48 protein-coding genes and 2 pseudogenes (2 of these 50 cut by a window edge) are annotated in these 57,671 nt (G+C 40.9%); 32 read left to right on the top strand and 18 right to left on the bottom strand.

What is annotated here, in order from left to right:
• The 10 genes from FAZ15_RS01240 to FAZ15_RS01195 all read left to right on the top strand — a co-directional run.
• Positions 1-1,334 carry the 3' portion of a RagB/SusD family nutrient uptake outer membrane protein gene (locus tag FAZ15_RS01240; RefSeq protein ID WP_136899333.1) on the top strand. It extends 166 nt beyond the left edge of the window, so only the last 1,334 of its 1,500 coding nucleotides appear in the window; its start codon lies beyond the left edge, outside the window; the stop codon is at positions 1,332-1,334.
• 11 nt (positions 1,335-1,345) lie between these two features.
• On the top strand, positions 1,346-1,813 hold the full coding sequence (locus tag FAZ15_RS01235) for a hypothetical protein (RefSeq protein WP_202912286.1): 468 nt from the start codon (positions 1,346-1,348) through the stop codon (positions 1,811-1,813).
• Positions 1,814-1,817: 4 nt separating this feature from the next.
• Positions 1,818-4,619, top strand: coding sequence for a M16 family metallopeptidase (locus FAZ15_RS01230; RefSeq protein WP_136899331.1), 2,802 nt, complete (start codon positions 1,818-1,820; stop codon positions 4,617-4,619).
• A 22-nt stretch (positions 4,620-4,641) separates the two neighbouring features.
• On the top strand, positions 4,642-6,156 hold the full coding sequence (locus FAZ15_RS01225; RefSeq protein WP_136899329.1) for an NHL repeat-containing protein: 1,515 nt from the start codon (positions 4,642-4,644) through the stop codon (positions 6,154-6,156).
• A 16-nt stretch (positions 6,157-6,172) separates the two neighbouring features.
• Positions 6,173-7,705, top strand: a complete 1,533-nt coding sequence (locus FAZ15_RS01220) for a calcineurin-like phosphoesterase C-terminal domain-containing protein (protein ID WP_136899327.1) — start codon at positions 6,173-6,175, stop codon at positions 7,703-7,705.
• 267 nt (positions 7,706-7,972) lie between these two features.
• Entirely contained in the window at positions 7,973-8,866 is an 894-nt protein-coding gene (locus FAZ15_RS01215; protein WP_238387110.1) for an HD domain-containing protein, read from the top strand.
• A 338-nt stretch (positions 8,867-9,204) separates the two neighbouring features.
• Entirely contained in the window at positions 9,205-10,155 is a 951-nt protein-coding gene (locus tag FAZ15_RS01210) for a hypothetical protein (RefSeq protein WP_136899325.1), read from the top strand.
• A 68-nt stretch (positions 10,156-10,223) separates the two neighbouring features.
• A complete protein-coding gene (locus FAZ15_RS01205) occupies positions 10,224-11,009 on the top strand; it encodes a hypothetical protein (protein ID WP_136899323.1) in 786 nt (261 codons plus the stop codon).
• Between the two features lie 55 nt (positions 11,010-11,064).
• The gene (locus FAZ15_RS01200) at positions 11,065-11,358 is read left to right on the top strand and encodes a hypothetical protein (protein WP_136899321.1); all 294 of its coding nucleotides are present in this window, start codon (positions 11,065-11,067) and stop codon (positions 11,356-11,358) included.
• Positions 11,359-11,381: 23 nt separating this feature from the next.
• On the top strand, positions 11,382-11,828 hold the full coding sequence (locus FAZ15_RS01195; protein ID WP_136899319.1) for a hypothetical protein: 447 nt from the start codon (positions 11,382-11,384) through the stop codon (positions 11,826-11,828).
• Between the two features lie 103 nt (positions 11,829-11,931).
• On the opposite strand, the gene FAZ15_RS01190 is transcribed toward FAZ15_RS01195, so the two are convergent.
• From FAZ15_RS01190 to FAZ15_RS01160, 7 genes are all read right to left on the bottom strand, one after another.
• A complete protein-coding gene (locus tag FAZ15_RS01190) occupies positions 11,932-12,528 on the bottom strand; it encodes a histidine phosphatase family protein (protein WP_136899317.1) in 597 nt (198 codons plus the stop codon).
• Complete coding sequence (locus FAZ15_RS01185; RefSeq protein WP_136899314.1) at positions 12,529-13,962, bottom strand: FGGY-family carbohydrate kinase; 1,434 nt, start codon at positions 13,960-13,962, stop codon at positions 12,529-12,531.
• Complete coding sequence (locus FAZ15_RS01180) at positions 13,963-15,411, bottom strand: FGGY-family carbohydrate kinase (protein ID WP_136899312.1); 1,449 nt, start codon at positions 15,409-15,411, stop codon at positions 13,963-13,965.
• 3 nt (positions 15,412-15,414) lie between these two features.
• Positions 15,415-16,425 (bottom strand): NAD(P)-dependent oxidoreductase, encoded by a 1,011-nt coding sequence (locus tag FAZ15_RS01175; RefSeq protein WP_136899311.1) that lies wholly within the window; start codon positions 16,423-16,425, stop codon positions 15,415-15,417.
• A gap of 202 nt (positions 16,426-16,627) precedes the next feature.
• Positions 16,628-17,569, bottom strand: coding sequence for an endonuclease/exonuclease/phosphatase family protein (locus FAZ15_RS01170; protein WP_136899309.1), 942 nt, complete (start codon positions 17,567-17,569; stop codon positions 16,628-16,630).
• Positions 17,566-18,948, bottom strand: a complete 1,383-nt coding sequence (locus tag FAZ15_RS01165; protein ID WP_136899307.1) for an FAD-dependent oxidoreductase — start codon at positions 18,946-18,948, stop codon at positions 17,566-17,568. Before FAZ15_RS01165 ends, FAZ15_RS01170 begins: the two co-directional genes overlap by 4 nt.
• 50 nt (positions 18,949-18,998) lie before the next feature.
• Positions 18,999-20,264: an MFS transporter gene (locus tag FAZ15_RS01160; RefSeq protein WP_238387109.1), complete on the bottom strand. Its 1,266-nt coding sequence runs from the start codon at positions 20,262-20,264 to the stop codon at positions 18,999-19,001.
• Between the two features lie 157 nt (positions 20,265-20,421).
• Between FAZ15_RS01160 and FAZ15_RS01155 the strand changes: the two genes are divergently transcribed.
• The 4 genes from FAZ15_RS01155 (at position 20,422) to FAZ15_RS01140 (ending at position 27,423) form a co-directional block, all read left to right on the top strand.
• Positions 20,422-21,186, top strand: a complete 765-nt coding sequence (locus FAZ15_RS01155) for a DeoR/GlpR family DNA-binding transcription regulator (protein ID WP_136899305.1) — start codon at positions 20,422-20,424, stop codon at positions 21,184-21,186.
• 301 nt (positions 21,187-21,487) lie between these two features.
• Positions 21,488-24,532: a SusC/RagA family TonB-linked outer membrane protein gene (locus tag FAZ15_RS01150; RefSeq protein ID WP_136899303.1), complete on the top strand. Its 3,045-nt coding sequence runs from the start codon at positions 21,488-21,490 to the stop codon at positions 24,530-24,532.
• A gap of 2 nt (positions 24,533-24,534) precedes the next feature.
• Complete coding sequence (locus FAZ15_RS01145) at positions 24,535-26,295, top strand: RagB/SusD family nutrient uptake outer membrane protein (protein WP_136899301.1); 1,761 nt, start codon at positions 24,535-24,537, stop codon at positions 26,293-26,295.
• 12 nt (positions 26,296-26,307) lie between these two features.
• Positions 26,308-27,423 carry a metallophosphoesterase gene (locus tag FAZ15_RS01140; protein WP_238387108.1) on the top strand — a complete coding sequence of 372 codons (1,116 nt, stop codon included), beginning with the start codon at positions 26,308-26,310 and terminating at the stop codon, positions 27,421-27,423.
• Positions 27,424-27,498: 75 nt separating this feature from the next.
• Here FAZ15_RS01140 and FAZ15_RS01135 read toward each other — a convergent pair whose 3' ends face one another.
• From FAZ15_RS01135 to FAZ15_RS01115, 5 genes are read right to left on the bottom strand one after another with little or no spacing between them, the layout of a single operon-like run.
• The gene (locus tag FAZ15_RS01135; RefSeq protein WP_238387107.1) at positions 27,499-28,398 is read right to left on the bottom strand and encodes an endonuclease/exonuclease/phosphatase family protein; all 900 of its coding nucleotides are present in this window, start codon (positions 28,396-28,398) and stop codon (positions 27,499-27,501) included.
• A gap of 13 nt (positions 28,399-28,411) precedes the next feature.
• Positions 28,412-29,677, bottom strand: a complete 1,266-nt coding sequence (locus FAZ15_RS01130) for a DUF4998 domain-containing protein (protein ID WP_136899297.1) — start codon at positions 29,675-29,677, stop codon at positions 28,412-28,414.
• A gap of 11 nt (positions 29,678-29,688) precedes the next feature.
• On the bottom strand, positions 29,689-30,903 hold the full coding sequence (locus FAZ15_RS01125) for a DUF5000 domain-containing lipoprotein (RefSeq protein ID WP_136899295.1): 1,215 nt from the start codon (positions 30,901-30,903) through the stop codon (positions 29,689-29,691).
• Between the two features lie 11 nt (positions 30,904-30,914).
• On the bottom strand, positions 30,915-32,798 hold the full coding sequence (locus FAZ15_RS01120; RefSeq protein ID WP_136899293.1) for a RagB/SusD family nutrient uptake outer membrane protein: 1,884 nt from the start codon (positions 32,796-32,798) through the stop codon (positions 30,915-30,917).
• A 3-nt stretch (positions 32,799-32,801) separates the two neighbouring features.
• Positions 32,802-35,966: a SusC/RagA family TonB-linked outer membrane protein gene (locus FAZ15_RS01115; RefSeq protein ID WP_136899291.1), complete on the bottom strand. Its 3,165-nt coding sequence runs from the start codon at positions 35,964-35,966 to the stop codon at positions 32,802-32,804.
• A gap of 1,023 nt (positions 35,967-36,989) precedes the next feature.
• On the opposite strand from FAZ15_RS01115, the gene FAZ15_RS01110 reads away from it, so the two are divergent.
• The 8 genes from FAZ15_RS01110 (at position 36,990) to FAZ15_RS01070 (ending at position 44,041) form a co-directional block, all read left to right on the top strand.
• Positions 36,990-37,190, top strand: coding sequence for a hypothetical protein (locus tag FAZ15_RS01110; protein WP_136899289.1), 201 nt, complete (start codon positions 36,990-36,992; stop codon positions 37,188-37,190).
• Positions 37,191-37,233: 43 nt separating this feature from the next.
• On the top strand, positions 37,234-37,662 hold the full coding sequence (locus tag FAZ15_RS01105; protein WP_136899287.1) for an SRPBCC family protein: 429 nt from the start codon (positions 37,234-37,236) through the stop codon (positions 37,660-37,662).
• Between the two features lie 347 nt (positions 37,663-38,009).
• Positions 38,010-38,519, top strand: a complete 510-nt coding sequence (locus FAZ15_RS01100; RefSeq protein WP_136899285.1) for a hypothetical protein — start codon at positions 38,010-38,012, stop codon at positions 38,517-38,519.
• Positions 38,520-38,559: 40 nt separating this feature from the next.
• Positions 38,560-38,853, top strand: a complete 294-nt coding sequence (locus FAZ15_RS01095; RefSeq protein WP_238387106.1) for an NAD(+)--rifampin ADP-ribosyltransferase — start codon at positions 38,560-38,562, stop codon at positions 38,851-38,853.
• A gap of 271 nt (positions 38,854-39,124) precedes the next feature.
• Complete coding sequence (locus tag FAZ15_RS01090) at positions 39,125-39,541, top strand: hypothetical protein (protein WP_202912285.1); 417 nt, start codon at positions 39,125-39,127, stop codon at positions 39,539-39,541.
• A complete protein-coding gene (locus FAZ15_RS01085) occupies positions 39,532-40,281 on the top strand; it encodes a class I SAM-dependent methyltransferase (RefSeq protein WP_136899283.1) in 750 nt (249 codons plus the stop codon). The genes FAZ15_RS01090 and FAZ15_RS01085 overlap by 10 nt, the downstream gene beginning before the upstream one ends.
• 2 nt (positions 40,282-40,283) lie before the next feature.
• Entirely contained in the window at positions 40,284-40,679 is a 396-nt protein-coding gene (locus tag FAZ15_RS01080; protein WP_136899281.1) for a hypothetical protein, read from the top strand.
• A gap of 518 nt (positions 40,680-41,197) precedes the next feature.
• Complete coding sequence (locus FAZ15_RS01070) at positions 41,198-44,041, top strand: MGH1-like glycoside hydrolase domain-containing protein (protein WP_136899279.1); 2,844 nt, start codon at positions 41,198-41,200, stop codon at positions 44,039-44,041.
• A gap of 172 nt (positions 44,042-44,213) precedes the next feature.
• Here FAZ15_RS01070 and FAZ15_RS01065 read toward each other — a convergent pair whose 3' ends face one another.
• Positions 44,214-44,747, bottom strand: a complete 534-nt coding sequence (locus FAZ15_RS01065; protein ID WP_202912284.1) for a thermonuclease family protein — start codon at positions 44,745-44,747, stop codon at positions 44,214-44,216.
• A 333-nt stretch (positions 44,748-45,080) separates the two neighbouring features.
• Between FAZ15_RS01065 and FAZ15_RS01060 the strand changes: the two genes are divergently transcribed.
• On the top strand, positions 45,081-45,509 hold the full coding sequence (locus FAZ15_RS01060; protein ID WP_136899277.1) for a nuclear transport factor 2 family protein: 429 nt from the start codon (positions 45,081-45,083) through the stop codon (positions 45,507-45,509).
• Positions 45,510-45,610: 101 nt separating this feature from the next.
• On the opposite strand, the pseudogene FAZ15_RS01055 reads toward FAZ15_RS01060, so the two are convergent.
• The 3 genes and pseudogenes from FAZ15_RS01055 to FAZ15_RS01045 all read right to left on the bottom strand — a co-directional run bounded on the left by FAZ15_RS01055 (position 45,611) and on the right by FAZ15_RS01045 (position 49,131).
• A pseudogene (locus tag FAZ15_RS01055) lies at positions 45,611-46,198 on the bottom strand (nucleotidyl transferase AbiEii/AbiGii toxin family protein).
• Between the two features lie 59 nt (positions 46,199-46,257).
• Positions 46,258-46,755 carry a helix-turn-helix transcriptional regulator gene (locus FAZ15_RS01050; RefSeq protein WP_136899275.1) on the bottom strand — a complete coding sequence of 166 codons (498 nt, stop codon included), beginning with the start codon at positions 46,753-46,755 and terminating at the stop codon, positions 46,258-46,260.
• Positions 46,756-46,920: 165 nt separating this feature from the next.
• Positions 46,921-49,131: a TlpA family protein disulfide reductase gene (locus tag FAZ15_RS01045; protein WP_136899273.1), complete on the bottom strand. Its 2,211-nt coding sequence runs from the start codon at positions 49,129-49,131 to the stop codon at positions 46,921-46,923.
• Positions 49,132-49,371: 240 nt separating this feature from the next.
• Here FAZ15_RS01045 and FAZ15_RS01040 point away from each other — a divergent pair, with 240 nt between their 5' ends.
• Positions 49,372-49,884: a hypothetical protein gene (locus FAZ15_RS01040; RefSeq protein ID WP_136899271.1), complete on the top strand. Its 513-nt coding sequence runs from the start codon at positions 49,372-49,374 to the stop codon at positions 49,882-49,884.
• A gap of 52 nt (positions 49,885-49,936) precedes the next feature.
• Here the strand turns inward: FAZ15_RS01040 and FAZ15_RS22395 are convergent.
• Positions 49,937-50,113 (bottom strand): annotated as a pseudogene (locus FAZ15_RS22395) (VOC family protein); the annotation flags it as partial.
• 357 nt (positions 50,114-50,470) lie between these two features.
• Here FAZ15_RS22395 and FAZ15_RS01035 point away from each other — a divergent pair.
• Positions 50,471-50,884, top strand: coding sequence for a hypothetical protein (locus tag FAZ15_RS01035; protein WP_136899269.1), 414 nt, complete (start codon positions 50,471-50,473; stop codon positions 50,882-50,884).
• A 10-nt stretch (positions 50,885-50,894) separates the two neighbouring features.
• Positions 50,895-51,749 carry a hypothetical protein gene (locus tag FAZ15_RS01030; RefSeq protein WP_136899267.1) on the top strand — a complete coding sequence of 285 codons (855 nt, stop codon included), beginning with the start codon at positions 50,895-50,897 and terminating at the stop codon, positions 51,747-51,749.
• Between the two features lie 148 nt (positions 51,750-51,897).
• Here FAZ15_RS01030 and FAZ15_RS01025 read toward each other — a convergent pair whose 3' ends face one another.
• A complete protein-coding gene (locus tag FAZ15_RS01025; RefSeq protein WP_136899265.1) occupies positions 51,898-53,394 on the bottom strand; it encodes a hypothetical protein in 1,497 nt (498 codons plus the stop codon).
• 119 nt (positions 53,395-53,513) lie between these two features.
• Between FAZ15_RS01025 and yiaA the strand changes: the two genes are divergently transcribed.
• From yiaA to FAZ15_RS00995, 6 genes are all read left to right on the top strand, one after another.
• Entirely contained in the window at positions 53,514-53,984 is a 471-nt protein-coding gene (gene yiaA / locus FAZ15_RS01020; RefSeq protein WP_136899263.1) for an inner membrane protein YiaA, read from the top strand.
• Between the two features lie 117 nt (positions 53,985-54,101).
• The gene (locus FAZ15_RS01015; protein ID WP_136899261.1) at positions 54,102-55,031 is read left to right on the top strand and encodes a DUF2157 domain-containing protein; all 930 of its coding nucleotides are present in this window, start codon (positions 54,102-54,104) and stop codon (positions 55,029-55,031) included.
• The gene (locus FAZ15_RS01010; RefSeq protein WP_136899259.1) at positions 55,028-56,095 is read left to right on the top strand and encodes a DUF4401 domain-containing protein; all 1,068 of its coding nucleotides are present in this window, start codon (positions 55,028-55,030) and stop codon (positions 56,093-56,095) included. The genes FAZ15_RS01015 and FAZ15_RS01010 overlap by 4 nt, the downstream gene beginning before the upstream one ends.
• Positions 56,082-56,597 carry a GDYXXLXY domain-containing protein gene (locus FAZ15_RS01005; RefSeq protein WP_136899257.1) on the top strand — a complete coding sequence of 172 codons (516 nt, stop codon included), beginning with the start codon at positions 56,082-56,084 and terminating at the stop codon, positions 56,595-56,597. Before FAZ15_RS01010 ends, FAZ15_RS01005 begins: the two co-directional genes overlap by 14 nt.
• The gene (locus FAZ15_RS01000; RefSeq protein ID WP_136899255.1) at positions 56,594-57,100 is read left to right on the top strand and encodes a Crp/Fnr family transcriptional regulator; all 507 of its coding nucleotides are present in this window, start codon (positions 56,594-56,596) and stop codon (positions 57,098-57,100) included. Before FAZ15_RS01005 ends, FAZ15_RS01000 begins: the two co-directional genes overlap by 4 nt.
• A 51-nt stretch (positions 57,101-57,151) precedes the next feature.
• Positions 57,152-57,671: the 5' portion of a DinB family protein gene (locus FAZ15_RS00995; protein WP_136899253.1), read on the top strand. Its footprint extends 32 nt past the window's final position; the window shows 520 of its 552 coding nt (coding positions 1-520); the start codon lies at positions 57,152-57,154; its stop codon lies off the right edge, out of view.

The raw sequence follows: 57,671 nt of genomic DNA, 5'->3' as shown, positions 1-57,671 counted from the left end.
AAACATACGATTATTATACCAATCACTTTTACCTCTACCCCGAGTTAGCAGGAGACTTACTACAGGCAGACCTACAACAGCTCGCGGAGGGACGGCAAAATATATATAATTATAATTCTGATCCAGACCAAGAGGCAGCGCCATCGGCCAAAATCTGGTCTGATATTCTCGCATCATTAGCCAATGTGAATAACGCTCTTTTCTATCTCCCTTCTCTAGAAGAAAAGTATCCAGGAAGCCGTAATGAACTGGCGGTTTACAAAGCCGAACTTTTATTTCTGCGTGCCTTAGGCCATTTCGACCTTTGCAGGGCTTATGCACAGCCATACACCTATACAACCGACGCATCGCACATCGGTGTGCCCATATTGTCGCAGACTCCAGGGCCGGACGACGTGGTAACAAGGCAACCGGTGAAAGAGGTGTACGCCTTTGTCCTGCGCGATCTGAAAGAGGCTGATCAAATTTACAACGACAACCGTAATGACTTTCGAACAGCCAAGCAAAGACCTTACTTCGCATCGAAAGAAGCAGTTCAAGCTTTATTATCCCGCGTATACTTATATATGGAAGATTGGGATCAGGTCATTCGTTATGCCAACGAAGTAATATCGGAACGACAGCTTGCCAGAGGGGGAAATTATACCAGCATGTATTTTGATCTCGCTGGGCCAGAGACAGAAACCATATTCAGACTAAATGGACAGGATAAAGGTTCTGGGCTGCTAAGTTTCTTTAATTTCAGAAATGCCAATGATTTTGTCCTGCCCCAGGCATATCCAGCGGAAAAATTTGTGGGACTGTTTGATGAAGGGACTAATGATCTACGTATTAATGCGCTTCTATTCAAGTTAGAGACCAACCCTGGACAGTCTGCAAACTTTATCGGATTAACACGAAAATTTGACGCGGTGCAAACGGCTACAGACGGTAATCGACAACACATGAATCCGCTAGTGTTGCGCGTGTCTGAAATATATTTAAATCGCGCCGAAGCATATATTGGAAAAAAGCAAGCTGAATTGGCTGCTGCCGATGTTGAGACTATCAGAGCACGCGGACTGCAGACTTCAGGTGACGACATTATTCTACCCGAAAACGATCTCGATGCCATGAGAAACATTGTGTATGAAGAACGGATACGTGAGCTTGCATTTGAAGGTCATCGCCTATTTGACATTACCCGGCGGAAACAGAACCTAGTCCGTAATACCAATACAAACTCGACAGTGAAAGAGCTTACCTATCCAAGCGACTACTTTGTGCTCCCTATTCCTCAGCGGGAATTGGATGCCAACACGGGTATGAAAGGAAATCCTACTGTAAACAACTAATGATAAAAACGATGAAAAATAGTTTAATATATAGTCTATTCTCCTTCTTTATATTGCTTTTTGGAGCGTGCGGCAAAGAAGAGGTGCAACCTTACGACCATGCTTTTATCCATATCATGAATAATAATGCCTCATCTGAATCAGTCAATTATATGGCAGCTTCGGTGCGGACATACAATATATACCTAAGTTCTAAAGTGCAGCTCGAAAATATTGGCGTTACTTTTAAAGTTACTGCTGGAGATGGCTTGAAAGAAGGTGTCGACTACGAAATGGTGACTCCGGGCAATACCCTGTACTTTTTACCGGGCATATTCGATATCCCGGTACGTGTCCGCTGGATGCCTAGTCCGAACCTGGATCCGACAAAAGATAATACGCTGACCATCGAACTGGTGAGTAACGATAAGGGCATTACACTCGGTCTACCGGGGCCGGATCAGCTTCAAAAGAAATTTGTGATAACGAAGGTAAAATAACAGGATGACTAGAACTTTTTATATTTTTTTACTAAGCTGCGTAGGCACAATCGTCGGGTCTTTTGCTTTCGGGCAATCATCCCAACAAACCCTTATAAAAGGAAAGTTGAAGAATGGACTGACCTACTATGTACGGCCCAACGCCTATCCTACTGGCGAAGCCGTATATCGTTTGTTTCTAAAGACAGGCTCCCTGGCTGAAAAAGAAGCCCAAAAAGGACTAGCACATTTTCTGGAACATATGGCGTTCAATGGTACTAAGCATTTCCCTGGCGACTCACTGGTACGCTTTCTAGAATTGCAAGGCGCTAAATTTGGTAAGGACTTAAATGCACACACCTCGTACAACGAGACAGTATATAAACTGCAACTGCCCTCAAAGGATACCAGTCTGGTCGATATGACATTGACGATCCTCGCGGACTGGGCAGGTGGGCTGACACTGGATAGCGTTGCTGTCGAAAAGGAACGAAAGGTGATATATTCGGAATGGCTGTCGCGTAAGTCTGGAAATGAGGCAGTAAATGATGCATTTTTGAATGCGCTCTTTAATGGTTCGCGCTATGCAGACCGAAAGGTAATAGGCGACACGGCTGTGATCTTACATGCTCCCGCGCAACAGCTACGGGATTACTACAACGATTGGTATAACCCCGGTGTGATGGCCGTGGCTGTAGTAGGCGATATCGATGCAGAATGGGTAACAGGCCGCATCAAAGAAAAATTTGGTAGGATCCCTGTCGGTAAGAAAAAACTAAAAGAATGGCCGATTCCCAACTATCGAAAAAACACATTCAAACAGGTGATCAGCGATGGGGAGAAAAAGGCGGAGCTAAATATTATACGCTTGCTTAATTTGCCTAGGCCGGTACGAAATAAGAAAGAATATAAAGATTACATGGAAGAAGGGCTATTGCGAATGCTATTGCGTAAACGATGGAGCGATCTGTCTTTTGATAATCCGACTTATAGCAAGGCTAGTGTTCAATCTTCTGGGTTTCTAAACACAAAACAGCTGCTCACTGCTAATTTGGTGATCAATCCGGATAAGCCGGATTCGTCGGTAATCGAATTCGCAATGCGTATCGCACAACTTGCGCAATATGGTTTTGATAAGAACGAGATTGCGACGGTTAAAAAGAGTTATGAAGCGCAATTGAAGAATAAGGCGGAAAGCAAAAGACCAACTTCCTCGGCTGTACTAATGGATGAACTGTACGATGATTTCTATAAAAGGCAGCCCGTAATTGCTGTACAGGACGAGTATAACTGGTATATGAAAAATGTAGACCGTATCGATTCGGTATCACTATTGCGACACTTCCAACAATGGTACAATCCCGATAAGGCATATTATTTGTTGACAGGTTATCCTCAGATTGAAGCAAAATTGCCGAGCGAAGCTGATATATTGAAGTGGTTCAAAGATGCGCAAAGAAAGAAGCAACCGCGGTATCATAAGGCGATGGACTTGGTCGAAAACTTGATCGAAGACCGACCTACGCCGGCTACCGTGACGCATACTGAACAACGAAAAGCTGTAAACGCTACAGAGGTAAAGCTATCTAATGGCGTCAATGTGATTTTCCGTAGGCCTGTTTTAGAGAGTGATCGTGTAACGGTCACTGGATTCCGAAAAGGTGGGCTTTACACTTTGGATTCTGCCGATTACGTTAGTGGTCTATATGCGGGGCAAATTGTCGCGCTGAGCGGCGCAGGAGATTTGTCGCGTGAATCACTGAACCATTACCTCACGGGCAAATCAGCATCCGTGCGGTTTCTTATCGACAAGACGCGTTCGGGTATTGCGGGTAGTGCGGAAAACAGTGATAGCGAAACTTTATTTCAGCTGATTTATCTTAAGTGGACGGCGCCCCGTTTGGATCAGGCAATTTTTGCGCAGGTGAAAGAGAAAGCGATCGATAGTTATCGGCATACAAATCAAACTCCGGCTGCAACATTCGGCCGTGACTTAGGTTATTTGCTGAATGGGTATGACTATATCACCCGGGAGCTCACGGATTCGGTAATAGAAAGGGAACTGCTAGCTGATCGCACCCTTCCCGTTTTTGATCGTGCTTTCGGAGCGGCAAATGGTTTTACGTTTATCGTTACAGGCGATCCAGAAGATGAGCATTTACAGGAATTGGTGAATACCTATATCGGTGGATTACCCACCGGTACGGTAGACACAACCTATCGATACAGCCGGCACACACGCCTAGTACCTGCGACATTCGAAAAGTATGTCGGCGAGACAGCCAAAGCATCGGTATGGCTCTCATATCAGACGACGGATATCCCTATGGATCATCAGACCTACGAGCTGATGAATGATGCAGCTACGGCAGTACTGCAATCTCAATTGTTGAAGGAACTGCGTGAAGAAATGGGAATGGTTTATAGTGTGAGTGTTTCGGGTAGTGCAACACCGTATCCTGATCCATTGGCCCGTACCAGTATTCGTTTCAGCTGTAAGCCGGAAGATGTCGATATATTGATCCAAACGGTGCAAAAGCGCATGCTAGAACTTGTTGAGAACCCCGCAAGTATAGCAGCCACATTGGAAGATGTCAAAAGTAATTTACGCAAAGAAATGGCATTGAACAAACAACGCGATTCATTTTGGAGTAGCTATATCCGCAACTCGCTATTCAACAACGAAGGCTCGTTGGACTTTGTGAGTCAATACGATACCCTAGTGGATCGCATATCTGTAATGGACGTTGCAGATTTTGTACGAACACAGATTATGCAGACACCTTTGATAAGAGCGGTATTATATCCGAAATCATTAAAAAAATAAATTAACATAAATATCAATGAATATGAAACAATTAAACAAAGTAACGCGCTACCTAGTCTTAGCGATTACAGCAGTAGCTATCAGCAGCTGTAGTAAAAAAACAGATGACATCCCTGACAAAACTGACCCTAAGATGCTTTCATTCGGTTTCTTTGCTGAAGACAACAATGAGAATGTTCTTCGGGACTATGCTATCACTGAAGTAACAGGTACTAATATCCTGATCGAACTACCAAAAGACGTAGATAGGACAAAATTGGTAGCTCGCTTCACGACAACAGATAATGCTACGGTAACGGTAAACGGTGTACCACAACAGTCGAAAATCACGGCAAATAATTTCACTACGCCGGTAGATTTTATTGTAACTGAAGGACAGACCAATGCGCGCTACACAGTGACTATCGCTAACGCTGCGGACTATGTATGGACGCGGGCGGGTGCATATACTGATAATACTGTGGGTGGTCTTCAGTTTAAGATTCATCCTCAAACCGGCGTACCGCATTTCTTCTATATGTTAAGTGCTACCAATGTTGACGACCGTAAGGCGTATGTTGCCAAATATCAAGACAACAACTGGGCTTCTATAGGAGATGCATTATCAGCAGGTCGAGTTGGTACGGATTTAAGTATGGCTTTCGACAACACCGGTAAGCTATACATTGCTTACCCAGACTATACGACGACACCAACTACGCAAGGGCCTACTGTACAAAGCTACAACGGCACAGACTGGTCAGTTGTGGGTGGGACTTCGTTATTTCCAGCACAGGTGACGTATTCAGCTTTGGGCATTAATCCTTCCGACAATCAACCTATTCTTTTTAACTATGTTAATACGAATAACTACGCTCCGTTTCCAAGAAGGGCGATATCAGTGTCCTATTTCAATGGCACGAATTGGAATATCCACAATCAGATTACGGGCAGACCAAGTTCGCAAGTTGGCGGTATAACAAGGTCGAAAACTGTTGATGGTGTATTATATATAGCAGTGTATAATAATAACGTTGGTGCAGCCCACGACTACTCCGTATATACTTACAAACAAAACGTTTGGAGCACTATTGCGGATAAAGTGCTTGAACCGGGAGCTACGAACTCTAATTTCAGAGATTTTGACATGGATGTCGATCTGGATGGCAATATCTATATCGCTATCTCGGATGATGGAGAAACAAATGGTACAGCTAAGCCTCGTGTAAAAAAATACAATGCTGCAACCAAAATATGGAGCCAAGTGGGTAATGTAATTAACGTGAACCAAGGTCTAGGCAGGTATTTTTCAGTTGCGGTATCGCCTAGCGGTATACCACATTTCCTTTATAGAGACGAACAAGAATTACCTGTGGTCATTACCTTCGATACAGAAACACAGGACTGGGGAACACCAAAGGTGCTTGAAAATGTGAAAGTAAAAGGAAGTACAAATTCGATGTTCATTGATTTTGCACATGATGGCACAGGATATGTCGCCTATATCAATGAGACCGACAATATCGTATTACATAAATATGATGCTCCTTCTAATTAAGATTCGTTAATAAATTATGCAGAAGGCTCCCAAAGTGGAGCCTCCTGCTTTTATATGTTTTACACACATGCGCAAAAAAATACTATATTTCGCGATACTTCTTTTGCTTCCTTTGTTTCTTTCCGCACAGTCGCCGATTTGGCTGGAAGGAGCTGTATTTTTAGACAAAAACCAGAACGGCTCCCGAGATAAGGGTGAGCGCGCTTTAAAACATATACCAGTATCTAACGGTAAAGATATTGTATACACGGATGCCAACGGTAATTACCGTATAGCCGTCGAGCAGGGACAATCTGTATTCCCTATCCTACCTAGTGGTTACACGATCGCTGGAGACAAAGCGAGCAGGGTCAAAAACTCTTTATTTTATTATATAACAGAAAATTCTACCGCAGCGCAGCACAATGAATTCGCCCTGACGCATGAAGAACAACTGACTTCTTTTCGGATCGGCGCTATTGGCGATATTCAGGTGGGGGACGCGACCGAACTAAACTACGCGGGCAAAAGTATATTTCGTGAACTCGCGTCTCGCGATGATATCTCATTTCATATGGTTCTAGGGGATTTGGTGAATGACAACCTGGATCTGTTTACACCTTTTAAGGCAATGCTGGAAGTTATGCCTGCACCGAGCTGGACGGTACTTGGCAACCACGATAGAGATATTGACCAAGCGAATCGGTCTGATCATAGTTTTAACACTGAATTTGGAGCCTCGACGTATGCTTTCAATTATGGAGGGGTACACTTTATCGTATTGAATAATGTTTTTTCAACGGGCAAACATTCATACGAAGGTCGGATATCGGACGATCAACTTCAGTTCTTAGTCAACGATTTGAAAAATGTTGCGCCCGGAACTCAACTTGTCATATGTCAACATATCCCAATGGCATATACACGCAATCGCACAGAGGCGCTTGGTCTCCTAGATCGTTTTTCAAATGTCTTGATTTTATCTGGACATACGCATCAAGTCGGCCGTCACTTTTACAATGGTGGCAATGTACAAGAGATCGTGACAGGTGCACCTTCGGGCAATTGGTGGACCGGTGAGAAGAATTTGCATGGTATTCCGGACGCACTAATGCAATGTGGCAGTCCCCGAAATTATTTTACGATAGACTTCAAGAAATCGAAGTACGCCTTCCAATTTAAAGGTATCGGGCTCGATGAGGAGCAACAGATGGATTTAACATTACGCGGTGACACACTGATCACCAACTTATATGCGGCTTCGGATAGTACGACGGTGGAATTTCAAATCGATCAGCGAGAATGGACACCTATGCATCATGTTGATAGGCCTGCTGAATCTGTACTGTGCGTGATTGAGAATAATAAAGATAAGCAATTTCCGGCATCCGGGAACCGTATAAACCCCCTTCGTAAACGGGCATCACCGCACATATGGCAAACCATTATTGGAGCACTATTACCGGGTTCGCATACGATTCGTATCAGAGCATTCGATCGCTTTGGATATACTGTAGAAACGACAGAGACTATTTTTGTACCGCCCGGGGGCAACCTGATAGTTTTATAGCACTATCTATTCTTTTAATCTATACCGTCAATGTTGTTTACCCCCAACTAAAAACCGAAGCGCCTATGGATGTGCCCACTTTACCCATGTAGACCACCCCACCCCTTGCCAGACTAAAAATGGCTGGCAGGTAAGTAAAGTCATAACGGCATATGCCTAAAATTTGGTAGTTTTGATCTTAAGTATCGATTAAAACTATTAAGCGTTCCACTATAAAATTCTCGAACAACAATTGTGCAGTATCAACGCTTAAAAAATTTAGAAACTATGGGTATATATTATCAAGATGAATTATATGGGAGCTTTAAAATTGAGGGAATTTTAGAGGAACTCGTTCATACAGAACCCTTCCAAAGACTAAAACGCATTCATCAAGGTGGTGCAATTATCGTTGTCCGACCTGATTTGAACCAAACACGTTACGAACATTCCATTGGAGTTATGAAACTAATTCAGGTTTTAGAAGGCAGTTTAGGAGAACAGATCATGGGTTTATTACATGATATTTCGCATACTGCCTTTTCACATCTTATTGATTATGTTCTTGATATACCTGAGGAGAATTACCACGAACAAATTTTTGCCGACGTAATCCGGCATCCTGAAATTTTAAGAGTAATTGAAAAATATGGATTTAGTATTGAACAGTTTTTAAGTCCAAACAAGTTTACTATTCTGGATTACCCATTACCAAGTTTATGTGCTGACAGAATTGATTATACACTACGGGATTTAATGAAGTTAGAACAGATCACAAAAGCAGAGGTTAAATGGTTTTTAAAGGGGCTCGCAATTGTCAATAACAGAATAGTTGTTACCGAAGTCGAATATGCCCATTGGTTCAAAAGTAAGTATACTTTTCTCGTTGAAGAATATTTTAATGGAAGGGACAATAAGCGTGCAAATAATTTCATGGCAGCAATAACAAAAGAGTTGTATGAAAAAGGAAATTTGACACTAGCAGATTTTAATGAAGACGATTTTCATGTTTTAAAAAAATTAGAAGGCATTTTAAAAATAAAACTCCATACATCGTATCAGGAATGGTTATCCAAACAAGATTTTAATATTTTGTTTAAGACTAAACCAAGAGAAGTGGATCCAGATGTGATTATCGAAAATCAGTTATTTAGGTTGTCCCAGGTTAACAATAATACGTAATGTTACTATTTTTCATTGCGAAAATCTAACTTTATCACAAAATGAAAGCAACTTCAAACCCATTTTAGTGGGAACAATTCCTATAAATATCGATATAGACGACAGTGACGCAGTGCTAATTAATTGTCAGCGATGGCATCTTTTCTGACAATTATCCATTGCGGCCTTTCTTTTGGACTTTTCTTCTTTAGTGCTTTAAGACTGGCTGGAAAATCAGCATTAGTAGATTTGTGAAAATTGGTCTTTATTTGGTAAATTCTTATATTAGATTAATATTAATCCTGGATCAGGCACTATTATTTATTCGCCGATCCTTCTGTTAACTTGAATACAATTATATGTCAAGAATAGTTGCTTTAATTGTCATTTTATTTTTTTCCTGCCGGGGGTCTTCTGTTAAAGAAACGCAGTCAACAGTTATGGCTGATTCAGCCAGAAAAGCTGTTGTAGCGGAAGACAAGGATTTATCATGTGGGCAATTGGTATCTGATCTTGTACAATCAAGCAATGCTTTTGCAATTGGGCATTTTGCGAAGGAACTCGTAAAGTCCCGAATTGCTTATATGACGCCAGATAAAGCAACAATTAAACTTTATGTTATCAATGATATCTCTGAAACACCTTCTGAAGAACGGCTGGTAGAAAATGCAGTAGGCTGGCTAGAGTTTTACAGGCAAACAGGAAAGCTTTTGGATATAACCAATGACCCGGATAAGCCCGTGATTTTAAAGTATGATAAAGCTATTCTCGCAGAACATGACCTATTCAAATTATGCAGCCCGGAGGTTGCTGTTGCTAAGCCCGGCACAGGTTATGAAACGCCAGATGTTATGCTGGCAGACGACATCAGGTTCAATGATAAGCTGAAACGTTTTTTTACAATGGGCGAGTTTGAGAAAGTCTTTGGCAAGCCCGACAGTATAAAACTACTGGCAGAAGAAGTGCCCTGTAATACCATATTTGGTACGGAAGCGCCGGATGACAAATATTTATATAAAAGTGGTTCGCGTTTTGAAACGAGCGGTGACAGTGTAGCTGTGGATGAGTTTTGGTTTTTGAATGGGAATTTTATTACCTACAAAGGAATCCGGATAGATGCAAATACCACGATGCAGCATATACAACAGCTATTTCCGACTGCTGTGAAAGGCAGGCTGGGCATGGATAAGGAAGGAAAACTATGGGTGATCCAGTTAAGAGAAGATGAAAAAGGTATTTCTGACGGACAAATAAAAATGTTTTTTAGGAATGGAAAAGTTTCTTTTATGCATTGGTGGTTTCCCTGCTAGAACGTAAGGGGGTGTATTTATAAGCGTTGCATATTTAAAATAAACAGTCGCCTAAAATTTCAAATCAAATGAGGATAAGAGTTTTAAAAATAGTTTCAACATTTGTTTTCCCGTTATTGATTGTGATATCCTGTGACCGGAATGTAAAATCAAACGGTGATGTCCCATCCAAGGTAAGAGAAATGCCTGCTAACCTTGAAAGTTCGGCGCCTCTTACATCCAGACCTGGGCCTATAAACGTAACAATTGAAAAAATAAGTAGCGAGGATTTCTTTTCGGCACAACAACGCGCGAAAATGAATAAACCAATGGAGAAGATTACAGATTTTAAGATCGTTCAGCAAAAATTGGCCGAAATCGTAGAGTTTGAAGATCAGGATAACTATCTGGGTATAAAAAAAATGAATTTTAGAAATGCCTCTTCGGTTAAAAATGAGGTTGACCTAAGCGAATGTTCTTTTGTGTCGTACTTTCCTTCGGAGGATATCTTGTTGCTGGAATGCGGTCACACGATGGATGTAAGCTTTGATCTGACAACAGGACAGACAACCTATGAAACAGGTAATCCAAACTTGGTAACCACATCACCATCGGGAAAATATAGATTGAACAAAGTATATGAAGGACAGGAGTGTTTTTATCATTTCATCCAGGAAAAGAAAAACGGTAAATTTAAAAAGATAGCCGAGCTCAATGATATTTTTGAAAAGAAAACCGGCAAATGGCTCTGCGTAACAGAAAAGGAATTCTGGGCGGACGATCAAACGCTTTACTTTGGACTGGTGACCCAGTACAAGGAAGGGGGCAACGATTATGAGTTCTATAGCGTAAAAATAAGTGAAGGTAAAAACTAAAGATGGCATAAAAAATATATTATTATTTGAAGTATAGACCATAACCTATCCTACTATGAACAGACTTGAACAATATTTTGATAGTAATGGAAGCAAAGCTTGGGATACGCTTGTGAAATTGGCAACGGAGACGTCTTGGACGAATTCCGAGAGTCAAAAAATTTTGGAACAAATATTGAATAACCATACTGATATAGCAAAAGTGTTATATGCACGTTTAGGTGAGGAAAGTATAAATTGGATATATCGAAAAGTTCCCGCTCTTGATGGCATGAGCCCCTTGGAGTGTCTGGAAACACCTGAGCTTATAAAAAGATTAAAAGAAGGGCTTTCCAGAATGGATATTTAATAGCATTGTTTAACACAAATTACATGAAAAAAATAATTCCGTTCAGCCTGGTTATAACGCTCTCTGCGTGTACTAACATTAATACGCAAACTGGTAAAAACAATAAGCAAGAATCTTGTAGATGTGAAATGATAGAAAATTACAATGATGTATTTGCTACAAATGTTACTATAAAAGATAAATCCCAGCCCAATATATTGTCATTTCACTGTGCAGATATAGACATCGGTACTGCTTCAGTTAGCGATGAAAATGGAGAGAATGAACGTGAAAAGGCAATTTATGACATTCGCTGCGTTTCATCAACAGCACAAACTATTGAGTTGTCCGATGACTTCAAATATTTTACAGATCGTATGCAATCTCAGACAGATTTTTTTAGGGTACTGAAAGGAGGCGAAAAGCATTTTTTTGAATTTACGCTAGAGCGTAGAAAAGTCATATCAATCGCAAAATTGGATGTAGAATGATCGTCGGTTAAACCGCAAGATGATTCTAGCGACTGTATATAAGATAGGAACTTAGGTACTCCTTCTCAGCCGATTTATCGTAATCGATCGCTGGCTTACAAAATTAAGCATTGAGTTTTAACAAATTGAAACCGGAGTGTTTATCCAATGTTATGAGGGTCAAGGCGGAGTTCTCCTGTACAATTCGCCTATAGTTCTGCAAAGGCATTCCGAGCTGATGTGATAGAAATAGGCGGTTAATCCCATTATGCCCTACTACTAATAATGTCTTATCATTATAGTTTTGCAAAATATGCGAATAAAAGCTCGCTAACCTATCGATGACTTCCGTACCGGTTTCACCCGTCCTTCCCGCCGCGTGGTGGCTTGGATCGCTGAGCCAATTTGTCCAAGATTCGGGGTCTTCCGCTATAAATTCCTCTGAACGCTTTCCTTCCCAGATTCCAAAATCCACTTCAACTAACCGCTCATCGATAATTACGTCGGCAGGTCGGCCCGATGCGATTTCAGCGGTCTGCTTCGCCCGCTGTAGCGGTGAGGAAAAAATGTAATCGAAATGGTACTTTTTTAACAACATATTCATTCGCATCGCCTGCTCTATACCCTTGTCTGTCAAAGAGATATCTGTTCGCCCACAATATCTATTTCCATCCGCATTAAAACTTGTTTCACCGTGTCTTAAAAGGCAAATCGTAATCATTTATAGATAGTTAAGATCCTTTAATTTTTGTTTAAACTCCTGATATTGAATTTCGTATTTGTCGGCCAGCTCGCTCTGCGGTACCACCGTTTTATCTATCGTGGTCATCTGCGTGGCCGCTTCGCTCAAAGACGAATAGAAGGTATAGGAGGCCGCCATAATTGCCGCTCCTAAAGCACCACTTGCTTCCTTACATTTATAGATCGGCACATTCATGAGCGATGCCCGAATCTGTAGCCATATTTCACTATTACTTCCACCACCAGCCGTATATATTGCCCTCACCTCTTCGCCCGACAGTTCTTCTATAATCTCATACGCCAATCGTTCTATACAGGCCACACCTTCGAGATTAGCTGCATATTGTACTTCCTTTGTTAGCCCATCTATGGCAAATCCGACAGCATTAGGTGCCATAATCGGGTAGCGTTCCCCTTGCTGTTTCAATGGCCAGGCCAATTTACCAGTTGGAATATAGCGCTGAGCCGCAGTATTGAGCGCGTCCAAATCCGTCGGGAAATCGATAGATATCCAATCGGCTCCTGTATTGCTCGCCCCTCCTGGCATCCAATACCCCTCGGGATGGCGATGGCTATATAAGCGCCCTAAGGGGTCTATTAAATTGTTACGAGTTACACCTTTGATAACCATAGTGGTGCCAATCGTTGTATTCCAATCGCCTGGTTTGACGGCACCAGATGCCATTTGTGTTGCACACCCATCCGTCATGCCAACAACGACATCTAATGGAAGGAGCCCCCAGGCTGCACAGAGTTGCGGCTGAAGCTTCCCAACCACTGTACCAGAAGGCACTACATTTTGCAACCATTCCTTTTTAAATCCGAGTTCCTGTATCAGATAAACTGGCCACTGAAACGTCTGGAGATCATATCCTGATTTCAGTACATTTGTATAATCCGTAACACTAAAATTGCCACAAAACCGTCCGATGATGTAATCTGAAGCATGAACCCAAAGTGCAATTTCCGGCACTTTCTCGGGATAAGTTTCCATATACCAAAGTATCTTACTGATGCCACTGGACGAATTAAACCCGGTGTATCCATCTGCTACATAACGAAGGGCAAGTTTCTGACAGCGCTTACCTTGTCGTACTGATCTACCGTCGCTATACATAATCGCCGGATGTAACGGCTTTTGTTTACTATCCAATGGAATTACGGTGCCTGATGTAGATGTTACTGATAAAGCCATTATAGCGCGCTTATCAACCGCTTTGGGTAGACTGTTTACGATCCCCCCGATAATCGAACTGCATTCCTGCCACCACATCTCCGGCGACTGTTCCTCTCTAAATCGCTCACCCCAAAAAAAATGTCGCGCTCCGGAGGCAACTGTGTGTCCATTTTGATCGACCAGTACTACCCGAATGCCCTGCGTGCCGACATCTACTCCAAAGAAATATCTATTCATCTACGGTAAAATATGTTTAAAGGTCTTCCGTGCTTGCTTCCATTTTTGATAGAGCTGTTCGAATTCTACCGTCTTTAGTGGCTTCACTTCTTCCAATATTTGCGGCATGCTATTTTTTATGCCTAACCCATCATTGCAGACAAATACCCCTCCTATAACGGAAGCTTGTCGAAACGTATCCATTATCCGGATATTTTTACCAACAAGGTTGGCTATAAACTGCCGTAATGTTCTACTTTCCATCCCACCACCGCAGGCTAGGATATACGGTTCCTCATGCGGAGAGACATCACACAGGAATTTGTAATTTTCATAAATACTACAAGCAATATCCCATAGTATGGCAAAAACAAAATTTCCCCGAGTCAACTGCTGCGACACTGGCGTATTAAAAATAAATCCACCCCGGATTAGCGGTTCGTTTTCATCTGCTATCAACGAACCCAATGACGCCACGCATTCGGCGTAACTGGCAAGCTCCAATTCTTTCTCAATTACGTCATAGCCCTCGTTTGGATAAAATATCTCCTTCAGACGCTGGTAGTTCAACCCAGTGACACCAGCATTGGCTTCCAAAATAAAACGATTTATATCAATATGGCGACTAGTCCAAGTACGCTGAGCAGCGTCCTTTTCATATGTAATCACGACTTTAATAATCGGTGTTGTTGTCCCTGAAACAATGACTACATCGTTGGCAGATGGTTCCATACTACGAATGGCCAGTTGTGTATCTCCACCACCGACTACGACAACAGCATCCGAAGCAATGTTTAACTCCTCGGATACAACCGGCAGGATGCTCCCCAAAATGGAAGCTGCATCTTTTAACGTGGGCAATATGGTCGAAGGTAGATCGAACAACCGCAATAAATCGGGAGACCATTTTTTCGCTTCAACATCGTACAGCAGCGTTTCGGATGCCTGTGAATGTTCGTAACACAGCTCCCCAGAAAACTGATACAGGATCCATTCGCTAATACTCGTAAAGGCGGCAACTCGATCAAACAATTCGGGATATACCTCCCGCAGACCGACCAATTTGAAAGCCGAAAAAAGAGAGGTAGGATACCGACCGGACAAATTGTAAACTAAATCTTTGTCCGTTAAATCTTGCTCCCAATTGCGACCCCGATGATCTATATTAGGCATACCGAGTAATGACTTTCCTTCAGCGTCGATCACGACAATCCCTTCGCGTTGACTAGTCGCAGTAACTGCATTGATCTGCACCTCACCCACTTCGGCCAGAACCTGGCGCGATAGCCGTAAGATCTGAGTCCACAAATCGTCGGGGCTGAAATATATTGCATCTTCATATTTTGGATCAGTTTCATAGTGTACATTCTCACGTTGTACACATAAAAGCTCTCCACTAACTGTTGCGACCCCTACACGTGCATTCCCGGTACCGATGTCTACGATTAAGTACGCTTCTTTCTTTGCCATAATTTAGCTAATTATCGGTTTTTCTAATATCGCTTTGTTTACCAATTGCTTGATCGATGTGTTGCCCTTATGGAAAAACTCTCTTAAACTGTTGTTCATAATAAACGCGTGATGATCTTCTACCTCATGTGTTGCGCCAGCGATATGCGGTGTCGCCAAGACGTTTTTGTTTAAGATCATTTTATAATCGATTTCATCGGGTGGCTCATGGTAGAAAACATCTAATATCGCTCCGCGTATCTGGCTGTTTTCGATACAATACAATAAATCCTCGCGCTTTACGACCGTTGCCCTCGCTGTATTCACGAAAATTGCGTCTTTTTTCAGCAAAGAAAGATATCTCTTGTTGATCATCCCGATTGTCTCGGCTGTCACCGGCAAATGTACGCCCACAACATCACATACACTGAACAGCTCCTCCAGCTCCACCTTTTTAAACTCCGCATTCGGATCAGTATGGTACGGATCAAAATAGTAGATTTCGCATGGAAAACTCACAAGCATTCGGGCTATATGTTGCCCAACAGCACCAAAACCGACCATGCCTACTTTTTTACCAGCTAGCTCGTTACCCTTAAATTCCAGATAAGAGGTATGCGCCCCCTCTCCCCAATTCTTGCCCTCCAACCAATCTATTGCTGGAAGCGTATTGCGCATCAACGTAATGACGTTCGCAATAAACATCTCGGCTACTGCTTGTGCGTTTCGCGCGGGTGTATTAAATACAGGAATGCCCAATTCAGTAGCTACCTTAAGGTCGATATTTGACGGTGTACCCCGACAAATCCCGACAAATTGTAAGGCTGGGTTCGCACGCAACACTGCTGCTGTTATTTCATCGTGTTCTGAGATCAATGCCTCCGCACCCGTTTCTTTAAGAAGTGTATTTAATTCATCCGGATTGTATGCCCGTCCATTTTCCTTCCACGGGCGATACACGATTTCATCAAATAATCCTTCTAGTTCAATCAACGCCCTTTCATTCTCATAAGGCGCTGTAAGTAATACTTTCATATGTATATTATTCATTAATATATTTTTCGTTGGCATTCTAATAACTCTATCCGATTTTCTCTCTGATCGTGTAGTTACTATCGCGATACCTTCTCCTGGAAACCTATCACTTTTGGGCTAACCGTCTTATCCCGATTAACATTGGAAAAAGGGTGACTACCACATAGTGAACATATCATGTTTGAAAAAATCTAGTAAACATTTAAAGGTTTATTTCCGCTTCCAGAAAATAATGGTCACTTGGATAAATGTTCTTGTAAGCATCTCTAATAACATGAGAGTTGATGGCTTCATTTGTACCTTTGGTAAATATAAAATCGATTTTTTTGCCTATATCTTTTTTTTCGTAAGCTTCACCTTTAAACCCGTGCGTGCTGTTTCCCGGATCGGTATTTCCATGTACTTCTACAAATGTATCCTTCCATCCCGCCTGAAATACAGGTTTAATAACTGCCGATTGTGCTGCAGCATTAAAATCGCCTGTCAAAATCTGTGGAAAGTCTGATTGGTATTGTGCGGACTCTTCCAGCACCATTTGGATTTGCTTAATTTTTGCCTCGTTACTGACATGATCCAAATGCAGATTGATTAAACGGAACTCTTTTTGCGTGTATTTATCGTACAGACGTACCCAGCTCGCATTGCGGGCTCTTGCCGAGCCCCAGGAAATGCTACCGGCCTTCAGCGGCGTTTCTGATAGCCAATAGCCTCCTGCAGCTAACAATTCAAAACGTTTTTTGGAAAAAAAGATAGGATTCTTCGCTATTCCGTGATACCCCGTTTGGTGTTCATCCATCTCCGGACCATCAAAGCCAATACCGACATACCCAGACATTGACTTCTTCAAATCGAGAAACTGATTTTTTAGCACTTCCTGAAATCCTATGACATCTGCCTTTCGCCCGCCAATAACATGAAGACAAGCTACCCGACGATCTTTCCATGCCAGGCCTTTAGTTGCGTCTTCTTCGAGATCAACCCGGATATTGCAGGTTAACACCCGAAGGGATTTTCTCTTGGCTTGCGCAAGATCTTCTGCAAAATCATCCAAAGGTGCAATAAAAGGTAAACTTGTCAGTAATCCCGCTTTGGTTAAAAAATTCCTCCGCGAATACGTGTGTTCATGCTGCTTTTTCAGATTCATTTTTCCTCTCCTAAATAAACTCCTGCGGCTATCAATTCTGCACGTAGCTCATTCACATCTATTGCTGCTGGTGTCAAGTTCTTTCTTACGGCTAATTTGGCGGCCCTTCCCGCTGCCTCACCCATTGCCATACATGGAGCCATTACGCGAATGGCGGACATGGCCTCATGCGTCGTAGAAATTGAACGACCCGCGACCAATAGATTCTTAACCTTTGTTGGCACCAGGGAGCGGTATGGAATGTCATAACTATCGCCGCACCACGTCAAGGTGCAACCACCGCCTTCTGGATGGTGAATATCCAAGGGGTAACTCGCTACAGCTATGGCATCGTCAAAGCGGCGACAACTTAATATATCTTCCGCGGTCATTACATAATTCCCGACTATACGACGGGTTTCGCGGATGCCTAGAAAAGGGGCCATTTTTGTAAAATGCGCATCGGCAAAGCCAGGAACGAAATCGACGAGATACCGTTGTATCTGTTCCACCTGCCTGCGCCCTTCACTTTCACCATAGGTTAGGCTCTCCGGATCCGTGCCGTCAACACCGTTGATACGAGACATATTTACCCACACCTCACCCTCTCGAAGGCCCGTAATCAGTATCGTCCGTTCTACCGGTAAATGGTAACCAGCCTCACGGGCCTTTTCCATTACGCTTCTTAATCCTACCACGATAAATTGATTGTTTTGACCAAAGTAGGCCGCTGGTATAAAATCGGTTAGATAGGTCCGTGGTTCCTCAGCGATAGACATGCGCAGCTTTTCTGTATCCACACCGCCCATGCAAAACATGAGGGTGGGAGGCTGGGCACCACCCTGATCATTTCCCTGTTCGCACGTTACCCCTGCTCTGTATGCTACATCTGCATCCCCTGTACAATCAATCACCATCTTTGCCAAAATCACTTCGCGGCCAGACTTACTTTCAATAATAACCCCTTTCAAGAGATCGCCATCCATTACCACACCAGCTGAGAAAACATATAGAAGGACTTTCACCCCAGCGTCTTCCAGCATCTTAAGCCCTATGTTTTTCACTGCTTCCGGTTCTACTAACGTTAAGCTCATATGCAGTGGACAAGGCCTGTGCTCTGACGCTGCATTCACCTCTTTTAATCGATCGATAAATTTTTGAGGGAGCCCTTTAATGATTTGATTCCCTTTTTGGCCCAAGAAACCAAGGATCGGTAGGCCGATGGTCATATTACCTCCGACAAAGCTTCTATTATCGATTAAAGCTACCTTCAGCCCATCGGAAGCTGCCGCCTGTGCAGCAATAATACCCGATGGCCCCCCGCCAACAACCAGCACATCAACTTCCATACGAACCGGAGTCTCCCGAGCAGGCTCCAAAAATGTCTTAACTTCTTTCATGTTTATCTCCTGATTTTTTATAAATTCTTGCTATAACTTAAACTAATCATCTATAGCCGCTGTAATACATGTGGTTTTGGCCTTTCCTTTTTAACCATCGTCCACAAGATCAGCACCGCGACTGGGTGCATAAATGCCATTACAATAAAAATGGTACCTGCCCCCAGAGATCCCATCATTTGGCCCACAAAATAATTGAATATTACAGCACCTAACGCACCACACCCGCCTGCAATCCCTAACACCGAAGCAACATTTTTTACCGGAAAAGCCTCAGCAATTACTACACTGATCGTAAACAGCCAGCTTAGACACGCCATGGCGACCAAAGAAAACAACAAGATGGTGAGATACGGACTTGATATATAAGTCGTTAAGCAGCAGAGTGGAGCTAGCACAGCGATGCTTGTTAACATAACTTTTCGGGCTCGCAGCGGTTCCTTTCCATTGCGAACCATTTTATCAGACCAAGCTGAGGTACCGATCGCCCCTATATCAGCTACTAAAAATGGAATCCAGCCAAACATACCAATCTGTGCCAATGTCAATCCCGACTCTTCCTGCAAATATCCGGGCAACCAGAATAAGCAGAAATACCAGACTGGATCGCTGACAAATCGGATCAACAGAATGCCCCACAACGATTTTCTATTCCACAGCTGCCCCCAATTAAAACCATGGTCTTTATCGTATGACTGGTCTAACCCCACTGATTCGCGAACAATATCAGAAGGTGGTTCGATATAGATTAAAAACCACAGCAGCGCGATAAGTAATCCGATGATACCCGCAACAATAAATACAGTATGAAAGTCATATTCTATAGCTAACCAAGCAACCAATGGCGGTGCGATGATTGCTCCGATGGAGCTCCCAGCAACACACAGACTGTTCGCTGTTGCTCTTAATTTTCCCGAGAACCAAACGGTAACCACCTTCAATTGCGCCGGAAAATTGGTAGGCTCTGCAGCGCCAAGCATCCCTCGAAAAAACAGGAATGAACCAAAGGTTCTAGAAAGCCCCCCACCAATACAGGCCATAGACCAGCCCAAAATACCAATGAGCATTACTTTCCGTTCGCCGAACTTATCCACCAGCCACCCAGAGACCGGATACATAAGGGCGTAAAATATGGTAAAAATATTCAATACCATTGCATATCCATCGTCTCCTAATTCGAACTCCTCTTTTAGCATAGGTTTAAGTATCGAAACGATTTGTCGATCATAATAATTAAAGACAATTGCTAAAAAAATAACAAATATGATAAACCAGCGTCGTCGACTTGGCGGCATAGGTATGGTAAATTTTGACATAAAGTTATATATGTTGCTGCTATTAAATATCTAGTATGTTGATCAAATATAGAAATAATGATTTTTAAAAAGAAAACTTTTGTAAAGAAAAAAAAAGTTAAATACACTTTATTATAAAATTACATTTTCTTATTTTTACATAAAAAGGGGAAATATTATGCTAAGTATAACAGATAGACATCAGTACATTTTAAAGAAAATAAAGGAGAAAAGTAAAATTACCATACAGGAACTTTGTGACGAAATGAACGTTTCTAGTGTCACGATCCGTAAGGACCTCAAACTTTTAGAAGAAAAAAGCTTACTATACCGGGTAAAAGGCGGTGCATCTGGCAACAACCCGTACACAGCAGATAAGCCCATATTAATAAAGGAATCGATCAATGCCGAGGAAAAAACACGGATCGCAAAAGCTGCCCTGGAACTTATCAAGGACAACGACTCTATTTTAATAAGCTCTGGCACAACAGCATACGCACTAGCCAAACAACTTCAGCCCGACACAGCATTAACTGTGATCACACCAGCATTGAAAGTTTCATTAGAATTATGCAACAAACCAAATATTGAGGTACTTCAACTTGGCGGGTTAATCCGCTCCAATTCGTCCTCTGTCGCTGGCCAACACGCCATGGATATCTTAGAAGAAGTTTCTTGCGGCATGCTCTTCATAGGCGTAGACGGAATAGACATCGATTTCGGAATATCAATCAGCAACATCTCCGAAACCACACTGAACCAAAAAATGCTACAAACCTCGCAAAATGTTGTTGTCTTAGCCGACCACACGAAGTTCGGGCGAAGAGGTCTTGGAAAAATCTGTAACCTTGAAGAAGTAGACTATATTATCACCGACAATAAGACACCGAAAGAATATATCGCACACCTGGAAGATCTCGGCATCCGGGTTATCGTGACTTAACCAACTAACGAATTTTCAAAACATCATTTTTAAAAGATTTTTAAATATTTATTTTTATTTAAAAATCTTTTTTTTATTTTCGAAAATCGGTAACCAAAAAATATAAATCAAGTAAAAAGTCATTTTTTGTAGTCAAAACTATTTATTTTATAAAATATTAACATAAAATAAACATATCGATAACATTTAAAAAACAGTTATCGTTTACTTTTGAAACAAAATTAAATACTTTTAAAACATCGCTGGAACATCGATAAGTAAAGTAAATAAATTTAAATCATCAATACTAATACCAGATGTAATGAAAAAACAGCTGCATTTTATTTTATTGCTGTTGCTATTTCCCTTTGGAATAGCAACAGCACAGCAATCCAAAAAAGTGAGCGGAGAGATTAGCAATACGAATGGAGAGGCATTACAAGGTGTATCCATTAGCCTAAAATCGAATTCAGCTCCATTATCCGCTTCTGAGAAAAATGGCACCTATGAAGTGCAGGCACGGGAAGGCGATGTTCTCGTATTTTCTCTTGTCGGATATACGACCACAGAAAGAACTGTTACGACGCAGAACGAGGTCAATGTAACTATGACCGGCGATTACACCGATTTGGAAGAAGTAATTGTGGTCGGTTATGGCACACAAAAGAAAGGCAACCTGACCGGCTCGGTATCGGTTATCGAAAGCGGACAGCTTGAGCGTAGACCCAATCTTTCTACGTCTACGGCCCTGCAGGGTCTGGCTCCCGGCGTAACAGTGACCTCACAAACCGGATCTCCCGGAGGAGATGCTGGACAGATCCGCATCCGCGGTATTAGTTCCTTTGGCGGATCCGACAGTTCTCCGCTCGTTATGATCGATGGTGTTGCCGGATCCATTGACAACATTGATTACAATCTTATTGAAAACATCACCGTACTGAAAGATGCAGCCTCGGCCGCAATTTATGGTTCACGTGCAGCAAACGGCGTGATCCTCATTACTACCAAACGGGGTAAAGATAAAATGTCTGTTGATTATAGAGGCTATACTGGCTTTCAGCATCCGACCGCTATTCCCGAAGTTACAGACGGGTTTACCTACATGAGAGTATTTAATGAAGCCAGTGTTAATGATGGTAACAGCATACTTTACAGTGAGGAAGATATCGAAGCATTTCGGCGCTCGTACGAAGCCGATCCAGATAATTTTGATTGGCAAGAGGCCATCCTACAAGGATCGGGCTTCACCCAAAACCACTTTATAGGACTCGCAGCGAATACCGGAATTCTTCGTGTGGCGCCGTCTTTTAGCTATGCTACGCAGAAGGGTGTCATTGAAAATACGGGATTTACTCGATATACCCTGCGAAACAATATGGATATCACACCCAGTGAGAAATTCAATATCAAGTTGGACATGTCGGTCGTCAACAGAGACCGCCTACAGATAGCCAGCGAAGGCACCATCTGGAACTACCTGGGGCGTATGCCTACAATTATCCCCATTCGACGCAATGGACTTTGGAGCGAAGGCTGGGTATCCAACAATCCCGTTGCCTTTATCGAGGAAGGTGGAAACCGCAAAACAAATAATCTGGAGTTTTACGGTAACCTAAGCTTAAACTATACACCTGTGCCGTGGCTGAACCTAGTCGGAACAATTGCACCGCGCTATGAAACCCGGAACAGCCACATCTTCACTAAGCGGGTAGAAACCTACAACGACGACGGATCACCTGCCGGAGCAGCAAATACCACAACAGAACTCGAGGAAAGTGCACGGCGCTATTTCTACGGCAATTATTTCTTTACCTCTACCGCCGAAAAAAGATTTGCTGATCACGATTTTAAATTAATGGCAGGTGTGTCTCGCGAATCCTATAACGACAGATACCTCATGGGATATCGCAGGGATTATATGTACGATACGTATGAAGTACTGGATGCCGGAGCCAATAACGAAACTCAGCGCAACGGGGGCTCGATTCAAGAGTGGCTACTGGTGTCGGCATTTGGAAGATTTAACTACTCCTTCAAAGATCGGTACCTATTTGAAGCCAACATCCGCTACGATGGAAGTTCGCGCTTTACCGGCAAAAACCAATGGGCTACTTTCCCCTCTTTTTCTGCTGGATGGCGTATTAGTGAAGAATCGTTTATGGAACCTCTGCGCAATCAAATTAATCAGTTGAAGTTTCGCGGCTCATGGGGCAAGCTCGGTAATCAAAATATTGGCTCGTCCTATTACCCATTTGCATCTGAGCTTGCGGTAGGAAGTATTTCGATGGGCGGTAATATCTATCCGCTTATTAGCCAAAATGACATGGCTAACCCTGCTTTACGATGGGAAGCTACTACAATGACCGGTGTGGGATTGGATGCGGCATTATTCAATAAATTCTCATTTACCTTTGATTGGTACAGCAAAACTACCGACGGTATTTTGATGAAATTATACACTTCTCAACTGACTGGTCTCAATGATGCGTTTCAGAATGCGGGAAAAGTAAGCAATAAGGGCTGGGAGGTGTCGGCGCGTTACGACAACAAATTTGGCGAGTTCAGTCTGGGCGCCGGCTTCAACCTTTCGGATGTCAAAAACAAGATCTTAGATATGCGCGACGCAACAGACGGTACTTTTTTACGTCAGCAGCAAGGTTATGCAATTAATTCCATCTACGGCTATATTGCAGATGGTTATTATCAAAGTCAGGAGGAAATTGACAACGGCCCTACCCAATTTGGCACATTACAACCTGGAGACATTCGTTATAAAGATATAGGAGGTGCATTTGATGATGCTGGCAATCCTATTGGTGATGGTCGTTTGAACGATGATGACAAAACTATCATTGGAAGTACCATCCCACGTTATACCTACGGGTTCAACCTCGACCTGGGGTATAAAGGATTTAAATTCAGTACTTTTTTACAAGGAGTGGGCAAAGTGGATGGATACCTAAACTCACATTATGTTATCCCTACCGTGAATGTTAGTTCCATCAAACCGTGGCAATTGGACTACTGGACGCCGGACAACCCAAACGCGATATTACCTCGCCTATCAATTGCATCAACAAACAATCCGCAAAACTCAACTTTTTGGATGCGCAGTGCCGCATACCTTCGGGTGAAAAATGTACAGTTAGGTTATGAAATACCTAAAAATCTGCTTTCGAACCTGAAAATCGGCGGCGCATACATCTACTTGAACGGACAAAACCTGTTTACCAGAACAAATTTCTATGAGGGCTACGACCCTGAAATTAACTACAATGCTGCAGCCAACGATGGTGTCGCACTTGGTGGTGGGAATTTTTATCCACAAGTAAAAGTATACACATTCGGTATTGATTTAAAATTTTAAAAATGAGAAATCTCGCAAAAAAGATATATGGAATCGGACTGGTCATCGGTCTTGTATTTTCATCCTGTGATCTAGATAAATTTCCACAAAATGGCCCTACGACCGGCTTATTTCCAGCAACTATTAAAGAGGCTGAATACGGACTTTTAGGGGCTTATAAAGCGATCACCCTACTGGATGCAAGCAGCACCCCCTTCATCCATGTAATTGACAATATTACTGATGTAGGGTATACGCGCCCGGGAAACAACTATACACCTGGCATCACCAGTGCCTACACCACAGACAATGCCTTAGCGACCAAACCCTGGGGGGCGCATTATAAGACTATTGCACGCGTACACACGGTATTAGATAACCTAACTTCGTTGAAAGGAACCGTTGCTGACGCGACATATAATCAGATCGATGCCGAACTGCGCTTTATCCGCGCATATGCATATTCTCAACTCATCGAATTATATGGTGATGTACCGCTGCTGGAAAAAGCGGTTACCTTAGGTAATACCAATGTACCACAAACGCCAAAATCTGACATCCAACAATGGATTATAAACGAAATGACGGCAATAGCCGAAGCACTTCCTGTATCCCAATCCAGTGTAGGACATGTGCGTGCGAGCCGTATTGCCGCCTATATGCTAAAAGCGAGAGTTGCCCTATACAGTGAACAATATGCCGTAGCCGCTTCAGCCGCCAAAACCGCTATTGATCTATCATCAGGTATCCATGAACTGACCCCATTCAATGCATCTGTAGCATTCGCGGGCCAAGATCATACCTCGGGTGAACCCGATGTAACTAATATATTCGGTCATGAGGGCTTTCGTTCTAGTAAAGAATGGATCTGGATCATGGAATACAATCGGAATATCGCAGGGAACGTTCACAACCAACAGTACTATTCTGCCTCTCGTCTGGGAAGAGGCGTTGCCTATTGGGGACCTACGCAAGATTTTATCGATTCTTTCCAAGATATAGCGGGATTTCCCATTACGGAATCGCAACTGTATGATGCGCAAAATCCATTTGCAAATCGCGACCCTCGGTTAGATATGTACTGTGTACGGCCTCATTCACGCTTTATGGGATATCAATTCGAAATGAACACTGCTTTTCCAACTATTGCAAACTATTGGCCGATAATCAATGGTACTGGTACGACCCCCTCTAGTAATGCCAATACCGATCTGACTAATTCGGCGCGTTCTTATAGTGGTTATTTATGGCGAAAGCATGTGGATATAGCTGATTTTAACACCACTTCTGTCAACGGTGAAAGCGATCTTAATGTTGGTGTATTCCGTTATGCTGAGTTGTTACTGATTTATGCTGAAGCTAAAATTGAAGCGAATGACATTGATGCAAGCACCTATAATGCGATCAATGCGGTTCGCTTACGCGCCAAGATGCCGGAATTACCGCAAAACCTATCTCAGACGCAGCTGCGAAAAGCCTTGCGGTATGAACGCAAGATTGAATTGGCTAACGATGGCTTACGCTGGCACGATATCCGTCGCTGGGAAATCGGAGAAGATATCCTGAATGGATACTTATACCTCAATCGCGCCGCAAGGCCTTGGACAGCTAATGTATTAACCAGTCTGGACGAAAATTACACACCGCAATACAACCACGCGGAAGCGGTCAAATCCTTCGGTACACAAAATGTCGTATACAAAGTCAGGAAGGATGAATACTGGCCTATCCCAACGGCAGAAATTACGGCAAATCCAGAACTAGAACAAAATCCAGGCTATTAAAAAATGATAAACATGATGAAGAAAATATTTTATTTGAGTTTTATTTATCTGGCATTAAGCCATCAGGTTGCTTTTTCGCAGGCTAAATTTGAGAAACCATCACTCACGCATAAAGATTCCTGGTCTATAGTTATGATTCCGGATCTGCAAAATTATGTTAAGTACAATAGAAATCAGCCTATCCTTGATATGATGATGAGCTGGATCGAAGATAACATCGATACCCTTAATATTAAAATGGTCGTCTGTGTAGGCGACCTCGTGGAACAAAATGATATTATAAATCAGGGACACGATGGAGATCAGTCCGCCCAGAAACAGTGGGAGGCGGCATCAAAATCCTTTTCGAGGCTTGATGGTAAGATACCATATATAGCTGCCACTGGTAATCACGACTACAGTATCGATATGGCGGGAAAACGCAGGTCCCGTTATGCTGATTTTTTTCAAATTGATAAGAATTGGAAAAACAGGAATACTATCGTGCAAAACAGCACCAATGAGGATGGCTTGCCTACGTTAGAAAATTCGGCATACGAGCTGAAATCACTGAATGGACAAGACTATTTGTTCATGACAATCGAATGGGCACCAAGAGATACCGTTATCACTTGGGCTAAACGAATCGCTGAAATGGAACAATATAAGAACCACCGCATTGTACTCACCACGCACGCTTATCTGAATGCGAAGGATATGCGCATGGCCGGCGAAAACAAATGGTTTGTCTATGAGCCGTATTCCATCAACAATGAGATCCAAAAGTCAGACCGAATAACCTTACCATCTTCAAATAATGGGGAGCAAATCTGGCAAAAGCTGGTCGAACCCAGTACTAATATTGAAATGGTGCTGTGTGGCCATATCTCTGGAGAGGGCTATAAACTTGACAAGAACCAAGCTGGCAAAAACGTACATCAGATACTTTTCGATTCACAATCGATGGGTGGCGGACACCGATACGGTAATGGTGGAGATGGCTGGTTAAGATTATTGGAATTTTTGCCAGATAACAAGACGGTAAAGGTGAAAACATTCTCACCACTTTTTGGCATCTCACCAACGACACAGGAGCATGCCTGGAAGAAAGATGAGAGAAACGAATTCATCGTTGAATTCAGTAAATAAAACCATTTACGTCCATAAAAACACAGCTTTGATAGGCTGTGTTTTTTTATGGATAGAAGAAAAGACGACTAAAGTTTAATCAGCTGATAATTTTAGTAAGACAGGATAATGATCCGACATGCGATGGGTTAGTTCATCTTTCAGAATTTCTGCCTTGAAGATGCGCGGCGTAAGTACATCATTTACGAAAATATAATCTATACGCCTTAAAAAAGAACTCTTTTTGCGCACGGATTCTGTCGGCACACTATTTTGAAAATCCGGATGCTTATGTGCAATTACGTCTGTGAAACCATTCGTGAGCACCTCCCCGACTACCGAGTAATCTATTTTCGTATCATCAAGGTTATTTCTGTGAATCGTCTTCCCTTCTACAATGGATAAGCCGCTAACAGCCTCCAGGCGACCTTCACTCTTTGCCATTGCTACCTCCAGTTCGCCATATTGTGCTGAATCTGACGGCGACAAGGCATTCAGATCTCCCATGATAACCTTTCCTGCATCAACAGGAAGTAATTTCGCATGTGCCAATACCATATCAATGTCCCTCTTTCTGCTTTCCCAGTCAAACGGTGAAAGATGCGTTACAAAAAAGTGGATTCCCTTTATATTACCGTAAATATACCCATGCCATAAGTTTACGGTTACTTTCTGTATATTTACAATAGGATAGCGGGAGGTTATGGCCACCGGATGTGCATACTCCTTGGATATGACTGCGTAATGGTGACCATACCGCTTGGCTAATATCTCTAGATCCGACTGTGTAAAGTGTGTCATTTCCTGAAAGGCAACAATATCGGGATCGATTACGTTAACCCATTCCACAAATTTGTCCATGAGTGCCCTATCACCCTGAAAACCGTAACGCGTATTATAGTTCAAAAGCGTAAGCTGCGCTTGGGCATGGGTCTGGGTAGCGAACAAACACACCCAGACCAATAGTATTAAAATTATTTTCTTTCGTTTTAACATGTTGTATTCCATATTAATAAATTAACCGGGTTCCCCACTCCCAGAACTGAAGTTCGCTGGTAAACATGAAATCCGTTTTTGCCCAATTCTCGACTGCCTTTATTCGAATATAACGGACCTTTGGTGTACGCTGTTCAAATGTAAAAAGGTGTCCGGCTTCCGCATGCTGGATATCTATCGGATCATTGACACCAACATTCTGCCCCGATGGCTTAACCACCTCGCAGGTGTTCAACCTAATCCAGCCCGCATAACTACCATCGTCTGCCGGATCATTGCTGCCCCATACTTCAAAATGCCGTAGATTACCATTCGCATATAGCAAGTTGTGCTCCGTGATAGCACCGCGTTGCCATAAACGTAATTGACTCAAAGAAACCTGTTTACCTAAGTCTAATTGAAAATGGTGTGGCATACCCGAACCATTTGCCGTGCGGTACCACGCTCGCGCAGGTGCACCACCAGCTATCACGCCGCTCCATAGATTGGTAAAGGCATTGCCAGCGCCCGTCCAATGTGGCGCATCCCCCGGTAGCGGGTAATGTGAAAACGTGGTAGGATCTACCTTATTATCGCCATTAAATTCCAATTGCAGATTTAACACTTTAGATACAGACTGGAATGAATCAACTGCTACCGCATCTGGCTTATACCAAGTATAATATTCTGCAGGCGTCTCTTGCATCCAATCATTCACCATTAGCGTATCCTTATCTGAAGGCAGTATTCTCATCTTAGTGTTTCCGGCGATATCAGTGTATCGCAATACGGTACCTAATATTGCCTCATTGGGGCGTCTCCATTCAAACACAAGATCGCCATCGTCGACATACGTCGCTTTAGTTAAAGATCTCGCTACTAATGACGACGAATACTGTTCACCGTAAGCGTAACCGAACACGGTCGTTTTAATCGATGAGTTACCTTTGCCATCGAAAGTGATTACCTCGAAATTATATCCACCTTCAGCCAAGTCGTTGACATCGACATTTATCGTATCGATATCGTCTGTTTTCTGAAAGGACACCATCGTCGAATCTGCCCCATTATTCCAATACACCCTTGCTCCTTCCACAGTTGGATCCGAAAGCAATAACCATTGTAGGCGCACCCTGTTCTTACCGGGGAAAGCCTGAAGAGAATCCGCCTTTGCAACATAAACTTTTTCCCCTCCTTCCAAAAATTGTTTATAACCATGGTCTTGCTTCTGACAGGACTGCGTTAATATCAATATGGCCGTTAATACAGCGGAACTAGCTATCTTTAATATACCTAACATGTTATTTTATTTTAATTAATTTGACCATAAAACTGCAGCTCTGACATCCAGCTGTACGCTGTTTTCCCCCAAGTTTCCAAAACTTTGATGCGGATATACCGTACGGATTCGGCATCTAGATCAAATGAAAATTCATGACCACTTTGCGCAACAGAGACATCGTCTGTACTCACCGAGCCCGCAGGTAGACCCGAAGGTTTGATCACGTCACATGTACGGAGCAATGTCCAGCCCTGAAAGGAACCCCCAGGATCGGGGTTTGTACTTCCCCATATTTCGAAAGTTTTAGTGCTTCCCCCTGTATAGAGTAAATCCTCACGATCAAATGCACCACGCTGCCAATATACAAACCGGCTTAATTTAGCTGTTTTGCCCATATCGAAAGTGAAGTGATGTGGAATCCCTGAACGTTCATCGGTTCTGTACCAAGCCTGGCTATTGGTCGTACCAACAAACACACCGCTCCAGAGGTTACTCATCACACTTCCTCCCTGCCATCCCGGGGCCTCGGTAGGTAGGTTTGCAAACATCTGTCTAAATCCTGATGCGGGTATACGTTCCTCATACAGCGGGGTTAATTCTTTTGTAAGCATTGCCGTTTCATTTCCCCATCGATCTTTCACCACAAAGCCAAACGTTTGCTTGTTGGCCGGCAAACCACGGAGCGAGAAGACGCCCGTAGCTTGTGAAGTATAAAAATTTTGCGTCGACTTCCACTCGCCTGCAGCATTCTGAATATAAATCATGATACCTACATTCTCCTGGTATTGATTACTATATTCGAAATTGAGCCCGCCAAAGTCTTCGTTAACGACCAAGGATTTGTATACATCCCATATCGCGGGAAGATGTGGTTTACCAACTATCTCCAATGCCGCCGACCTTTTCATGTTACGTCCTACACTATATAGCTTTATGGGATAGGCAGCCGTATCACCAAATCCTTGTAACAGTAAGGATCTGTTGTAATAAGATGACCGCACGCGTAATACCTCGCCATTGGACTTGATCACCTCAGCTTCTACATACAATAAGTTGTCGGAGGGCGGTATAGTGTAAGAAATTGCTAACGCACCGGGCAGGCGCTCTATTGTAGCATGCTCCAGCGGTGGTGGTACTGTCTCGGAACTATCTAATATATGTAGGGTCTCCTCACCACATCCAGACAGGAGTGTCAAAGCAATAAAAACTTTAATACCTGTGCAAAATATTTTAATACTTTTCATGATTTATAAATTTACCATCCCGGTGCTTGCACCAAGTTTTGATTTCGTAAAATTTCAGCTTCTTCAATTGGCCATAAGTAGTCCCGTACATTAAACTCCTGGTTAAACAAGTTCACGGGTCTATAATAATCTTCCGGACTTTCCTGATCTATATTCCAGCCTTGAATAGGACGGTTAAGGACTTGGATTGCTTTTTTCCAACGGCGTAAGTCCCAGAAGCGATGGCCTTCGAAAGCAAGTTCGATTAGCCGCTCCTGATGTATAATTTCGCGCAGGCCCTCTTTACTCCTAAACTTATCTGGCATGGATGAGTAAGTAGACCAGCTCAATGCGAGCCCTTTCAGGCCAGATCTTTCCCGCACCAAATCAACATATTTCATGGCTTCCTCAGATGGTCCATGCGATTCATTTAGTGCTTCTGCATACAATAAATACAGATCGGGAATCCGAATAACGGGGTAAGGAAACTGCTGTACCACGTAATTGTTATCGCTCGCAGTATTGAGGTAATTCACCATTTTTTTAGCCCAATATCCAGTTACAGAAAAACTGGTTGGATGTCCCGCGGCTACGCCACCGGCACGCGCCTCTACATATTTGTTGTCCACATCATTAAGCCAACCAGTACCAAACCAACGTCCACCATCAAATGCCAGGCTCGCGTAAAAGCGCGGTTCCCGGTCAAAATGTAATACAGGTAATCGTTCGCCAGGTTTGAGGTACAGTTTTTCTTGTTGCGTAACCTCCCGTAATGTAAATCGATCTTCGTAGGGATATGTGATGTCCTCTTGTATAGGAACACCATTTTTGGTATAATACTGTTCTGCGATCTTGATCGGCGGCGCGTGCACCCCACTATAATAGCCCGTACCCATGTGCATACGTGGCTGACCGTAACGCTGTAAGGTATTCACCATACTATTGTGGTCTGCCCAAATCGTTTCTGTATTATTTCTTTCCGTAAATCCAATACGGTAGCTCAGTTCAGTTTGTGTCGTATCAGACAAGGTAAACGACCCTACCGCAGGGACATATTTATAAAGTTTATAGCCCATTTGTTCTGCAAGCTCTAGCGCTTCCTTACAGGCTTCAGCTGCGTCTACCCATTTTTGTGGCACATAGGTGGCGTTGAAAAGCTGGACACCGTCTTTTCGCACGAAGTTGGTATAGTCTGTATTGCCATTAAACATAGGTGATGCGGCCGTCACTAACACCTTTGCTTTAAATGCCTTAGCGATTACCTTATTGATACGACCCTTTTCAGTCGCCGGAAAAAGAACCTCATCGGGTAATACGTCAGCGGCTTCATCCAATAGCGAAACAATATATGCGACGCAAGCATCCACCGGTTGGCGGACGACATTCTTCACTTCATCTACAGAAGCCGACACGGGAATATTTTCTTTCATCAACGGGATAGGACCGTACATGCGCATCAAGTAGAAGTGAAAATAAGCTTTTAAAAACTTGACCTCTGCTGACCAACGCTCTCTTTCCATATTAGTCATATCACTTACCTTACTAATATTTTCAAGGAATATATTACACTCTCTGATCCCGCGGTAAAGGTCGGCGGCTTCTGTCTTCCCTGACCAAAAATTAAGATAAGGAGTCACTACATTTTGGTTTCCTCTAGCAATCTGCCAGTTAGCACGTCCACTTACATTCGGGTACGTCCATATCTCATCCCCGCTGATAAAGTCAGGAACCTGACTGGTAGCAGCGTGGTTAGGCAACCAGGAATAGCATGTAAAAAGATAGGATTCGGCCGTGTTCCTTGTCCGAAAAGCGTAATCGATTGTCGCCACGTTATCGGGCATAATGTCTAGATAGCTACAGCTTTGCAGTAACAGCAAAGCTGACGACAAAAAAGCTAAAATAATTTTATTTCTCATTGTTTAAAAATTTACATTCACGCCAAGGTTAAATACTCTTTGAACTGGATAGCCCAATCCCCTGCCTGCCATCTCTACATCCCATAACTTAAATCTGCTCCATGATAAAAGGTTGGTGCCGTTGACATAAACGCGTAGCTTTTGCATCTTAAGGCGCTTAAGCTGCTCGACACTAAACGAGTAACCCAATTCGGCAGACTTCAGTCGAAGGAATGTTCCGTCGCGCATAAACCAGGTGCTTGCTTGATTGGTGTTGGTGTTCGGCGCCTCACTCAGTCTTGGCCAAAGTGCCTGCACGTCATTGTCTGACTCGGACCAGTAACTATCTGCATAAGCTTTAAGGAGCTGCCTGTCGTTTGTAAAGGGAGACGTTTCTATTGGATCGATCCAAAAAGACTCTTGTGCTAACCCCTGAAAGAATGCAGAGACATCAATTTTTTTGTATCCCATAGATAAGCCGAAGCCGTATACTATTTCAGGTGTCGTAGGGTTTCCGATAGGCACTTGATCTAATGGAGTAATCTGTCCGTCATTATTAACGTCCCTGTATTTTATATCACCGCCCATTACATCAGTGCCAAAGTTTTGCCTTGGCGAGTTAGCGGCTTCTTGATCGTCTACAAACAAGCGCTCCGCAATGTATCCCCAACGCTGGCTCAATGAGTAGCCCACTCGAGACTTCCAATATTCATTGAGGTACTCCGGCTCTTCGTAGACTTCAAATTTGCTTGCCGCATAAGTAAAATTACCCCTAGCCGATAGCCACAGATCTGAAGAAAAATTATGCTGAATATCTACCGACATATCCATACCTCTGCCGGAAGCTTCTCCGACATTAGCACGCACGGGAGCGGATAATCCCATATACTCGGGAACGGAAGCACGGGTCATGAGAATATTATGGCGGTGTTCTTTGAAGAAATCAGCCTGTATCTGTACCTTACGGAACAACGACATTTCCACTCCTAAGTTAATCTTCTCCGATGTTTCCCAAGCGATATCGGCATTATCGTATCGAAGTATAGATACTCCTGGCCTGTCATACGTGTTATCGAGCCCAAATGTTGCACCACGATCGGCATCGTTCATAATAACATTGGACATGTAGAAGAATCTATCTGTAGGGCTGCCAATTTCGTCATTTCCTACCAAGCCATAGGTAGCCCTTAATTTCAGTTCAGGAACCGCACGCTTTACCGGATCCCAAAACTTTTCGTTAGATATTTGCCACGCCACTCCGAATGCTGGGAAAAAACCAAATCGGTTCTTTTCGTGAAAACGCTCCGAACCATTATAGCCAAAATTAAACTCCCCAAAGTATCGGCTGTCGAATGAATAGGTCATTCGTCCTGAAAGACCCAGATTACGAAAAGGTAGGCTCTGTAATAAATCGTTGGCATTTGCACTTATATTGTGCCGCATAATAAATACGGCCATGGCACTAACGCCATGTACCTCTTTAAAGGTCCGATTGTAGTTCATCGCAGATTCCATATAGAACTGCGAAAACAATTGTCGCGTGCCCAAGTTAAAATCCAGCCATTCCTGTCCATCGTTTTCGTTAATGACATCCAACCTATAATCGCCTGTCATTCGATTAAAACCACTTGACATATAATAAAACGGTTTATAAGCGCGCGACACCTGAAAATGTGCTCTTCTGTTGGTATTTCCCATCATCCGAAAATTTAGACCAGGTGTAATAAAATCAAGACTCTGCTTCAGCTCTAGCTGGGCCATCATTAGAGAAGAAGAATACTCCCTGTAACCCTTTACCATATCAGCGTATGGATTGATATAGCCTGCTGTAGCTCCGCCTTCTTTCAATGCATTACCGAACATAATATGCGTTAAGTGCTCATAGCCTGGCATAACGGGGTAGTAAGAAGGAAACATAACCGGATTGGAATTCATGACCTTTTCGTACATGGCTGCCCCACCATCCAAAGGACCCGTATAATCGTCAAATGACCCATACAATCGGACACCTAACTCTGTTGTCTTAGAGACGTTTACCTCCACATTCGATCGAAGTAGATAGGTTTTCAGGTTGATGTTGCTATTGAAATTATTTCTATTATCAACCTTCAACACCCCATTATCCTGGTTAAATGTACCTGCGATATAATATCGTGCAACCTGACCGCCACCGCTTACACTTAAGTTACCTCTTTGGTTAAAGGTATAGTCCTTAAATAGTTCTTTCCGCCAGTCGTTGGCCGGATATACATATGGATTAAGCCCCAGGATGGTATTATCAATTTTTTCATCCGTATAAGGTACTTTCGTAATACCCGAAGGATCTCGCGTTAAGACTGCTTCGTTGTGCAAGCGCATATAGGATATCGGATCGGCAAGTTCTACATTGCTTGTAGGCGAGGAAACAGAAGATTCCAAACGAAAATTAATTTTTGCGGGACCTTCCTTACCCTGTTTTGTGGTCACTAAAATAACACCGTTAGCTCCCCTGGCTCCATACAAGGCTGTTGCTGTTGCATCCTTCATTATAGAAAAGCTTGCAATATCGTCTGGTTGCAATCGTGCCAAATCAGTTGACGTCAATTCGACACCATCGATTAAGATGAGCGGATCCACTTTATACCCAAAGGTCGTAACCCCCCGTATAAAGAACTCGGCATTATCTTGGCCTGGTTCACCACTCCGTTGGTATGCAATCATTCCTGCCACTCGACCTGCAAGGGCGGTGGTTAGGTTACTGGATGGCACTTTGAGGTCACTCGGGTTCACTGTCGTCATAGCTCCCACAACTTCCTGTTTCTTTTGTTTACCAAAGGCTACAACTACGACATCTTCTATAGTCGAAGAAGCCTCATCCATCTGTACATTCAGTATTCTTGATGTGTGTACAACAAGTTCAGTACTCGTGTAGCCTACCATAGAAAACACCACGGTGGCACCCACCGGTACATCCAAAATGTACCTCCCATTCTTGTCGGTACTGGTTTCATTACCTTTCCGATTTTTTACGCTTACCGACACCCCCGGCAATAATATTCCCGTGGTATCACTGACGGATCCACTTATCTCCACAGATCTCTGGGCTGCAGTCAGGGTGCCCGTTTGCGCCCGTGCGTTAAAGGATAAAGTCGCTGATACTGTAAAAAAGAGAAACAGAAAACAACAGCTGTTAAATAACATTTTCTTCATAATTCCAATTGTATTTCATTCATTTTGATCAATAATTATATATTCCCATTTATACGCAAAAGAGTATTAGTCTAACCGACTGTTACCTCGTATGTGGACTTCCCTGACTGAATTCTGATCGAAATCAGTCCACAAAAAAAAAGCGTTTTGTCTATTTTAAAAGATTATAAAGCTTAAACTGGTTATTTTATAAACCAAATTTAACATAAAAAAATGTTTTTATATAAAAAAAAAGAAAAAATAATATTTTGTTAAAGAATAATTAACATAGCGGCAATAATAGGTGAGCTACTGCCTCGTCGCAGTTGTTTGACAACAAAAGTCAATCGTTAATATACTCAATTTTTCAAAGAGGTTAATTAGCAAACTTAGATAAGAAAACGACGTTATACGGTTTCCTTATCAAATAACGTCCGAGAAATATTTGTGTAATGCCTACATGGTTGCGCCGCCAGAGATCTCGGAATTGACAAGTGACTACCGCGGGTGGAATCGCTTATCGCCACGAGGTTGCTATCGGAAATGTTTCTAAAATTGTAACCAACCGCGTTCGACTGTAAAAAAGCAAAGTGCAAAAAATGCACACTAGTAGTTAAGAAAAATCGGAAATTCCGATTTTCATACAAACATGATAAATACTGGTTGGTCGGAAATTCCCGAACAACAACTGCTAATACCGCTTCCAACTGCTATTACAGCGGATTACTAGATCTCCGCATACTCGTATTGCCTTGCTGTGGAAGGTAAGATAATAAGAACGTTCTCGTTACCGAAGTGACTTTCATCCAGCCAATTGATACAAAAAAATATTTTTTTTGCTGAAGATAATATTGGCTTAAATTTCGACGTTATATAAGAAATTTCATAATTTAGGTTAATAATTGGTTTGGTAAAATCCCGTTGCTCCCCGCTACGGGATTTTCTATTTGCTTTGGATTAAAACAAGACCATCCATTTAGTGCATGTAGCGAATTTTTCATTAAGTTTGTCTTCTTAACTTATCATATTATATTATATTATATTATGAGTGCGGGTTTTATTACGATGTTCATCACTTTTGCGACAATGGGCTGGCTTATCAACGTCGCGAGAGCAAAAGGATCTAGTACGCTAGTCCTAGAAAACGGAGATAGAGTTCTCATCAATGTCTTTATGCAGGAGATCCGTCTATATTCGAAACAGGACGGTAGAATTGTAATCATTTCGGATAGCATCCTGGCATAGGTCACTTGTACGAACATTTAATCAAAAAACTAAACAACTAATAATGGAAAGTATTGAACAAATCAACTATCTTAAAGCACCTACTGCAACGGTATATAAAGCGCTCACTTCAGAAGAAGGTCTAGGACAAGTGTGGACAAAAAAATTAAATGTAAAACCAGAAGTTGGTTTTGTAAATGAGTTTGATTTTGATGAAGGGTATATTACTAAATTTAAAATAGTCGAACTGGAAGAAAATAATAAGATTGTTTGGGAATGTGAAGCTTCTGATGAAGAATGGGTAGGAACCAAAGTATCTTTTGAACTAACAGAAAATGATAACATCACAACGGTAGTTCTTAAACATTTTGATTGGAGAGAGCGAACTGATTTTTATCGTTGGTGTAGCTACAATTGGGCAATGTTTCTTTATAGCTTGAAAACTTACTGCGAAAATCAAAAAGGATTGCCCTATCAGGAGCGGGATTTTTAAAAACAAGCAGAGTCATAATCAATGGTGTATATATCAAGTCGTTATTACCAAATATAGTAACCAGAAACTATATAAGCTAATATTTTTAGTAAAAAATTGATCAAATACTTACTACCTTTGACCACATTTATAAACCTTATGCTATCCGGGTTATTGGGACAGTTTCCATCTTTAGTGAATATGCAGATACATAGTACTTACTAATATCTTCGTTGGCTGAGGGATTAATTGCACATAAAGCCAATTTTATCTAAGTTTGGTTTCGAACAAAAAGTTCGACCGCATTCACGCTACTTAGTAGAGTATTTTTTGTATATTGCGGTGTTGCCTAATTATTTGTTATAAACATGAGAGCTATAATTGTATTTTATATTTGCTTATTGGCCATTTTTACTGCCGGCTGTAAAAAAGGACGTCCCGTTGATGAAAATCAAGAATCCCAGTTTACCTTTAGCGTAAAGAAAAATGGTATAGATTGGAAGACCAAATCAGCAACGGCTTATTACAATAAGACTGATAATTCTTATTATGTGACGGGCTTCGGCGAGAATGGTGAACACCTGCAATTTATGTTTAAAAAAGAACCACTTGCGACCGGCAAATTAGAAGAATTTAATATGGCGGTCTCGGTAACCGCATGCCCTATTTGTTCCAGCCTCTCTGCCAGCTATACGCTCGATAAAAGTAAAACTAATAAATTCGAAATTATCGGATTTGACAATTTACAAAATCTAATTGCTGCAAGGTTCAATGTTCATTTAAAAAGAGAACGGATTTATGAAGATGAAGAATTTACTGAAGAACTCTCTTCTTATGAAGGTCTTTTTAGTATTCGGCACGAAGATTCAGGATTATAAATAATAAGCTACGAAAGCGAATTTTCAGGCTGGCGATTTATTGACTGCTGGCAGCAATTCTAATTATAAGTCTGAACTAAAAATGAATCATATTTATTTCACAGCTCTCGTTAATGGAGAAGGGCTTGCCGCTGTATTAGCGAAAGGCGATGGTAACGAACGGGTTTATATTATTGAACCGACAGGGGATTATGAAAATGACCCGAATCTTACCGATAAGAAATTCCCTGGCAATCCGAGCCGTTCATATCGCTCCGAAGCTCCATTGAAAATCGTTGGAGAGGTAACAGAATGGGTTAAGCAAACACCCGGAAGAAATTCAAAAATTTCGTGAAAAATTAGTGACCAATAAAGGGGGAATAATTAATTGATCTAGATATGCCTAGGTTAACAGCAAACCGAAGTCGCTCAAATTAATAAAACCTGTATTGGAAATAAAAGACTCAATCACGTCGGAATTCATAAATACCCCAAAAGGTTTTCCAAAATTTATGGGCAATGACTTTTTCCTTATTGGTTATCGTGTTTTTGTTCGCTATACGAATAATGCGGGCAAAAGTTTACGTGGCTTGTATATCCTGAAATCAGAAACCGACAAACCGAAAATGAAATTTTTTGGTAATATATTTACCCATTATAACTACACCACGACAGACGTAAAGCAAATCAACCAACTGAGGGGAAAAGAAATATTCTCGATTAAATCAAAATTCCAAATCAGGATAGGTGATACGGAAGAGCAAATTTCTTTGCCTGAGCATTCGCCATTTGCAGACTGGAAAGAGGCCAGAAGATTTGCGGGACCGTTGCCTTTTACATTTACTTATAACAAAGAAACCAAAGAAGTTTTAATAATTGAAGGAGTAAGACAAAACTGGCTGCCCAATCCAGTAAAAGTAATCGACTATAATTTTGATTTTTTAAATACTTTGAAACTTGAACATCCAATATTAGCTAATGCTTTTATCATTAAAAACATCCCATATCATTGGAAAAAAGGTAAAAAAGAAGTATGGAAATAAAGAGACGAAATTTTCAAGGTGTATTGAATATATTAAGTTTTAACCGGCACTTTTATGTATTTGGGTTGATTGCATTGGCACTAATTGTTGGGAGTAAATTCATTTTCGATTGGTATGACTGTTTCTACTGGTTTGTGATCGTGGCATTCATTTATGGTTTGACGATGCCATTGATTGTTTCTGCCTATGTTTATGATTTTTCAGGTTTTTACAATTTCGAATGGTTAGCGAAAATGAAGATAAAAGATGCCCAAGATCAATTCAATCTGAACATTAATGCTGGCTTTGACGAGACTAGCTTTATTATAAAAAAGATATTACCGCAATCTACTTTGCAGGTGTACGACTTTTACGATTCCGAACAGCATACTGAGCCTGCAATAATTCGAGCAAGAAAAGTAAGTATGGTTTACCCAAATACTCTACAGATCAATTCTAATGCAATTCCATTACATGACCATGCTGTCGATAACATCTTTTTACTCTCAGCGATTCACGAGATACGGAGATACGATGAGAAAGTGAAGTTTCTAAAAGAATGTCGCAGAGTATGTAAGCCAAATGGAAATGTGATTATGGTGGAACATTTGAGAGATTTTCCAAATTTTGTAGCATTTACAATTGGCTTTACGCATTTTTTCTCAAAAAAGACTTGGAAAATGGCATTTCAAGAAGCGGGGTTTACATCATTTGAAGAAAAAAAGTTTACACCGTTTATGTCCATATTTAGTTGTAAGTGAGGATGGAAATACATCTTAAAATAGTTGGTGTATTACTCATTGTATTGGCATCGATACACCTTGTATTTCCAAGGTATTTTAACTGGGCGGAAGAACTTAAATCTTCTAGTTTAATCAATCGGCAAATGATGACGGTACATACGTTCTTCATCGCTTTGACGGTATTGCTCATGGGGTTGCTTTGCTTGACATCTTTTACCGAAATAACTGAGACCAACCTAGGTAAAAAAATAGCGCTTGGACTTGGTTTATTTTGGACCGTTAGACTAATCATTCAGTTTTTTGGTTACTCAACTGCCTTATGGAAAGGAAAAAAATTTGAAACGTCTATGCATATCGTATTTTCGGTACTTTGGACATATTTAAGTGTCGTATTTTGGATAACATATTTCAATTGACAGAGACAGTCTAAATCTGGGAATTGTTTGCATACACCTAACTATCAACGCATTAGCACCCACTTAACACGTAATGCAATACAATGGCATCATAAGCCTCGTGGTCTCATTGAGATATCTCACACTTTTCGCCAGTAGAACTTTTTGGAAGAGCGGATATCGCGGATACGCGCCAATAACTCATCGAAGTAATATTTGAATTGCCCCGCTTACCCTGTAGGAGTGTAGGCTTTTTTTGATCATTTACTTATGTTTAAATCTTCAAAATCGGCTTTGATAACTTCCCAATATTTACCCTTTAAAACAGATCGGATCAAAATCGCTATCAGCTTCATCGAAATTAGTAAGACGCTGTTTATCAATCAACTGTTCAAAATACAACGTTTTATTGCTGCTAATAATTTGAGCGGATTTGATCATTTATTGAGACAAAAAGGCGGCTTTTTGAACTATTTTTTATAGAAATTAGCTCTGTCCATAAATTGGGATTTTAACAGGCCTTACAAAGACATAACGGAATGATTATTAACCACACAAAGAAACCAAAATATATACTGCTTGCTACACTGCTTATAGCCATAGTAACAAATCTCATCGCACAGCCGTCTCCGTCTATTTACAATAAGTGGGAATTAGGCTTTACGAGTTCTTTGAAAAATACGCATGATATGGCTTTGCCCGCATGGGGTCCATACTCCAATAAGTTCAACGGTATATCGCATATTCCAACACTGAACGATGGTATACGGTTTGATGTTATTGTGCAGCCTTCAATTTATTTTAGAAACATAACGCCACTAGCCAGTACACAACGGGAGTCTGGATACCATCCATGGCAGGCATCGGCTGATTTGTCTTATTTTTCGTACCGATTCCAGTTAGAATGGAAAAATCGCCTGTATTGCGATGTGTCCTATAGTAAGGTAGATGAAAAAAGTCGCCTGATCAGAGCAGCTTATGTAAATAATACCACAGAAACCAAAAGCATGGCGCTCAATATATTTAGCTCAATTATGTATCCTTACAATAAAAGAGTTACAATAGTCAAACCAAGCGGAACGCATTTTGAGAAAGCTTCAAATTACAGCAGTTTTACGGATTCGGTTGTCGCCTTTAATTATAACCTGGTGTACGATGGGCAGCTCAGGGGGCAGATAAAAGATGAGAATGCGGTAAGCAAAACAGCTATCGTGATAGGAAAAAACCATGGCGAGCGATTGTCGTTTCAGTTTGCGAATACCAGGAAGCTAGATGAAGGAGTTATCTTACTACGATACCGTTCTGTTGATAAGTCGGACGCTAAAATAAGCGTAAAAGTTAATAATCAGTTAACGGAAAGTATAGAACTTAAATATGCAAAGGAATATACTTTGGCAAAGGTATCTGTAAAAAATATATCTGACGATGGGATAAACCTTGCCTTAAAAACATTGAATGCTGCAAAAGTCGCATTAGACGGATTTATGCTACTAAAGGAAAGCGAAGTTAATGAAATAGAGTTTCATGATGATTCGTTAAACCGCATACCGAAGGAAATAAGCAGTGGAATAGCGAATACCGCTGTGTTTAAGTATGATGATATTGAAGAATATTATGGTCTTGTTTGGAGCGATAGCCTTGCAGATAGGAGAACATTATTTGACGACAACCCGGACACAGCTTTGCTTTATTTCGACCACTTGGTAAAAAAGGAGCATCCCGCTGGTCAAAAATCGAGAATAGGTGGCGGAAATAACCACGGGTACTTTGAAAACATCTTTACAGCGCCAATTGTCGTAGCACCGGGACAGCAGGTAACTAGATATGCGTATGTTGTCTATGGCAGCAGCGATAAAGAGGTGATCGATAAAATAAAAAAACTTGGAGCCAATTGGCAGGATGCTGAAAACACTTACCGACAGCAACAATCGGCCGTTAAGGAGTGGTCGGTAAATAAAGCCGGGATACCCTATATTTTCGGTCAGCAGCTTATGGCGGCTACCACGCTTACCAATGTAAACTACCCGACATTTGCCGGTAACAAGTTTATGAAACATACTACTCCTGGAAAACGGTGGAGCGCTTTCTATACCTGGGATGCCGGTTTTATTGGACTCGGCTATACTACATTAAACTTGGGACGTGCCGTCGAAAGCCTAAATGCCTATACGATGGATAGCGCTGAACAGTCTGCTTTTTTGGAACATGGTACGCCATTGCCCATACAAGCTTATCTCTTTAATGAATTATGGAACATTACACAAAATACTGAATACTTAACATATTTCTATCCTCGCCTAAAACGATATTATGATTATTTAAACGGAGCGGAAAGCTCATCTACTCGTAAGCTTAAGTCGAACCTGATACAGACATGGGATATTTTTTATAATTCGGGTGGATGGGATGATTATAGTCCACAGGTTTATATGCATAGAAATAAGTTGACAAAAACCATAGCTCCTACTGTGAATACCTCCCATCAGATAAGATTTGCTAAATTGTTAAAGATGGCTGCGACACAGCTTGGATACCATCAGGACATTAAAAAGTATGACAAAGACATCATTATGTATGGAGATGCATTGCAACGATGGGCGTGGGACGAAGCTTCTGGATATTTTGGATATGTAAAACATGATAATTATGGAAATCCGACTGGTATACTTAAGCATGCGTCAGATCTTAATTTCAACATGGGTATTGATGGTGTTAGTCCACTTATTGCTGGAATATGCACGCCTGCACAAACAAAAAGGATTCTCGAAAATATTTTTACAAAAGGAAGATTATGGACAGATCACGGGATCACCGCTATTGACCAGTCAGCACCTTATTATAACAAAGATGGGTACTGGAACGGACGAGTATGGATGCCCCACCAGTGGTTTATATGGAAGATTATGCTCGACGCGAACGAACCTGAACGAGCAGTACAGATTGCGCAAACGGCATTGGACGTATGGAAACGTGAGACGGCGAATAGTTACAACTGTTGGGAAAATTTTAGCGTAGAAACGGGCAATGGTGGAGGGTGGCACCAGTTTGGTGCATTGTCTTCTCCAGTATTAAACTGGTTCACCGCACTGTACAAACCAGGGACTATTACGCATGGGTTTGATATATGGCCTATTTCACAAAAATTTAAGCCTGAAAACGACGGATTGAATGGAGAATTCAAACTGTTTGCCGAACAAGGAAATCTTACGACATCTATGCTATTGTGTTTGGATGATGAACACGAATACGAAGCAACTTGTAATGGCAAACGGATTGATTTAACTAAAATACTCGATGGCTTATATGCACTGAAAATATCGCTTGATAAAAAAGATAAAGGAGTTTTTAAACTGGAAGTACAAAAACAATCTCTAAATAAGTAAAAGTGACACTCTGCCGTCCTCATCCGTTAGCTTAATGGTTTTGGCAAAATATCAGGCTTTTGATGCCGGTGGAATGCTACTATCATCGCCTTTGCCACAACTACAACAAAGCGCCGTGATAAGTAACAGTGATAAAATTCTTTATTGTTTCCCTCTTAGATTTTCTATGAATTTATTTCCAGATACCCCTTTTATTCTTTCTAGCTGCCATTTGGCTCTCGTAAAATATTTTTTCGAACCTGATATTAGGAGATACGGTCATTAATACAGCATAGCCGTTGCGTATTAATTGCTCATTGATCATAGAGCCATCACTTAAATAGGCATAGGCCAAAGTACGACCGTACTGATCAAGTGAATCTACATCAAAGGTTAGCTTGATGTATGGATTTTGTTTCAGTATGTTGTCCAGATAGTTTTTGGACGCTAACCCAAAAGCATGTTTCTTTTTTTTGAATACATTTCTAGTTTCTGGCGCATCTATACCAATAAGCCTCACCTTAAGTTTTTGGCCGGCATGATTGAACACCCAAAAGGTATCGCCATCTACAATTTTATCGACCTGAAAAATATCGGGGCTTTTATACATAGACTGTTCGAAATCTCTACCTTCAAAAGCAGTTGATCCCGATACATGTTGTGAGTCGCAACGGATAAATAAGAAAGAAACTAAAATAAATCCTAGTTTAACAAAGTGAAATATCATTTGATCAATTAAGATAATGAAGAGATGGTTAATACATCATCTCTTGCGTGCAAAATAGCAATAATTGAAGCAATTATCCCTATGTACTGTATATATATAAAAATTTAGAGGATAACTTAACGTTTAGTAATGCAACCATAGCATGATCTTTTGCGTCTTTAAGACATGAAAGGCTTAACTAGGTGCTTCCGAATATTTTTCACCGATTCCTTTTCGGGATTTACCGAATAATTGGAGGTGCTGGTCTAATTGCCATTCCTTACTGGGGACTTCTACCCTACTTTTGATTCAACAATACGACATAACAACTTTTAAAACATAACAACTAAAGACATGAAAACAACCATCATCACCACCATCGCAACAGCTCTGATCTTGTTTGCTTCTTCTATGGCATTTGCTGCTGAGAAAGCAAACCCATTAAAAAACATGAACACAGTGGGCATTATTGCGGCCTATCTAGACGCCACAGCACTGGGAAATGTTGAGTTTAACGAGCAACTATTTGCTACCGATTTCGAATACTACAACACAGCAAGCGATAATAAACACGGCAAAAAGGCATACACGAAATTCTTAAAACAAAACAAAGGACTACAGTACAACTGCAAAACGACTTACGAAATACTGGATGAATGCGGCAAGTCTTGTGTAGCGAAAGCTACAATGGAGTTCGAGAATTTCACCCGTGTAGACCACATTACACTGAACAACACCAAAAATGGCTGGCAGGTAAGCAAAGTGGTAACGACATACCCCTAAACTGGGTATTTTTGTTTCAACCTAGGCCTGCAGGAGTGCAGGCCTTTTTTGTTTTCTGAAAGAGAATTCCATCACAGGTATCTGCTGTTTGCTTTCTTTGATCATTTACTTATGTTTAAATCTTCAAAATCAGCTTTGATAAATCCCCAATACTTACCTTTAAAACAGATCGGATCAAAATCGCTATCAGCTTCTTCGAAATTAGTAAGATTTGTTAAAATCAAATTTCTGTCATGCAGGTATGGATAACGCTGTTTATGAAGGAACAGCATTTGGTCGACAGAATAGTGATTTAATAGTTCGTGAAGATCCCAAAAATCTTTTTTCCGACCTGTTCGCTGAATAACATCAATTTTCATGGCGATAATTTCTTCGACACTCGCTAGTCGTATTTGTTCCTCAACAACAACCTCTTATATAAAGGGGTCTGTATAAAATACATCTAGCTTAATAGCGTGGTCGATATCGTTACCGAGAGTGAATGATTTTCCCATAGCTGGAGCTATAATTGCTAAATAGTCAACATAGTGAAACGTTGATTGCAAATATTGCTCAATAGCATCAAAGTCTATACTTCCATACGACACATCAGAAAACAAATCAATATCAACGGATTCACGATGTCCCAAATGCAAACTCAAAGCTGTACCGCCGACTAATCTAAACGAGTTAAACACCTCTGCATGCATCAGCGTCGTGAGCGTATTTTTTAATAGGTCATTTACGGTATTATATCGTAACATAAAATTTATTTCAACCGTTTATGCAAGATCATTGGCTCTATCTTATAATCAGCTAAAACCCGCTTTATTTTTTCCGGGCCATAAAATCGTGTAATTTCATCTTTTTCAGATTGGTTTCCTCGTTCAAAAACACGTTTTATAACCGCTTTATATTGATTTTCCCAATCAATATTTTCGATATCAGTATCCCAAAAAAGAGCTTTCCTCAGCGAGCTAAGATTAGGAATTTGGTTTTCAAAAGTATTACCTTTTACTTTTTCAATATCATGATAGGTCTGCAACAAAGCAAATGTTCCTTCTTCAACCCCCAAGGCTTTATCTACTTTTAAATATAAAGGCACAGGAATACCTCGTTTGCCTTTGATGATTGCATTAAAAACCTGTCTATGCGTATCTTCTATTGACAAGGTAAATGGACTTGGTTTAATCGCCTGCCTTTTAAGCTCCCGTTCCAGAATCAGACCTGGATGGATCCCTTTGAAGCGTTCAAAACTTCTTTCCATAACACAAATGCAATCAATTTTGATTACAAACAAAATAGCTATCCCTAAAAATGCATTATAACATAACGCGTATCCTTGTGGTTAAAGTTTAATTCACCTGTTCAAAAACTTGATGGGTTTAGTGGACATATTTTCTCAACTGGAAAATGGGCAACATTCATATCTCTACAGATTTGCTAACTGCGAAATCAAAGTCTGCCAATCGAAACCAAATTCCGTAGAAATTAATTTACCCTCGGGCGTAATGATATATTTACTTGGATAACCTCTTACTTTGTAGGCTCCCTGAATTTTGTTATCCGACATCAATACGGGTATTTCATAGTTGTTGTCAGACAAAAAATGTTGAACCTTCTCTTTGGTATCATGGCAAGCGATGGTCATGAAATCTATTTTATTCTTTTGATCCTTCTTTAATCCGAGATAATATTTATTTAGTTTAGGCATCTCTTCCACACAGGGGCCGCACCAGGTTCCCCAAAAATCGACTACCGTCCATTTACCGCGAAACTGCTCGGAGGTAAAATCTTTATCCTGTAAGTCCTTTAACGAAAACAAAGGTGCATCTGGAAGTTGAGAAATAACTTCATTCTTAAAAAATGTACTGAAGTTCGCTTCGTCATAATTTTCGCGGTAGAAAGCCGATAAACTCTGAAAACTACTGCCTGGATTATTCAAGAACTCTTGGACATAGCTTTGAAGAGCAACATCCTTCTTGCCGCGCTTGCTCAACGCAGCAAAATAATCGTCGCTATAGTTTTCTTTTGATTTTAGAAATACCCTATCATAAAAACTTCCGTATGCTTTTTCTGCTCCATTTTTTGGGGAATAATAGGCCGCTTTTTCCAGAAAGGAAAGCGCTTGTTCTTCGTGATCTATTGCACGTTCATAGGCCAAATAATACGCATATGCTAAATGTGCTTTCTGTATAAACCTAAGCTCATTTGTCTCATCTTCATATAATGGCACAATTTTATCAATAATATGCTGCAACGTCTGCAACCCATGTTCTCCTTTTTTAAAGAGAAGCTGTTGGAGGAGCAGCGCATATCGACCAGCGTTACCTTGATTCCAATATGCCTCGTCCGTATTGAAGATTTCTTGCTGGAGAAGCTTTAGGCTCTCTATGTCTTCCGTTTGCAGCGCACGTGCCCAAAGGTACATCGGCTGTGCAGCGGTTTTTTCTCTCTCGCTAAACTGACTGGCAATGATCTGCAGTCTTTGGGATGCAAGGGTATCCTTGGCTAAGATATGCTGGCTTAGCGAATACTGTAGGTAATCGTATAACTGCCGGTCGTCTAATAACGGAATTATTTCACGGAATTCGTCGACTGAAAGATCGTCCGTATTTACCTTATTACTTAGGTGATGAGTACCTGCTAGCATACCTGGAGGCACGCTGCTTAATGCTTTGTCGTACTGTTTATAATCATCTAACTTTTGCAGATGCCTTAATTTATTTGATATAAAACTACGGTCATTTGCATATTTGGGTTCGTATACCGTTATATATTGCTCCAATTTGAGACTATCAACTTTGTCTCCGAGGCTTAAAGCCGTGCTCCAGTAGCTGCCTTTTACGAGCATATCATAATAGTCATTCTCGATTGGATTACTTTGATATTTGTCTCCCCGTTGTATGGATATTTTACTACGACTTGTTATCTTCTGTCCATCGTCCATTACATAGGTATTCTTCAGATTCCTATCTCCGACCTGTACGAGGTAATTTTTCACGTCAAAACGGGTGTTTCCTTCCAATGTTGATAAGCTGTCTAATTTTGAATAGTTAACATGTATTCCTACCTTATCTCGTTGTAGGATATGATAGGTTACACCGTCTTTGGTTATTTCATTTTCTTTTAGTGCCTTTGAATCCATCAACGCGAGACCGTAAAAATATAGTGACTGTGCTAAATTTGACATTCCGGAAAATGTCGTAACCACCGCATTTTCGAATACATCTTCCCGTATCTCCCAATCGTGAAGCTGCTGTTTGATCTCATCTTTCCAGGCTGACGTATCTACATTTACTAAACCTTTACTAACCGTAAATTGCAGCGGTTTCTTTAAATAATAAAGATCGCTAAGCGCTGATGTCGAATTCAGGAAGTCTTTGCTCTTGTCTGGTGCTCCGGTGGAAAATGTTCGCCCCGTAACACTTTTGTCCTCAAAATCAAAACCATCTACTCGGAGTTCCATAAGTCGATTTTGCCCCGACAAACTTTTTATCTCCTGTAGCGTGATATAATAAGTCTTTTCTTCGATCGACGTGCCAGCACTATTATTAAATTTCACAATGTAGTTGTAGGTTGTTTTTTTCTGCGCTAGACAAACTTGCGTACATAGGAATGACAATATGAGCAGATACTTCATTGGCTTATTAGATTAGATTTACACTAAGATAGTAAATTTGTTTCAGTTTTTGCGTCTCTCTAACTTGAAAGGCTTAGTAAATGCTACCACATATCCCTTTTTTGTTTCTTAGGGATCTATACCTTTCAAAGGTTCTAAGGCTCATCTAATGTTAACTCGATGTAAGGCCTGCAGGCTTTTTTATTTATTTAACTTATAATGTGTTCAGGATTTATCACAATGCTCATCACTTTTGCGACAATGAGCTGGGTTATCAACGTCGCGAGAGCAAAAGGGTCTAGCACGTTAGTCCTGGAAAATGGAGATAGAGTTCTTAAAAATCATATTTTTTTCGCCATACTTGGCTACCTTATTGGCTTTATATTTTTATTTTTCGTAGGACTTGGTTTTTATGACAGTTGGGAATTAGCACCCGGTGAAACTTGGACTTTGTATATTTTTCCAGCAATTATGTTATTGGCCTTGCTGTATGGGTTTATTTACATCACTTTTTACTACTATAATCATCGGGTAATTTACAATTCTGAAACTGTGACGGCCTATGATGCTTGGGGAAGAGCAAAGAGCATCAGATGGACGGATTTGAAAGATGCTGAATTTAATGTCGTTATGCAGGAAATTCGACCGTATTCAAAACAAGGCTGTCGAATTGTAATGGGTCGTTATTTATATGGTCTTGACGACTTCACGCAGGGGTTTGCAACGCATCACCCCTATCTTGTGCAACGCATACTGGATAGACCTTTATTTTAATGTTCACTTATCTTCTATACTTTTTATTAAGCTCATTGCGTCACACACTCAACTAAGGTAATAATTCTGGATTATATACTACTTCCCAAAGATGTCCATCAATATCGATAAAGTATCCGGCAAAGCCGCCCCAAAATGTTTCCTGTGGTGGTTTAATAATAGTGGCGCCGATACTTTCTACCAGATCCATAACTTCAATTACTTCCTGTCTGGAAGACACGTTGTGTCCTAAAGAAGCCGATCCAGGATAAAATCGCTTCTTCTTCCCAAATCGAGGTCACTCACGACAAAGAGGAGTTTGCCAGCGCGCTTTTTAGCGAAATACCGGATAGCACGAAGCTAAATATGCTGCAACAGGACATCAGTAATCTACAGTATAAGGATAGCATACCGGTTTATTTTAAGTATCTGAGACGCTAAGACCCGGCAGCTGCTCGGCAAAATGTTTATTCTGTTAATTATTTCATTTTGTGTATCGATACATATCTGTAATTGATTGTTGGCTTACAAATTTCAACGTGACTTATGCAGTCTATCTGCACAGAAATTTTTATCTTTATAAAAAGAATAGTTTAGCAGAAGCCAAGTGGAAGCAATAATTGATAGTATGACGTACTTTATTTTCGCGCTAATAATTATTGGCCCTATTTTGTTATTGTACTTCCTTAAACAAAAAAGAGTTCAGCGCTTTCATTTTTTACTTTATATAACACCCTGCTTCCTTTTTTTATTTCCCATCATTTTACTCTCCGCCTGGCGGGCGGACTGGTCTAATGTAATGCTTTTGGAAAATTATGGATATCAATTTGATGGGGATGATATAGAAAAATATAAAAATGTATCAAACGAAAATCTACCTCTGGTAAAAAATTTAGAAATAAGCATAATGGGGATTGGGTACGATAAGGAAGAGAAATCGCTTACCTTATCCCCCATCGCCGGTAAGTTTAAAAATGAAAGTAAATATAAATGGCCTGACGTTATTCGACTCATGCAATGAATATAATTTAATGAAACATCTATTTTTCCTGCTATTTACTATTGCTGCGCTTACTTCCAATGCTCAGATATTGAAACAAGGTGACAATCTTAAGATTGAGTTCGAGAAAATAAGCACTCCTTATTATTTCAAAGCGCCTAGTTTTACGGGGTGGACAGAGGGAAAAGATATGCTTTTGATATGCAACAAGCCCAATCCTATGGATTGTGATTTTGTCTTCCTTGCACTACGGGATACTACCCTAGTCGGAATTTACACGATAAAAGCGCCCAATGCGTTTTTGCTTGATACAGAAGGCAACTCTATACTAAGCAGTGGTTCAGAATTCTTCTTGCTTCCCTTATGGACAGTAAAAAAGAATACTCAGGTTATTCCTGCCGACAAAGCAGTTTTCTCACTTCTCGACAAGATGTATGAAAAAAGTCTGCAAGCAGATAGTCCGCAACTTGACGAAGCAACGATAAAAGAGTATCAACAATACAAATTTGACACAACTTTACCAAATAGACACATTGCACTCCTCTTTGACAACTATCAGACTATAATAACAAGCACCTCCGCAAGAGGGGAAAGATCTCCTGCGGAGTTATGCATTCCAATTATAACATCTTTATCCGCAGAATGCCATTCACTTTACAAGAATATTCCAGCTATCGTTTGTATATATATGGGAGAGGCTTTGCTGAGCGCGGGAATAATAGACAAAGCAACGGAACATTTTAAGATATCGCTACAACTTTATCCGAACTCAATTCCATTATTGGTTTATAATTATAGACTTGAGCAAGACTTGAAAAAGAAGGACGAGCAGTTAGCCAAGCTGAAAAAGAAGCATACAAATCATTGGATGGTTAAAGATCTTTAAAATTCAGTAAATTATTCCATGTATTCAATATTTTACAAAGTGCATACGCCTAAAACGGGGTGATTATAGATCCCTCCTAGTGTCGAGATGACAAAGAGAATTATACTATTGTGAACAATTTCAATGAGCGCAAGTGTGAAGTGTAGTATCACTTGGGCTTAACCATGGATAAAACGACCTGATAAGGTGTTCTTTTATCCCAAAGCGCAACCAACCAGGCTACAAAACTCAGATTGAATATATCATTATTCTCCTCCTGCTGCAAAAAATCAAGAACTGCTTGCTGAAATGAATGTTCTGATATCACTTCTGGATGGGTCAGATATTTCTCGACTAAGCTTACATAATGTATGACTCGTTGCTCACGTGTATTGATCAGATACTTTTTATACCTTTTTTTAAAACTATTCAGCCTCGATGCTGCTACATCCACATGACCGAACTGTATCTGAACCAATATCTCCATCAAACTCTTGCGGATAGTCCATAGCATACCCATCCGCTTCTCATACCACGCTTCAGAATGCGCAAGCAAAGCTAGATAACGCAGACTTTCTCTATCTTGATGCTGTGCCAAAAACATAGCTAAACAAATCCGCAAATCATCGATATCCTCCGGATTATAAGACTTGTTTACGGTAGACAAAGCATTTCTCATAATCGCCATAGCTTCGTGACCTCTCTCCGTAAAATGATAATTGAGCGCCAGTAGCAGCTGATGCCGCAGAAAAAACTGGCCTTTATATCTTTTTTGCGTCTCTATCAGCTGGGACATCTCCCCGAGATACAGTAGACTATCTGTAAACGCCTGGCTTCGTAAATGAAAATTGGCTAGAAAGTACAGAATATAAAGATGGTGATAAAGGTCCTTTTCTTTATACGTGTCTGACGACTGTCGCTGAATAAATGCATGGCTTCTTTTGACGTATTTTTCGATTAAGCTGTAATTCTGTTGAATGTCCGCATATTCATTGGCAATGAATAGGATCTGATACAAAGACTTATAACTCATTAGGTCACCTATCGCAACTTTGTGCGTCTTTACCGTCTTAATAATCAACACTGCTAAGTCTACAATTTTACCTTTCAAATGAATTTCCTGTAACTCCCTGCGTAAAAATGCGTAAACTAGATGAAGTTTGGCCTCAGACTGCATTTGCAGCTGGTTTGCTAAAAGACGTTCGCTTAGCCCATCCAGATCTGTGTGCGGATCGAGATGTATGTATTGCAGCCTGAGCAATAATATTTCATTAAGCAAATTGTACTGTTCCAGGTCTACGGCCAGTCGCTCTGCTTTTATTAAAGATTTAAAAGCAGTCTTGGTCAGACCATTTTCTAGAAGAAAACGAGAGACAACAATAAGCCGTAATATATCGTAAGTCTCCGAAACGGTATTTTCAAACACCTTCTGTGACAAAAACAAAATAAGACTATCCTGTAATCTCTTGCGTAGCGCATGATAGGCATCTCTGTTTTTGGTGGGTTTATAAAGCTTATTTAATAACAAAATATCGTCAGTTTCTAACAATTCAAATAATTGAATATTCTTGACATCATAACGTTTATTTTTGTTGTTCAAAAACAACTTAAACTGCCTTATTTCATCTTTATTCAACAGGTCTATCAACTCAGACAATGTATCCATAGTACATCAAAAATACAGATTATTAAACAATAATATCGTCAGTTTATCACAATTTATTATTTCTAAATTTTAATTTTCCTACAGACATTTGCTTCAGTAAACATTAAAAAAACAGAACAATGGAACCGCTAAAAGTAAAAACTGATGACAACACAGTTGTCGCTAAACATGAGGAAAAAACACATCACCCATTTAAACCAACCTCGGCCTTTGTCGGAGCCTCTTGGTTTGCACTGATTGTGGGGGTGTTGGCATACTGTATAGGTCTGTGGAATGCTGACATGAACCTCAACGAAAAGGGCTACTATTTTACGATTTTATTATTCGGGTTATTTGCCGTAATCTCTGTACAGAAGAGTGTCAGAGATAGAGCGGAAGGTCTACCGGTGACTGATTTGTATTACGGTTTAAGTTGGTTTGCTACGCTTGCTGCGATGATACTACTCACTATAGGGCTTTGGAATGCAGAACTGCTGTTGAGTGAAAAAGGATTTTATGCCATGTCATTCTGCCTAAGTATTTTCGCTGCTATCGCTGTACAAAAGAATACCAGAGATACTAAACTGTTGGAGGACAAAGAAACGACGTAGCGGTTGCCGCCCGCAGTGCTTTGCTTTGCAAGCCTGCGGGTTATTTCCTCAAGACCACTACACGTAAGTTTATTATTTGATATCTTAGACATCACAAACCCTATACTATTTTCGAATATGAAAAATATACAACGGGAAGGCATCGAGACCGTAGCAAGACATAGCCAGCTCAGTAAAAAGACATTGGCCAAAGCTTTAAAAGACCAAGTATACCCTGATGAAGCCAGCTGGAAGAGATTTTTAACACTGTTGTTTCTTACACTTGGTCTAGGCTTCTCTCTAGCTGGAATTATTTTCTTCTTTGCCTACAATTGGGCTGATTTACACAAGTTTATTAAAATTGGTTTAGTGGAAATATTGGTTATCACGGTTACCGTATTGGCTTTATGGCCAAAGATAAACAGTCAGATACGCCACATCATACTGACTGGAAGTGCAGTCCTTGTGGGTGTACTGTTCGCTGTTTTTGGACAGATCTATCAGACTGGAGCCAATGCCTATGATTTCTTTTTGGCCTGGACCATTTTTGTGACCCTATGGGTATGCATTTCCAATTTTGCCCCACTGTGGCTATTGTTTGTCGTTCTGCTCAATACAACGCTGATCCTCTACCAAGAACAGGTCGCGGACTGGCCTCCATTGTTACTATACGGCATACTATTTCTCGGCAATGGATTGATTTTCGCTATAGCCAAATTACGTCAGGCTCCGGCCTATTTTGTACATACGGTTGGTGTAGCTGCATTGACCTTTGCGACGATAGGTATGGTAAGCGGTATTCTTTTCAGCTTCAATAAGGATTACTTCGGCGTATTTGCTCCGCTTGTCGGATTGACTTACATCGCTGGCCTGTGGCATGGCATACAAACCAAGAGCACTTTCTACCTTTCGGCTATTCCGTTTAGCTCAATTATCGTGATTGCTGCATTTCTTATCGATCTGTCGGATGGCGAATGGATGCTTTTATCTGTAAGTATCTTTATCATCATCAGTGTCACCTTTGTAATCCGCAATCTTATCCAACTCGCTAAAAAGCAATCGTCATGAAATACAAAAATAACATACTGGAAACAGCGACATACCTGCAGTCATTGGAACCGGGATTACGTCTCGACCTTATCGTGCTCGATAAATCGCTTGAGACCAATCAGGGCAACCAAACGCTGGCGATCAAGATACTGTCCATCTTTGGCGGAATACTTTCTTCCACTGCTTTTTTTGGCTTCCTACTGATCGCTGGCTTGCACAAGTCTAATGTAGCGCTCTTGATATTCGGCATCCTCGCCATCGCATTGGGCGTGATTATCGGCAAACTATTTCGACAGATACTCTGGGATACCATCAGCGTATCTACCTTTAGCATTGGTTTTATCATGCTGGCGATGGCACTTTCTGAATTTCATGTTGACACACAATATATCTCCATATCGTGTGCTGTATTTTCCTTGATCTGCCTGTGTTTGACTCCCAATTACATCATCAGCTTTGTATCGACATTGATCCTGAACGGTAGTATGTTGAGCTTTGTACTATCGACTAATCAGTATGATTTTATATACATCCACGTTTCTTTGTTGGCCATCATACTGATGTATACCTTTTTACAGGAAGCTAGATTACTCTTTATAAGTTTCAAAATCAGGCTTCCATATCATGCTATACGCATGGGGCTGGTATTATCTTTTCTGATAGGTCTGGGGCTACTGCGTCATGATATTTTCTTCACCTTATCGACCTCATTGATCTGGTCTGTATCAATAGTGTGTATGGTGGCCATACTCTACCTCTCATCGAAGCTGTTGACAACTTTACAGCTATCCGTCGTCGTCACCAGATTAGCTATTTACGGATTAATTCTTTTGGTACTAGCTCCTACCGTGCTATTTCCCGGCATCGCAGGTAGTATATTGTTGATTCTGTTATGTTTTTGGGTCAATTACAAAACCGGATTCGTCATGGGGATTCTAGCGCTGTTGTATTTTGTAGGTCAGTTTTATTACGACCTCAACTATACACTATTGACCAAATCCGTATTGCTATTCCTATCAGGTATAGTATTTTTGTTGTTCTTCTTATTCATTTCTAAACGTACAAATCATGAAAAAATATAAAGGGATCATTGTCGCTTTCAACCTTGTTCTCCTACTCCTATATTTTAACTACAGCATAGCAAAAAAGGAAGAAATCCTTCGCGACGGACAGTTGATATTGTTGGAGTTGGCGCCAGTGGATCCTCGCTCTTTGATGCAGGGCGACTATATGCAACTGCGTTATAAGATGGCAACCGAAACTGATATAGACAGTATAGCCAGACGGGGATATTGTGTCGTTCGTTTGGGTAACGGATCTGTCGCAAATCTCGTACGGTTTCAACAAGAAACTACTCCTCTGTTTGAGGGTGAGTTTCTCATTGCGTATACCACACCAAACAAATGGTCTATAGAAATAGGAGCCGAATCGTTTTTTTTCCAGGAAGGCCACGCGGAGAAATACGAACAAGCTACATATGGAGCCATTCAAGTCGACAATGCGGGCAATAGCATTTTGGTCGGACTATACGACACGGATTTGAGAAGAATTACATATTTTAACCTCAAACAAGACGATAAATGAAAGAAATTATTGAATTTTCAGATAAGATAATAACTATCGAGAGAAACCAATTTTTAAAAAAGAAAGGTGTCATCGACACAAATCTGTATTATGTGGTAAGCGGAAGTTTGAGAGTGTTTTTTCTGGATGAACATGAAGAGCAGACAATTAGATTTGGATACAAAGACAATTTAATTGTTTCTCTGGACTCCTTTTTGACCGGAAAACCTTCCGATTTATTTATTCAGGCAATTAAAAAAACGGTTATAAAAGTAGTAACCAAACAACAAATTGACAAATTTTTAGAAATAGAAAGTAACAGAAATTCGTGGATCAAAATTTTAGAGAATCTGGTACTCCAACAAATGGAACGTGAAATTGATATCCTGACACATTCGCCAAAAGAAAGATATGAAAGAGTTTTAAAACGAAGTCCGCAACTTTTTCAGGAAATCTCTAACAGACATATTGCTAATTATTTAAGAATGAGTGCCGAAACTTTATCGAGACTGAAAAAGTCTTGACTTCAATCAAGGTTTATGAAAAATACTTTATTGAACTTTGCATAAAAAAATATGCAATCAGAGAAACTAACACAAACGCTCCTTGAGCAAACAAAAGAATTTATAAATCAAGTAGAAAAGCTTAAAAGCTATGACCTGAACACTTTAACATGGAAAGAAAACGAAATTTCCTGGAGCATTTTGGAATGTTTAGAGCATTTGAATTTGTATGGCGATTACTATTTACCACAAATAGCAAGAGAATTAAAAATTTCGACAACTAAACCTGACATTGAGTTTAAGAGTGGCATTCTAGGTAATTTATTTGCAAACAGCATGTTACCAAAAGAAAAGTTAAATAAAATGAAAACATTTAAAGATAAAAATCCATTAAATGCAAACCTTGAAATAACTACTATTGACAGATTTATAAATCAACAAATCCTACTTGTGGAATTGTTAAACCAATCGAGAAATGTAAGTCTGAGCAAAGTGAAAATTAGGACTTCGATTTCGAGTTTAATCAAGCTAAAATTGGGCGATACGTTTCAGTTTATTATAAATCATATTATTAGACATCTAAAGCAAATTG

This window comes from Sphingobacterium olei (genome assembly GCF_005048855.1).
Lineage (GTDB): Bacteria > Bacteroidota > Bacteroidia > Sphingobacteriales > Sphingobacteriaceae > Sphingobacterium > Sphingobacterium olei.
The sequence above is the reverse complement of the archived record's forward strand: the minus strand, read 5'-3'. Positions and strand labels throughout refer to the sequence as shown.

Excerpts from the sequence above, each read along its gene's own strand:
- FAZ15_RS01235 (WP_202912286.1), top strand. The coding sequence starts at position 1,346 with ATGAAAAATAGTTTAATATATAGTCTATTCTCCTTCTTTATATTGCTT.
- FAZ15_RS01230 (WP_136899331.1), top strand. The coding sequence starts at position 1,818 with ATGACTAGAACTTTTTATATTTTTTTACTAAGCTGCGTAGGCACAATC.
- FAZ15_RS01225 (WP_136899329.1), top strand. The coding sequence starts at position 4,642 with ATGAAACAATTAAACAAAGTAACGCGCTACCTAGTCTTAGCGATTACA.
- FAZ15_RS01220 (WP_136899327.1), top strand. The coding sequence starts at position 6,173 with ATGCAGAAGGCTCCCAAAGTGGAGCCTCCTGCTTTTATATGTTTTACA.
- FAZ15_RS01215 (WP_238387110.1), top strand. The coding sequence starts at position 7,973 with ATGGGTATATATTATCAAGATGAATTATATGGGAGCTTTAAAATTGAG.
- FAZ15_RS01210 (WP_136899325.1), top strand. The coding sequence starts at position 9,205 with ATGTCAAGAATAGTTGCTTTAATTGTCATTTTATTTTTTTCCTGCCGG.
- FAZ15_RS01205 (WP_136899323.1), top strand. The coding sequence starts at position 10,224 with ATGAGGATAAGAGTTTTAAAAATAGTTTCAACATTTGTTTTCCCGTTA.
- FAZ15_RS01200 (WP_136899321.1), top strand. The coding sequence starts at position 11,065 with ATGAACAGACTTGAACAATATTTTGATAGTAATGGAAGCAAAGCTTGG.
- FAZ15_RS01195 (WP_136899319.1), top strand. The coding sequence starts at position 11,382 with ATGAAAAAAATAATTCCGTTCAGCCTGGTTATAACGCTCTCTGCGTGT.
- FAZ15_RS01190 (WP_136899317.1), bottom strand. The coding sequence starts at position 12,528 with ATGATTACGATTTGCCTTTTAAGACACGGTGAAACAAGTTTTAATGCG.
- FAZ15_RS01185 (WP_136899314.1), bottom strand. The coding sequence starts at position 13,962 with ATGAATAGATATTTCTTTGGAGTAGATGTCGGCACGCAGGGCATTCGG.
- FAZ15_RS01180 (WP_136899312.1), bottom strand. The coding sequence starts at position 15,411 with ATGGCAAAGAAAGAAGCGTACTTAATCGTAGACATCGGTACCGGGAAT.
- FAZ15_RS01175 (WP_136899311.1), bottom strand. The coding sequence starts at position 16,425 with ATGAAAGTATTACTTACAGCGCCTTATGAGAATGAAAGGGCGTTGATT.
- FAZ15_RS01170 (WP_136899309.1), bottom strand. The coding sequence starts at position 17,569 with ATGAATCTGAAAAAGCAGCATGAACACACGTATTCGCGGAGGAATTTT.
- FAZ15_RS01165 (WP_136899307.1), bottom strand. The coding sequence starts at position 18,948 with ATGAAAGAAGTTAAGACATTTTTGGAGCCTGCTCGGGAGACTCCGGTT.
- FAZ15_RS01160 (WP_238387109.1), bottom strand. The coding sequence starts at position 20,264 with ATGTCAAAATTTACCATACCTATGCCGCCAAGTCGACGACGCTGGTTT.
- FAZ15_RS01155 (WP_136899305.1), top strand. The coding sequence starts at position 20,422 with ATGCTAAGTATAACAGATAGACATCAGTACATTTTAAAGAAAATAAAG.
- FAZ15_RS01150 (WP_136899303.1), top strand. The coding sequence starts at position 21,488 with ATGAAAAAACAGCTGCATTTTATTTTATTGCTGTTGCTATTTCCCTTT.
- FAZ15_RS01145 (WP_136899301.1), top strand. The coding sequence starts at position 24,535 with ATGAGAAATCTCGCAAAAAAGATATATGGAATCGGACTGGTCATCGGT.
- FAZ15_RS01140 (WP_238387108.1), top strand. The coding sequence starts at position 26,308 with ATGATGAAGAAAATATTTTATTTGAGTTTTATTTATCTGGCATTAAGC.
- FAZ15_RS01135 (WP_238387107.1), bottom strand. The coding sequence starts at position 28,398 with ATGTTAAAACGAAAGAAAATAATTTTAATACTATTGGTCTGGGTGTGT.
- FAZ15_RS01130 (WP_136899297.1), bottom strand. The coding sequence starts at position 29,677 with ATGTTAGGTATATTAAAGATAGCTAGTTCCGCTGTATTAACGGCCATA.
- FAZ15_RS01125 (WP_136899295.1), bottom strand. The coding sequence starts at position 30,903 with ATGAAAAGTATTAAAATATTTTGCACAGGTATTAAAGTTTTTATTGCT.
- FAZ15_RS01120 (WP_136899293.1), bottom strand. The coding sequence starts at position 32,798 with ATGAGAAATAAAATTATTTTAGCTTTTTTGTCGTCAGCTTTGCTGTTA.
- FAZ15_RS01115 (WP_136899291.1), bottom strand. The coding sequence starts at position 35,966 with ATGAAGAAAATGTTATTTAACAGCTGTTGTTTTCTGTTTCTCTTTTTT.
- FAZ15_RS01110 (WP_136899289.1), top strand. The coding sequence starts at position 36,990 with ATGAGTGCGGGTTTTATTACGATGTTCATCACTTTTGCGACAATGGGC.
- FAZ15_RS01105 (WP_136899287.1), top strand. The coding sequence starts at position 37,234 with ATGGAAAGTATTGAACAAATCAACTATCTTAAAGCACCTACTGCAACG.
- FAZ15_RS01100 (WP_136899285.1), top strand. The coding sequence starts at position 38,010 with ATGAGAGCTATAATTGTATTTTATATTTGCTTATTGGCCATTTTTACT.
- FAZ15_RS01090 (WP_202912285.1), top strand. The coding sequence starts at position 39,125 with ATGAAATTTTTTGGTAATATATTTACCCATTATAACTACACCACGACA.
- FAZ15_RS01085 (WP_136899283.1), top strand. The coding sequence starts at position 39,532 with ATGGAAATAAAGAGACGAAATTTTCAAGGTGTATTGAATATATTAAGT.
- FAZ15_RS01080 (WP_136899281.1), top strand. The coding sequence starts at position 40,284 with ATGGAAATACATCTTAAAATAGTTGGTGTATTACTCATTGTATTGGCA.
- FAZ15_RS01070 (WP_136899279.1), top strand. The coding sequence starts at position 41,198 with ATGATTATTAACCACACAAAGAAACCAAAATATATACTGCTTGCTACA.
- FAZ15_RS01065 (WP_202912284.1), bottom strand. The coding sequence starts at position 44,747 with ATGATATTTCACTTTGTTAAACTAGGATTTATTTTAGTTTCTTTCTTA.
- FAZ15_RS01060 (WP_136899277.1), top strand. The coding sequence starts at position 45,081 with ATGAAAACAACCATCATCACCACCATCGCAACAGCTCTGATCTTGTTT.
- FAZ15_RS01050 (WP_136899275.1), bottom strand. The coding sequence starts at position 46,755 with ATGGAAAGAAGTTTTGAACGCTTCAAAGGGATCCATCCAGGTCTGATT.
- FAZ15_RS01045 (WP_136899273.1), bottom strand. The coding sequence starts at position 49,131 with ATGAAGTATCTGCTCATATTGTCATTCCTATGTACGCAAGTTTGTCTA.
- FAZ15_RS01040 (WP_136899271.1), top strand. The coding sequence starts at position 49,372 with ATGAGCTGGGTTATCAACGTCGCGAGAGCAAAAGGGTCTAGCACGTTA.
- FAZ15_RS01030 (WP_136899267.1), top strand. The coding sequence starts at position 50,895 with ATGAAACATCTATTTTTCCTGCTATTTACTATTGCTGCGCTTACTTCC.
- FAZ15_RS01025 (WP_136899265.1), bottom strand. The coding sequence starts at position 53,394 with ATGGATACATTGTCTGAGTTGATAGACCTGTTGAATAAAGATGAAATA.
- yiaA (WP_136899263.1), top strand. The coding sequence starts at position 53,514 with ATGGAACCGCTAAAAGTAAAAACTGATGACAACACAGTTGTCGCTAAA.
- FAZ15_RS01015 (WP_136899261.1), top strand. The coding sequence starts at position 54,102 with ATGAAAAATATACAACGGGAAGGCATCGAGACCGTAGCAAGACATAGC.
- FAZ15_RS01010 (WP_136899259.1), top strand. The coding sequence starts at position 55,028 with ATGAAATACAAAAATAACATACTGGAAACAGCGACATACCTGCAGTCA.
- FAZ15_RS01005 (WP_136899257.1), top strand. The coding sequence starts at position 56,082 with ATGAAAAAATATAAAGGGATCATTGTCGCTTTCAACCTTGTTCTCCTA.
- FAZ15_RS01000 (WP_136899255.1), top strand. The coding sequence starts at position 56,594 with ATGAAAGAAATTATTGAATTTTCAGATAAGATAATAACTATCGAGAGA.